This is a genomic window from Streptomyces sp. AA4 (genome assembly GCF_000158875.1).
Taxonomy (GTDB): domain Bacteria; phylum Actinomycetota; class Actinomycetes; order Mycobacteriales; family Pseudonocardiaceae; genus Amycolatopsis.
The window spans coordinates 3333173-3390843 of record NZ_GG657746.1 but is presented as its reverse complement, the minus strand read 5'-3'; the positions used below and the strand labels follow the sequence as shown (position 1 = coordinate 3390843).

At 71.4% G+C, this 57671-nt stretch carries 38 protein-coding genes and 1 pseudogene (1 of these 39 cut by a window edge); 19 read left to right on the top strand and 20 right to left on the bottom strand.

Annotation, left to right across the window (positions count from 1 at the left end; translation table 11 throughout):
• The 3 genes from SSMG_RS15790 to SSMG_RS15780 all read right to left on the bottom strand — a co-directional run.
• Positions 1-16372, bottom strand: partial view of a non-ribosomal peptide synthetase gene (locus tag SSMG_RS15790; protein WP_009077408.1) — the 5' portion only. It extends 1181 nt beyond the left edge of the window; only the first 16372 of its 17553 coding nucleotides appear in the window; the start codon lies at positions 16370-16372; the stop codon falls past the left edge of the window.
• 76 nt (positions 16373-16448) lie between these two features.
• A complete protein-coding gene (locus SSMG_RS15785; protein ID WP_199785915.1) occupies positions 16449-17738 on the bottom strand; it encodes a serine hydrolase in 1290 nt (429 codons plus the stop codon).
• Positions 17739-18664: 926 nt separating this feature from the next.
• Complete coding sequence (locus SSMG_RS15780) at positions 18665-19876, bottom strand: MFS transporter (RefSeq protein WP_037717257.1); 1212 nt, start codon at positions 19874-19876, stop codon at positions 18665-18667.
• A gap of 730 nt (positions 19877-20606) precedes the next feature.
• Here SSMG_RS15780 and SSMG_RS15775 point away from each other — a divergent pair.
• From SSMG_RS15775 to SSMG_RS15765, 3 genes are all read left to right on the top strand, one after another.
• Complete coding sequence (locus SSMG_RS15775; protein ID WP_009077401.1) at positions 20607-22025, top strand: FAD-dependent monooxygenase; 1419 nt, start codon at positions 20607-20609, stop codon at positions 22023-22025.
• Between the two features lie 471 nt (positions 22026-22496).
• A complete protein-coding gene (locus SSMG_RS15770) occupies positions 22497-23474 on the top strand; it encodes a helix-turn-helix transcriptional regulator (RefSeq protein ID WP_009077398.1) in 978 nt (325 codons plus the stop codon).
• Positions 23475-23592: 118 nt separating this feature from the next.
• Entirely contained in the window at positions 23593-25833 is a 2241-nt protein-coding gene (locus SSMG_RS15765; RefSeq protein WP_009077397.1) for a protein kinase, read from the top strand.
• Between the two features lie 13 nt (positions 25834-25846).
• Here SSMG_RS15765 and SSMG_RS15760 read toward each other — a convergent pair whose 3' ends face one another.
• Positions 25847-26842 (bottom strand): amidohydrolase family protein, encoded by a 996-nt coding sequence (locus SSMG_RS15760; protein WP_009077396.1) that lies wholly within the window; start codon positions 26840-26842, stop codon positions 25847-25849.
• 106 nt (positions 26843-26948) lie between these two features.
• Between SSMG_RS15760 and SSMG_RS15755 the strand changes: the two genes are divergently transcribed.
• Positions 26949-27833 (top strand): LysR family transcriptional regulator, encoded by an 885-nt coding sequence (locus SSMG_RS15755; RefSeq protein WP_009077394.1) that lies wholly within the window; start codon positions 26949-26951, stop codon positions 27831-27833.
• Between the two features lie 760 nt (positions 27834-28593).
• Entirely contained in the window at positions 28594-29472 is an 879-nt protein-coding gene (locus SSMG_RS15750) for an aminoglycoside phosphotransferase family protein (RefSeq protein ID WP_009077391.1), read from the top strand.
• 32 nt (positions 29473-29504) lie between these two features.
• Here SSMG_RS15750 and SSMG_RS15745 read toward each other — a convergent pair whose 3' ends face one another.
• Entirely contained in the window at positions 29505-29918 is a 414-nt protein-coding gene (locus tag SSMG_RS15745) for a neocarzinostatin apoprotein domain-containing protein (RefSeq protein WP_009077389.1), read from the bottom strand.
• 321 nt (positions 29919-30239) lie between these two features.
• Here SSMG_RS15745 and SSMG_RS15740 point away from each other — a divergent pair, with 321 nt between their 5' ends.
• Both SSMG_RS15740 and SSMG_RS15735 read left to right on the top strand, forming a co-directional pair.
• Positions 30240-30998 (top strand): hypothetical protein, encoded by a 759-nt coding sequence (locus SSMG_RS15740; protein ID WP_009077386.1) that lies wholly within the window; start codon positions 30240-30242, stop codon positions 30996-30998.
• A 286-nt stretch (positions 30999-31284) separates the two neighbouring features.
• On the top strand, positions 31285-32802 hold the full coding sequence (locus SSMG_RS15735) for an amino acid permease (RefSeq protein ID WP_009077384.1): 1518 nt from the start codon (positions 31285-31287) through the stop codon (positions 32800-32802).
• A 3-nt stretch (positions 32803-32805) separates the two neighbouring features.
• Here SSMG_RS15735 and SSMG_RS15730 read toward each other — a convergent pair whose 3' ends face one another.
• On the bottom strand, positions 32806-33612 hold the full coding sequence (locus tag SSMG_RS15730) for a M15 family metallopeptidase (RefSeq protein WP_037713803.1): 807 nt from the start codon (positions 33610-33612) through the stop codon (positions 32806-32808).
• 53 nt (positions 33613-33665) lie between these two features.
• Entirely contained in the window at positions 33666-34571 is a 906-nt protein-coding gene (locus SSMG_RS15725) for a hypothetical protein (protein WP_009077380.1), read from the bottom strand.
• Positions 34572-34883: 312 nt separating this feature from the next.
• Here SSMG_RS15725 and SSMG_RS15720 point away from each other — a divergent pair, with 312 nt between their 5' ends.
• Together SSMG_RS15720 and SSMG_RS43450 are read left to right on the top strand one after the other, a co-directional pair.
• Entirely contained in the window at positions 34884-36494 is a 1611-nt protein-coding gene (locus tag SSMG_RS15720) for an amidohydrolase (RefSeq protein ID WP_037713801.1), read from the top strand.
• A gap of 94 nt (positions 36495-36588) precedes the next feature.
• A pseudogene (locus SSMG_RS43450) lies at positions 36589-36849 on the top strand (GNAT family N-acetyltransferase); the annotation flags it as partial.
• Positions 36850-36953: 104 nt separating this feature from the next.
• Here the strand turns inward: SSMG_RS43450 and SSMG_RS15715 are convergent.
• Positions 36954-37994, bottom strand: coding sequence for a cation diffusion facilitator family transporter (locus SSMG_RS15715; protein WP_037713798.1), 1041 nt, complete (start codon positions 37992-37994; stop codon positions 36954-36956).
• A gap of 110 nt (positions 37995-38104) precedes the next feature.
• Between SSMG_RS15715 and SSMG_RS15710 the strand changes: the two genes are divergently transcribed.
• Entirely contained in the window at positions 38105-38485 is a 381-nt protein-coding gene (locus SSMG_RS15710; protein ID WP_009077375.1) for a metalloregulator ArsR/SmtB family transcription factor, read from the top strand.
• A 1-nt stretch (position 38486) separates the two neighbouring features.
• Here SSMG_RS15710 and SSMG_RS15705 read toward each other — a convergent pair whose 3' ends face one another.
• Complete coding sequence (locus tag SSMG_RS15705) at positions 38487-38861, bottom strand: DUF2267 domain-containing protein (RefSeq protein WP_009077371.1); 375 nt, start codon at positions 38859-38861, stop codon at positions 38487-38489.
• An 84-nt stretch (positions 38862-38945) separates the two neighbouring features.
• On the opposite strand from SSMG_RS15705, the gene SSMG_RS15700 reads away from it, so the two are divergent.
• The 3 genes from SSMG_RS15700 to SSMG_RS15690 all read left to right on the top strand — a co-directional run bounded on the left by SSMG_RS15700 (position 38946) and on the right by SSMG_RS15690 (position 40214).
• Positions 38946-39302, top strand: a complete 357-nt coding sequence (locus SSMG_RS15700) for a hypothetical protein (protein ID WP_037713796.1) — start codon at positions 38946-38948, stop codon at positions 39300-39302.
• A 65-nt stretch (positions 39303-39367) separates the two neighbouring features.
• A complete protein-coding gene (locus tag SSMG_RS46930; RefSeq protein ID WP_009077369.1) occupies positions 39368-39736 on the top strand; it encodes a hypothetical protein in 369 nt (122 codons plus the stop codon).
• A gap of 64 nt (positions 39737-39800) precedes the next feature.
• Complete coding sequence (locus SSMG_RS15690) at positions 39801-40214, top strand: DUF4383 domain-containing protein (protein ID WP_009077367.1); 414 nt, start codon at positions 39801-39803, stop codon at positions 40212-40214.
• Here the strand turns inward: SSMG_RS15690 and SSMG_RS15685 are convergent.
• From SSMG_RS15685 to SSMG_RS46925, 3 genes are read right to left on the bottom strand one after another with little or no spacing between them, the layout of a single operon-like run.
• Positions 40211-41035 (bottom strand): SDR family oxidoreductase, encoded by an 825-nt coding sequence (locus SSMG_RS15685; RefSeq protein ID WP_009077365.1) that lies wholly within the window; start codon positions 41033-41035, stop codon positions 40211-40213. The genes SSMG_RS15690 and SSMG_RS15685 overlap by 4 nt on opposite strands.
• Before the next feature lie 20 nt (positions 41036-41055).
• Positions 41056-42057, bottom strand: a complete 1002-nt coding sequence (locus tag SSMG_RS15680) for a glycosyltransferase family 9 protein (protein ID WP_009077362.1) — start codon at positions 42055-42057, stop codon at positions 41056-41058.
• Positions 42054-43514, bottom strand: a complete 1461-nt coding sequence (locus SSMG_RS46925) for an HAD-IIIA family hydrolase (protein WP_009077360.1) — start codon at positions 43512-43514, stop codon at positions 42054-42056. Before SSMG_RS46925 ends, SSMG_RS15680 begins: the two co-directional genes overlap by 4 nt.
• A 96-nt stretch (positions 43515-43610) precedes the next feature.
• Between SSMG_RS46925 and SSMG_RS15670 the strand changes: the two genes are divergently transcribed.
• Genes SSMG_RS15670 through SSMG_RS15660 form a run of 3 tightly spaced genes read left to right on the top strand, consistent with a single transcriptional unit; the run spans position 43611 to position 47136 of the window.
• Positions 43611-44981 carry an aldehyde dehydrogenase gene (locus SSMG_RS15670; protein ID WP_009077357.1) on the top strand — a complete coding sequence of 457 codons (1371 nt, stop codon included), beginning with the start codon at positions 43611-43613 and terminating at the stop codon, positions 44979-44981.
• Positions 44978-46054, top strand: a complete 1077-nt coding sequence (locus SSMG_RS15665; protein WP_009077355.1) for an aromatic acid exporter family protein — start codon at positions 44978-44980, stop codon at positions 46052-46054. The genes SSMG_RS15670 and SSMG_RS15665 overlap by 4 nt, the downstream gene beginning before the upstream one ends.
• Positions 46055-46086: 32 nt before the next feature.
• Entirely contained in the window at positions 46087-47136 is a 1050-nt protein-coding gene (locus tag SSMG_RS15660) for an NAD-dependent epimerase/dehydratase family protein (RefSeq protein ID WP_009077353.1), read from the top strand.
• 38 nt (positions 47137-47174) lie between these two features.
• Here SSMG_RS15660 and SSMG_RS15655 read toward each other — a convergent pair whose 3' ends face one another.
• The 8 genes from SSMG_RS15655 to SSMG_RS15620 all read right to left on the bottom strand — a co-directional run bounded on the left by SSMG_RS15655 (position 47175) and on the right by SSMG_RS15620 (position 55525).
• The gene (locus SSMG_RS15655; protein WP_234392872.1) at positions 47175-47714 is read right to left on the bottom strand and encodes a flavodoxin family protein; all 540 of its coding nucleotides are present in this window, start codon (positions 47712-47714) and stop codon (positions 47175-47177) included.
• On the bottom strand, positions 47638-49074 hold the full coding sequence (locus SSMG_RS15650) for a UDP-glucose/GDP-mannose dehydrogenase family protein (protein WP_009077350.1): 1437 nt from the start codon (positions 49072-49074) through the stop codon (positions 47638-47640). The genes SSMG_RS15655 and SSMG_RS15650 overlap by 77 nt, the downstream gene beginning before the upstream one ends.
• Positions 49067-50005 carry a glycosyltransferase family 9 protein gene (locus SSMG_RS15645; RefSeq protein WP_009077349.1) on the bottom strand — a complete coding sequence of 313 codons (939 nt, stop codon included), beginning with the start codon at positions 50003-50005 and terminating at the stop codon, positions 49067-49069. Before SSMG_RS15645 ends, SSMG_RS15650 begins: the two co-directional genes overlap by 8 nt.
• 28 nt (positions 50006-50033) lie before the next feature.
• Positions 50034-50720, bottom strand: coding sequence for an SDR family oxidoreductase (locus SSMG_RS15640; protein ID WP_037713794.1), 687 nt, complete (start codon positions 50718-50720; stop codon positions 50034-50036).
• Between the two features lie 17 nt (positions 50721-50737).
• Positions 50738-52111: a PfkB family carbohydrate kinase gene (locus SSMG_RS15635; protein ID WP_009077345.1), complete on the bottom strand. Its 1374-nt coding sequence runs from the start codon at positions 52109-52111 to the stop codon at positions 50738-50740.
• Complete coding sequence (locus SSMG_RS15630) at positions 52108-52668, bottom strand: SIS domain-containing protein (protein WP_009077343.1); 561 nt, start codon at positions 52666-52668, stop codon at positions 52108-52110. The genes SSMG_RS15635 and SSMG_RS15630 overlap by 4 nt, the downstream gene beginning before the upstream one ends.
• A 20-nt stretch (positions 52669-52688) precedes the next feature.
• Positions 52689-54323, bottom strand: coding sequence for a carbamoyltransferase C-terminal domain-containing protein (locus SSMG_RS15625; RefSeq protein WP_009077342.1), 1635 nt, complete (start codon positions 54321-54323; stop codon positions 52689-52691).
• 257 nt (positions 54324-54580) lie between these two features.
• Positions 54581-55525, bottom strand: coding sequence for an NAD-dependent epimerase/dehydratase family protein (locus tag SSMG_RS15620; RefSeq protein ID WP_009077337.1), 945 nt, complete (start codon positions 55523-55525; stop codon positions 54581-54583).
• A 62-nt stretch (positions 55526-55587) separates the two neighbouring features.
• Here SSMG_RS15620 and SSMG_RS44315 point away from each other — a divergent pair, with 62 nt between their 5' ends.
• From SSMG_RS44315 to SSMG_RS15605, 3 genes are all read left to right on the top strand, one after another.
• Positions 55588-56457, top strand: coding sequence for a polysaccharide pyruvyl transferase family protein (locus SSMG_RS44315; protein WP_009077338.1), 870 nt, complete (start codon positions 55588-55590; stop codon positions 56455-56457).
• Positions 56454-57308: a glycosyltransferase family 2 protein gene (locus SSMG_RS15610; protein WP_009077340.1), complete on the top strand. Its 855-nt coding sequence runs from the start codon at positions 56454-56456 to the stop codon at positions 57306-57308. The genes SSMG_RS44315 and SSMG_RS15610 overlap by 4 nt, the downstream gene beginning before the upstream one ends.
• A partial coding sequence (locus tag SSMG_RS15605) for a glycosyltransferase family 2 protein (RefSeq protein WP_199785913.1) occupies positions 57305-57671 on the top strand: 367 nt, incomplete at its 3' end. The genes SSMG_RS15610 and SSMG_RS15605, both read left to right, overlap by 4 nt.

The following is a 57671-nucleotide window of genomic DNA, read 5'->3' as shown; positions in this document are numbered from 1 at the left end:
ACGCGAGCGGCGAATGCAGCAGGACCCGTTCGTGCGCCCCGCCGCGGAACCGGTGGTCGGCGGCCAGCGCCGCGATGTCGCGATGACGCACCACCACGCCCTTCGGCACCCCGGAGGAGCCGGACGTGTACATCACGCAGGCCGCCTGATCCGGGTCGACCGCCACGTTCGGCTCGCCGTCCGGCTCATCGTCCACAGAGGACAGCAGAACGGTCTGTCCGAGCGGATGTTCCTCCGCGGCAACGATGAACCGGACCCCTTCGAGCAGCACGCGCTGCCGTTCGAGCGGAGCGCGCGGGTCGATCGGCAGATACGCGCCGCCCGCCTTCGCCACGGCGAGTTCGGCGACCGCCGCGGCGGCGTGGTCCACCGCGAGCCCGACCGGTTCCTCCGGCCGCAGCCCGAGTCCGGCCAGCCGGTTCGCGAGACGGTTGGCCCGCCGGTTCAGCTCGGCGTAGGTGACCGGTTCGCCGCCGAGGACGGCCGCGAGCGCGTTGGGCCGGACTCGGACCTGCTCGGCGAACAGCTCCGGCAGCGACCGGGGCTCCGGTGCGCCGCCGGGGTCCGCCCGTTCGGCGAGGAGCTGGGTCTCGGCCGCGGTCATCACCGGGACGGCGCCGAGCGTCCGGTCGCCGTCCGCGGTCAGGCCGCTGAGGATTTCCAGCAGCCGGGCCGCGAGACCGGACACCGTCGCGGGGTCGAAGAGCGCCGGGTCGTAGCCGACGTCCACGGTCAGTTCCGAACCGGGCGAGGCGACCACGGTGATCGGGAAGTTCGTCGTCTCCCGGGCCGACAGGTCCCGCACGGTCAGGCCGTGCCCCGCCGCCGCGCCGGTGATCGGGTAGTTCTCGAACACCACCAGGCTGTCGCACAGGTGCACCCCGCCGGGCAGGCCCGCCCAGCCCTGGACGCGCGCCAGCGGGACCTGCCCGTGCCCGCGCGCTTCGGCCTGCGCCGCTTGCAACCGGGCGAGCCAGTCCGCGACCGGAGCGCCGCGGTCCATCGCCACCCGGACCGGCAGGGTGTTGATGAAGATGCCGGGAATGTCGTCCACTCCCGGCACTTCGGCCGGACGTCCGGAGGCGGTCGCCCCGAACACGACGTCGTTCTGTCCACTGTAGACCGACAACAGCAGTGCCCACGCTCCCTGCAGCACGACGTTGTGCGTCAGGCCGTGCCGTTTGACGAACGCGTCCAGCCGGGCGGTGGCGGGCCGGTCCAGGCGGACGGGCAGCCATTCGGCCGAGCACGGGGCGTGGCCGGACGGCGGGGTCCGGTCGCTCGGCAGCTGCGTCGGACCCTCGATCCCGGCGAGCGCGGTCCGCCAGAATTCCTCGGCGGCGGCTTGGTCGTGCTCGCCGAGCCAGGCGAGGTAGTCGCGGAACGGCGGCCGCGACGGCAGCGGCTGCCCGGCGTAGGCGGTGCAGACGTCCGAGAGCACCTGGAAGACGCTCCAGCCGTCGAGGAGGACGTGGTGGAACGTCCACAGCACCAGGACTTCCGTGCCGGACAGCCGGGCGAGCGTGATCCGGGCCAGCGGCGCGACGGCCAGGTCGAGGCCCTGCGCACGGTCTTCGGCGAGCAGCCGCGCCAGCTCCGCGTCGTGGGGGTCCAGATCGGTCCAGTCGAGGTGCCGGACCGGCAGCTCGGCTCCGCGGTGCACGACCTGGACCGGCTCGTCCACGCCGGCCCAGACGAACGACGTGCGCAGGACCGGCGTCCGGTCGACCACCTGCTGCCACGCGCGGCCGAGCCGCTGCGGATCGGTGACGCCTTCGAGCACGAAGGTGGCCTGCTCGAAGTACATGCCCTGCGCGGTCTGCGACAGGCCGTGGAAGACCATCCCGCCCTGCATCGGCGTCAGCGGGTAGATGTCCTCGACGTCCCGGCCCTCGACCAGCTGGTCCACTGCCGCCTGGTCGAGCGCGGCGAGCGGGAAGTCGGACGGGGTGCGTCCGCCCGCGCCCGGTTCGGCGCAGTGCGCGATGATTTCCCGCAGCGCCGTCAGCATCTGCTCGGCCAGGGTTTCGACGGTGTCCCCGGCGGTGGCGTGGGACCAGGTCAGTTCCAGCACGCCCGCTTCGACCCGGCCGACGACGTCGAGCACGTGGGTGCGGGGCGCGTCCGGATCGACGTCGGCGTCCAGGCTGCCGACGCGGAACAGCCCGCCTTCGGCCGCGCTGAACTGGCCGAGGTAGTTGAAGCTCACCTGCGGGTCGATCGCCGGGGCCGTGCCGGTCAGGTAGCGCAATGCGCCGTACCCGATGCCCCGCCGCGGGATGGCGCGCAGCTGTTCCTTGACGGACTTCAGCGCGGGACCCCATTCGTCCGGGACGTCCAGCGCGACCGGGAACATGCTGGTGAACCAGCCGACCGTCCGCGACAGGTCGACGCCCTCGAACAGCGCCTCGCGGCCGTGGCCTTCGAGGTCGACCACTGGGGTTTCGCCGGTCCAGTCCCGCAGGACGCGGCCGAGCGCGGTCAGCAGCACGTCGTTGACCTGCGTCCGGTAGACCTCGGGGACGTCCTGCAGCAGCGCCCGCGTTTCCTCGGCGGTGAGGCGGACGGTGACCTCGCGGGTGTCGGCGATGCGGCCCGGCTCGCCCGGGGGCACCGGCGGGAGGGACTGCCAGTGGGCGAGTTCGTCGTCGAAACCGCCTGCCTCGGCGTGTTCGGCGAGCCGCCGGGCCCAGGCGAGGAACGACGTCGTCTTCGGTTCGAGGTCCTCGCCGCGGTAGGCGGTTTCCAGGTCCTCCAAGAGAATCCGCCATGAAACACCGTCGATGACCAGGTGGTGCGCGGCCAGCAGCAGCCGCCGCCCGTCGAGGACCGCCTGCAGCAGCGGGCCGTGTTTGACGTCGAACGAGGGCTCGCCGACGAGCAGTTCCACCGGACCGGCCGGGCGGCTGTGCTGGGTTTGGCCGAACCGCAGGCGCAGGGCGTCGTGGTGTGCCCAGACTGTTTCGAGGGCGCGACGCAACGCTGTCTCGTCGACGTCCTCGGCGAATTCCAGGACGACCCGCTGGTCGAACCGCTCCGGCTGGGTTTCGAAGTACCACCGCTGGATCGGCGTGAGCGGTGCTTCGCCCACGACGGGTCCTTGCTCGGCCTGCGGCCCGCGGTCTCCCCCGGCGTGTGCGGCCAGGGCGGCCAGCGTCGGATGCCGGAACACCTCGTGCGGCAACAGGGCCAGCCCGGCCCGGCGAGCCCGGGACACGACCTGGATGCTGAGGATCGAGTCGCCGCCGAGTTCGAAGAAGTTCGCCTCGGCCCCGATCTCCTCGACGCCCAGCACCTCCGACCAGATCCCGGCCAGCACCCGTTCGGCTTCGGTCGTCGGGGCCGTGCGGGCGCCGGTCGCGGCGAAGTCCGGGGCGGGCAGGGCGTGCCGGTCGAGTTTTCCGTTGCCGGTCAACGGCAAGCGGTCGAGCCGGACGAACGCGGCCGGGACCATGTAGTCCGGCAGGGTCCGGCCGAGGAACGCGGGCAGTTCGTCGGCGTCGCCGGTGTAGTAGGCGACGAGCCGTTTGACGCCGTGGTCCTCGCGGGCCAGCACGGCGGCCTGGGAGATGCCCGGGTGCGCCGCCAGCGCGGCCTCGACCTCGCCGGGTTCGATCCGGAAGCCGCGGATCTTGACCTGCTCGTCCACGCGGCCGGCGAAGTCCAGTTCGCCTCGCGCGGTCCAGCGGACGAGGTCGCCAGTGCGGTACATCCGCTCCCCCGGCGGTCCGAACGGGTCGGGCAGGAACCGCTCGGCGGTCAGCCCGGGGGCGCCGTGGTAGCCGCGCGCCAGGCCCGGCCCGGCGAGGTGGAGTTCGCCGAGCGCGCCCGGCGGCACCGGCCGCAGGTCGGGGCCGAGGACGTAAGCCCGCGTGTTGTCCAGCGGCTTCCCGATCGGCACGACGTCCGGCACCGGGCCGAGGACCGGATGCGCCAAAGCGAACGTCGTGGTCTCGGTCGGGCCGTAGACGTCCACGACGGTCGTGTCCGGGCAGGTTTCCCGCACCCGCCGCACCGCGGCCGACGGGACCGCGTCGCCGCCGGTCCAGACTTCCCGCAGGCCGCGGAAGATCTCCGGGGCTTCCTTCGCGGCCAGCCGGAACAACCCGGTGGTGAGGAAGGCGGCGTCGACCCGGTGCTCGGCGAACAGGCGGCCGATGGTTTCGAGATCGAGGTCGCCGGGCGGGGCGACGACGACCGTGCCGCCGTTGAGCAGCGGCACCCAAAGTTCGTACGTCGAGGCGTCGAAGGCTTGCGACGCGTGCAGCAGCACCCTCCGATGCCCGGCGAACCGTCGGTCCGCCGCGAGCGCCACGATGTCCCGGCGGGTGGGTGCGACGCCCTTCGGCTTCCCGGTCGAGCCGGAGGTGTACATGACGTACGCCAGGTTGGCCGGGTCCGCCTGCGGGAGGTGCCCGGCCGCGGTCTGCTCGCCGGGCACCACCGTGGGTCCACTGTGGACTTTTGCCGCGGTAGCACGCCAGGAGTCGTCGGTGACCAGGATCTTCACGCCGGCAAGGAGGATTTTGAGCCTCGGCGCCGGGGCGCGGGTGTCGAGCGGCAGGTACGCCGCACCGGCCTTGACGATCGCCAGCTCGGCGACGACCAATCCCGGCGAGCGGTCCATCAGCACGCCGACGAGCGTTTCCGGCCCCGCCCCGAGCGAGACCAGGTACCGCGCGAGCCGATCGGATCGCCGGTCCAGTTCCGCGTAGGTCAGGCAGATCCCGTCGCCCGCCACCGCGACCGCTTCCGGCGCGCGCCGGACGTGCGCGGCGAACAGTTCGGTCAGGTCCTCCGACGGGAGCGGCTGGGCGGTGTCGTTCCACTCGACCAGCACCCGGTGGCGTTCCGCTTCGGTGAGGAGGTCGATGTCTTCCAGCGATCCCGGGCCCGCGCTGAACGCGTCGAGCACGGCGAGGAGCTGCCGGGTGATCCGCTCCGCGGTGCCGGCGTCGAACAGGCCGGGGTCGTAGCCGACGTCCAGGGTGAGCTGCTCCCCCGGCGACGCGACGACGCTGATCGGGTAGTTCGTCGTCTCGGCCGCATCGACGTCGCGCAGCCGCAGTCCGCGCGTCGACGCCTTGTCGATCGGATAGTTCTCGAACACCACGATGCTGTCGAAAAGGCTTCCGCCGCACCCGCTCCAGGCCTGCAGCTTGGTCAGCGGCAGGTGGCCGTAGCGGCGGGATTCGACCTGCGCGGCCTGCAGTCCGGCCAGCCATTCGGTCACGTCGGCCCCGGTCACGGTGGTCCGCACGGGCAGGGTGTTGATGAAGATGCCGGTGATGTCGTCCGCGCCGGGCAGGTCGACCGGACGGCCGGAGACCGTGGTGCCGAAGCAGACGTCGCGCTCGCCGCTGAGCCGCGCCAGCACGAGCGCCCACGCGCCCTGCAGAACGGTGTTGAGCGTGAGACCGGCCCGGCGGGCGAAATCGCGCAGCCGTGCCGAGTTTTCGACCGGCACGCGCAGCCATTCCGACGACCGGGTCGTGTGCGCCTGCGCGGGAGCCCGGTCGTAGGGCAGCCGGGCGGGCGCGACGAGGCTGCCGAGTTCGCGCCGCCAGTGCTCTTCGGCGGCCGCGTCGTCCTGCCGGTCCAGCCAGGCGACGTAGTCGCGGAACGGCGGTCGCTCAGGCGGCTCAGTGCCGGAGTAGGCGGCGAAGACGTCGGACAGCACGCCGAAGACGCTCCAGCCGTCGAGGAGGACGTGATGGAACGTCCACAGCACGCGGACCTCGGTGTCCGACAGCCGGGCGAAAGCCAGGCGCAGCAACGGCATTTCGGTGAGATCGAGCCCGCGCGCCCGGTCCGCGGCGAGCAGGTCCTGCCACGCCCGGTCGCGTTCGTCCGGGGTCCGGTCGCGCCAGTCGTGCCGGGCGATCGGAACCGGGACCCGCCGCCGCACGACCTGGACCGGTTCGGGCACGCCCTCCCAGGCGATCCGCGTCCGCAGCACCGGCGTCCGGTCGACGACCCGCTGCCACGCCCGTTCCAGCGCGGCCAGCTCCTCGACGCCGTCGAGCACGAACCCGACCTGCTGGAAGTAGACGCGCTCGCCGGGCTGGGACAGCGCGTGGAACACCATCCCGGACTGCATCGGCGTCAGCGGGTAGACGTCCTCGACCTCGCGGCCGTCGCCGACCAGTTCGTCCACAGTGGACTGATCGAGGGCGGCCAGCGGGAAGTCCGACGGCGTCCGGCCGCCCGCCGCCGGGTCGGCGCAGTGCCGGATGATCTCGCGCAGCGCGGTCGTCATCGCGGCCGCCAACGTGTCCACAGTGGACCGGGTGTGCACGCCTTCGGCGTAGTACCAGGTCAATTCCAGTTCGCCGGTCTCGACGCGGCCGACGACGTCGAGCAGGTGCGCGCGAGCCGAACGAGGGCTTTCGTCGGATTCGAGCCGGCCGGAGCCGAACTGGCCGAGGTAGTTGAAGCTCACCTGCGGGTCGATCTCCGGCGCGGTGCCAGCCAGATACCGCAGCGCGCCGTAGCCGATCCCGCGCCGCGGCACCGCGCGGAGTTGCTCCTTGACGGACTTGAGCGCCGCGCCCCAGTCGTCCGGGACGTCCAGCGCCACCGGGAAGACGGTGGTGAACCAGCCGACCGTCCGGGACAGGTCGGCGTCCTCGAACAGCTCCTCGCGGCCGTGGCCTTCCAGGTCGACCACGGCGGTCCCGCCGGTCCAGTCGCGCAGGACCCGGCCGAGGGCGGTGAGCAGCACGTCGTTGACCTGCGTGCGGTAGACCTTCGGGACGTCTCGCAGCAGCGCCGCCGTCTCTGTGGCGGACAGCCGGACGGTCACCGAGCGCATCGATGCGACGGTCGCGTCGCCTCGCCCGTCGACCGGCACCGTGGTCCGGCCGGACACGCCGCGCCAGTAGCCGAGTTCGTCGTCGAAGCCGCCCGCGGCAGTGTGTTCGGAGAGCCGGATCGCCCAGTCGCGGAAGGACGTCGTGCGCGGTCCGAGGTCGATCGGTTTGCCCTGCCGTGCCTGGTCATATGCGCGCTCGAAGTCCTCGAGGAGCACGCGCCACGAGACGCCGTCGACCACGAGGTGATGCACGGACAGCCGGTCGTGCTCGAACCGGACCAGCGGCGCTTCGGCACCGACCGGGCCGTTCTCCTGGAGCCAGTGCGTCTCGCCGCGGGCGAAGCGCATCCGGAGCGCGTCGTGGTGGGCCAGCAGCGCCTCGACGGCCGCGTTCGCCGCGTCCGGGTCGAGCGTTCCCAAGCGGACGAACTGGTGGAAGTGGTCCGGTTCGGCGGTTTGCGTCGCGAAGAACCAGCGCTGGATCGGGGTGAGCGGCACCGGGCCGTGGACCGGGCCGCGTTCGACGGCCGTCGTCGCGGTGCGAGCCGCCGCGGCGAGCGCGGCCGGGGTGCGGTGCGCGAACAGGTCGCCCGGCTGCAGCTCCAGTCCGGCCCGGCGGGCGCGGGAGACAACCTGCATGCTCAGGATCGAGTCGCCGCCCAGCTCGAAGAAGTCGTCCGTCGCGCCGACGCGTTCGACGCTGAGCACGTCGGCCCAGATCTCGGCGATGGTGCGTTCGCGCTCGGTGCGCGGTGCGACGTGGTCCCGAGCGCCGAACTCGGGGGTGGGCAACGCCTGCCGGTCGAGTTTCCCGTTGACGTTCACCGGGAAGCGCTCCAGCCGGACGAACGCCGCGGGCACCAGGTAGTCCGGCAGCGTCCGGCCGAGGAATTCCGCCAGGCCGGCGGTTTCGCCGACCACGTAGGCGACCAGCCGCTTCACGCCGCCGTCCTCGCGGGCCAGCACGGCGGCCTGCTCGACGCCGGGATGCTCGCCGAGCGCGGCCTCGATTTCGCTCGGCTCGACCCGGAACCCGCGGATCTTGACCTGCTCGTCCGCCCGGCCGACGAATTCGAGCGCGCCGTCGTCGTTCCAGCGCACCAGGTCGCCGGTGCGGTACATCCGCTCCCCCGGCGGCCCGAACGGATCCGCGACGAACCGGTCGGCGGTCAGCCCGGGCCGGCCGAGGTAGCCGCGCGCCAGTCCCGCGCCGGCGAGGTGCAGTTCGCCGGGCGCGCCGGGCGGGACGAGCCGGAGATCGGCGTCGAGGACGTACGCGCGGGTGTGGTCGAGCGGCCCGCCGATCGGGACGACGTCCGGGATCTCGCCGGGCAGCGGGTGCACGGTCGCGAACGTCGTGGTTTCGGTCGGGCCGTAGACGTCGGCAACCAGGGTGTCCGGGCAGGCCGCCTGGACGCGGCGCAGCGCGGCCGCGGGGACGGCGTCGCCGCCGGTCCAGACTTCCCGCACGCCCGCGAAGACCTCCGGCGATTCCTGCGCGACCAGGCGGAACAGGCCGGTGGTCAGGAACGCGCCGGTCACGCCGTGGGTCGTGAGCGAGCGGCCGAGCGTCTCGACGTCCACGTCTCCCGGCGGGGCCAGCACGACGGCGCCGCCGTTGAGCAGCGGAACCCACAGCTCGTAGGTCGCGGCGTCGAAGGCCTGTTGCGAGTGCAGCAGAATCCGGTCGTGCCGCGCGAATCGCTGGTCGATCGTGAGGGCCACGACGTCGCAATGCCGCGCCGAAACGCCCTTCGGACGGCCGGTCGACCCCGACGTGTAGATGACGTAGGCGAGTTGTTCGGGATCGACGCGGACGCCGGGCGGTGTGTCCGGCGCACTGCGCTCGCCGGTGAGGATGGTCCCGGAGTGGACCTCCTCGGCGGTCGCCAGCCACGCGGCGTCGGCGATCAGTACGGCCGCTTCCGCCTCCTGCAAGAGCAGGCGCAGCCGGTCGGCCGGAGCGCGCAGGTCCAGCGGCAGGTAGGCGCCGCCGGCCTTGACGATCGCGAGTTCCGCGACGACCAGTTCCGGCGAGCGGTTCATCAGGACCGCGACCCGGTCCTCGGCCCGCACGCCCGCCGCGAGCAGCCGATGGGCCAGCCGGTTCGCGCGGACGTCGAGTTCCCGGTAGGTGATCTGCTCGTCGTCCGTCACCAGCGCGACGGCGTCCGGCGTGCGGCGGGCTTGCGCCTCGAACAGCTCCGGCACCGCCTTGGCCGGGAGCGGGCGCGCGGTCTCGTTCCGTTCGGCGAGCAGCTGCTCGATCTCGGTCTCGGACAACATCGGCACGCGGGACACCGGCTCGTGCGGGGCCGCGACCATGCCCCGGACCAGCGCTTCGAGGTGCTTCGCGAGCCGTGCCGCCGCCGGGTCGCCGATCCGCGCCGGGTCGTGCGTGAGAATCATCGACAACCGGCGCCCGGGGTAGGCGACGACGCCCAGCGGGTAGCTCGTGCGCTCGGCCGCGCGGACGTCCCGCAGCTCGGACACCTCGTCGATCGGGTAGTTCTCGAAGACGACGATGCTGTCGAACAGGCTCCCGCCGCCGCTCCACGCCTGCAGCTTCGTCAGGCCGACGTGCCCGAACCGGCGCGATTCCGCTTGCGCTGCTTGAAGATCGCGCAGCCACTCCGAGACCGCGCGCGTGCCGTCGAGCCGGACGCGTACCGGCAGCGTGTTGATGAAGATGCCGGGAATGTCGTCCGCGCCGGGCAATTCCGCCGGACGGCCGGACACCGTCGCGCCGAAGCACACCTCGGTTTCCCCGCTGTAGCGCGCCAGCAACGCGGCCCACGCGCCTTGGACGACGGTGTTGACGGTCAGCCGGTGCCGCCGCGCGAAGGCGTACACCGCGGCGGACGTCTCGTCGTCCAGTTCCACCGGGACCCGGCCGGTCGAACTGGAGGTGTGTGTGCGGACGGCGGGACGTTCGAGGGGCAACGGCGTCGGCGTCACCCCGGCGAGTTCGGCCCGCCAATGCTCCTCGGCGCGCTCGTCGTCTTGCGCGGCGAGCCAGGCCGCGTAGTCGCGGAACGGCGGCCGGACGGGCGGTTCTTCGCCGCGCAGCAGGGCGACGACGTCGGAGAGGATGCCGAAGACGCTCCAGCCGTCGAGCAGGACGTGGTGGAAGGTCCAGAGCACCCGCACTGTCGTGGCGGACTCCTTCGCGATGGCGAGCCGCGCGAGCGGAGCCTGCGCGAGGTCGAACCCTTCCGCCAGGTCCTGTTCCAGTAGATTTGCTAGGGCTTTTTCCGGGTCTACAGCGGACCAGTCCAGATAGGACACTGGAAGATCTATCGCGCGGTGCACGACCTGCAGCGGCTGTGGCACGCCGTCCCACACGATTCGGCTGCGCAGAATGGGGGTCCGCTCGACGATCCGCCGCCAGGCCTCGCCGAGCCGGTGCGGCTCCGGCACGTCGTCCACAGTGAACGAGACCTGTTCGAAGTAGACCCGGTCGCCCGGCTGGGCCAGGTCGTGGAACACCATCCCGGCCTGCATCGGCGTCAGCGGGTAGATGTCCTCGACGTCGCGGCCGTCGCCGACCAGTCGGTCCACTGTGGATTGATCGAGTCCGGCGAGCGGGAAGTCCGACGGCGTCCGGCCGCCCGCGTCCGGCTCGGCGCAATGCCGGACGATCTCGCGCAGCGCCTCGGCCATCGCCGCGGCCAGGCGGTCCACAGTGGACTTCTCGTGGACGCCTTCGGCGTAATGCCACGCCAGTTCCAGCTCGCCGCCCTCGACCCGGCCGACGACCTCCAGCAGGTGCGGACGGACGGTGTCCGGAGAGACGTCCAGCGCGAGTTCCCGGTGCAAGGTCAGATCGCCGGGCAGGTCGAACTGGCCGAGGTAGTTGAAGCTCACCTGAGGTTCGATCACCGGGGCCGTCCCGGCGAGATACCGCAGCGCGCCATAACCGATCCCCCGGCGCGGAACCGCGCGCAGTTGCTCCTTGACTGCCTTCAGCGCCGCGCCCCAGCCGTCCGGAACGTCCAGCACGACCGGGAAGATGCTGGTGAACCAGCCGACCGTCCGCGACAGGTCGACCCCGTCGAACAGTTCCTCGCGGCCGTGCCCTTCGAGGTCGACGACCGGCTGGTGCCCGGTCCAATCCCCCAGCACCCGGCCCAGCGCGGCCAGCAGCACGTCGTTGACCTGCGTCCGGTACGCCTGCGGGACCTCGCGCAGCAACGCGTGCGTCTCGTCCGCGGTGAGCCGGGCGGTGACGACGCGGGCGCGGCCGAACGTGTTCTCCGCCGTGCCGTCGCACGGGAGCGGGACGGGCGCGGGCAGTTCCCACCAGTGCGCGAGTTCGTCGTCGAAGTCGCCCGCCGCCGCGTGCTCGGCCAGCTTCGCCGCCCACTCGCGGAAGGACGTCGTCCGCGGGCCGAGGTCGATCGGTTCCTCCCGCACCGCCTGCTGGTACGCGCGGTCGAGGTCTTCGAGCAGGAGCCGCCACGACACGCCGTCGACCACCAGGTGGTGCGCGGCCAGGTGCAAGGTCCGCGGTTCGCCGGTCAGCGACCATCGCAGCTGCGTGTGGCCTTCGCCGACGGGAGCGTTGTGCTGGTGCCAAGCCTCGCGGTCGCGGCTGAACCGCATCCGCAGCGCGTCGTGCTGCTCGGACAACGCGGCCAGCGCGCGGATCAACGCGGTCAAGTCGACGTCCGCGGGCAGTTCGACGGCGATCGTCTGGTCGAAGCGGTCCGCGCCCAGGCCGAAGTACCAGTGCTGGATCGGAGTCAGGACGACGTCGCCGCTCTCCGGGCCGCGCGCCGGGATCGCGGCAGCCTCGCTGAGGTTCGGGGCGAGCGCGGCGATGGTCTGGTGGCGGAACAGATCGGCGGTCGTCACGCTGAGCCCGGCCTGCCGGGCCCGGGCGCTCACCTGGATGCTCAGGATCGAATCGCCGCCGAGGGCGAAGAAGTTGTCGTCCACACCGACGCGCTCGACGCCGAGCACGTCCGCCCAGATCCCGGCGAGCACGGCCTCCCGTTCGGTACGCGGGGCCACCGTCCGCTCGCTGGCAACCTGCGGCTCCGGCAGCGCGCGGCGGTCGACCTTGCCGTTGGCGGTCAGGGGCAGCTCGGCCAACGGGACGAGCGCCGACGGCACCAGGTAGTCCGGGAGCGTGCGGCCGATCGCCCGGCGGAGGGCCTCGGGGTCGACGTCCGCCGGGACCACATACCCGACCAGCTGCTTGCGTCCGCCGGTCGTCCGGGTCGTCACGAACGCCTGCGCCACGCCTTCTTCGGCGGCCAGCGCGCGTTCGATCTCGGCCGGTTCGACCCGGAAGCCGCGGATCTTGACCTGGTCGTCCACGCGGCCGAGGAATTCGAGCGTTCCGTCGGCGCGCCACCGCCCCCGGTCGCCGGTGCGGTACATCCGGGTCCCGGGCGCGCCGAACGGGTCGGCGACGAACCGCTCCGCGGTCAGGCCGGGCTGGCCGAAGTACCCGCGCGCGAGCCCGGCTCCGGCGATGCAGACCTCGCCGGCCGCGCCGCGCGGCAGCAGCCGGAACCGGTCGTCGACGACGTGGATCTGGACGTCCCGCAGCGGCGTGCCGATCGGGATGACGTCGGGGACCTCCGCCGACATCCGGAACGAGGTGGCGAAGGTGGTGGTCTCGGTCGGGCCGTAGCCGTCCACGACCGCGATCCCCGGGCAGGTGTCGAGGACCCGGCGGACGGCGGGCGGCGGCACGACGTCGCCGCCGGTCCAGACCTCGCGGAGTCCGGCGAAGCACTCCGGGCTTTCCTCGGCGAAGAGGCGGAAGAGGCCCGCGGTCAGCCAGAGCGCGGTGATGTCGTGCTTCGCGACCAGCCGCTGGATCGCGTCGGCGTCCAGGTCACCAGGCGGCGCGACGATCACGGTGCCGCCGTTGAGCAGCGGGACCCACAGTTCGTAGGTCGAGGCGTCGAAGGCCAGCGGGGAATGCAGCAGGACGCGTTCGTGGCCGGTGAAGCGCGGGTCGGTCGCGAGGGCGGTGACGTCCGCGTGGCGCACCGCCACGCCCTTCGGGACGCCGGTAGAACCCGAGGTGTACTCGACGTAGGCCAGGTTTTGGGCGCTCAGCGGGATTTCCGGAGCGGGTTCGTCGAAGTCCGCCACGAGCCGGGTCGTTCCCTTGTGGACGGTTGTGGCGGTGTCGTGCCAGTTCTCGTCGGTGAGCACCAGCTCCACGCCGTCGAGGACGCGGCGCATACGGTCGGCCGGGGCGCGCAGGTCCAGCGGGAGGTACGCGCCGCCAGCCTTGAGGATCGCCAGCACGGCCACGACGAGATCGGCCGAGCGGTCCATCAGCACGCCGACGCGGTCCTCCGGACGGACGCCCTGCCGGACCAGGTGCTGTGCGAGGCCGTTCGCCCGGGACTGCAGTTCCGGGTAGGTCAGGCGGAGGTCGCCGGATATCACCGCCGTGTCGTCCGGTCGTTGCTCGACGCACTGGTCGAACCGCGCGGGCACCGTTTCGGCGGGCGTGTTGTCGCGTTGGCTCGGGAGAAGGAACCGACGGTCCTCGGCCGTGAGCAGCGGGAGGTCGCCCACTCGTCGCGCCGGGTCCTCGGCGATCCCGGTGAGCAGGACTTCGAGGCTCTGCGTGAGCCGTTCGATAGTGGCGGCGTCGAAAAGCGCGGTGGCGTACTCGACGGTGACGCGCAGGCCATCGGGTTGCGGCCAGAACTCGACCACGAGATCGAAGCGCGCCGAGGGCCGCGGCAGGGCGTACTCGCTTACCCGCAGCCCGGCGACCGTGCGGTCCGCCACCAGCGGTCGCTGCAGGACGACGACGGCCTGCACCAGCGGCGTCCGCGACGGGTCGCGTTCCGGCTGCACTTCCTCCACGACGCGGTCGAACGGGACGTCCCCGTGCGCGAACGCGGCCAGCACGGTCTCGCGGAAGTCCGTCAGGAAACGCTCGAACGGCTGCGCACCGTCCACTGCGGACCGCAGCACGAGAGTGTTGACGAAGAACCCGGTCAGCTGCTCGAGTTCGGCCCGGTCGCGTCCGGACACCGCCGTGCCGACCGCGAGGTCCCGCTGCCCGCTGTAGGCGGCCAGGACGACCTGCACGGCCGCGGTCAGGGTCATGAACAACGTCGCGCCCCGCTCCCGGCCCGCTTCGGCGACCCGGCGGACCAGGCCGGCGGGCAGGTCGTGCCGGTGCACCGCGCCTTCGGTGGCGCGCTGCGCGGGTCGCGGGCGGTCGGTCGGCAGCGCGAGGGGTTCGAGGCCGTCGAGGGTCTCGCGCCAGTAGCCGAGCTGGTCGAGGCGTTCGGACGCGAGCCGCCACCGGGTGTAGTCCTGGTAGCCGAGCGGCAGCGGCGGCAGGGCCGCGCCGCCGTAGAGGTCGAGGAGTTCGCCGGTGAGCACGGCGATCGACCGGCCGTCGGTGACGATGTGGTGCTGGCACAGCAGAAGCAGGTGCTCGTCCGGGCCCAGCGAGAACAGGACGGCCCGGGTCAGCGGGCCCGTCCGGAGGTCGAACGGCCTGCGCAGTTCCGCCTTCAGCGTCTCGTCGTCCGGGGCGGAATCCGCTATGCTGACGGGGATTTCCCCGGTGGGCGCGATCCGCTGCATGCCTTGTCCCGCAACGGAATCGAACGTCGTGCGCAGCGATTCGTGCCGGACGCACAGAGAGGCCAGCGCGCCGTGCAGCTTTTCGAGGCCGAGCGGGCCGGACAGGCGGATCCCGACGCCGGTGTTGTACTCGGCGCTGCCGCCGGTCATCTCGTCGAGCAGCCACAACCGCCGCTGCGCCGGGGACAGCGGAAGCAGGTCCCGCGGCGGCTCGACCGGGATCGCCTGGTCGGCTCGCGGGCCGTTTTCCAGCAGCCGCGCGAGTCGCGCCACGCTGGGCGCGTCGAACAGCGCCCGCGCCGAGAGATCCGCGCCGAGCGTGCGCCGCAACCGGGACAATGCCTGCACGGCCAGGATCGAATCGCCGCCCAGCGCGAAGAAATCGTCCTCGACGCCGACGCGGTCCAGGCCCAGCACTTCCGCGACGATCTCGGCGACCGCGCGTTCGGCGCCGGTTCTCGGCGCGCCGCCCTCCGGTTCCGCCGACGGTGCGGGCAGTGCCTTCCGGTCCACTTTTCCGTTGGCGCTCAACGGAAGCTCGTCCAGCACGACGATCGCCGACGGCACCTGGTAACCCGGCAGCACCGCCGCGACCGCGGCTTTCAGGTCTTTCCGCGGCGCGCCCGGCACCAGCACGACGTAGCCGACCAGGCGCTTCGTCCCCGGACCGTCCTCGCGCGCGACGACCACCGCCTCGGCGACGGTGTCGTCCGCGGCGAGCACGCCCTCGATTTCGCCGAGTTCCACCCGGAAGCCGCGGATCTTGACCTGATCGTCGGTGCGGCCGAGGAATTCCAGTTCGCCCTCGTCGTTCCAGCGGACCACGTCGCCGGTGCGGTACATCCGCTCGCCGGGCACGCCGGGATCGGCGACGAACTTCTCCGCCGTCGCCCCGGGACGCGCCCAGTACCCGCGCGCCAGCCCCGCGCCGGCCAGGTGCAGTTCGCCGGATTCGCCGGGAGCGACCGGATCCAGCGCGTCGTCCAGGACGTACGCGCGCACGTCGTCCAGCGGGCGGCCGATCGGCACCGCCCGCACGTCCGCCGACCGCACCGCGTGGGCCGTCATGAAGGTCGTGGTCTCGGTCGGGCCGTACCCGTCGACGACCGTGACGTCCGGGCACGCGCGCAGCACGCGGCGCACCGCTCCGGCCGGGACGACGTCGCCGCCGGTCCAGACCTCTCGCACGCACTGGAAACAGTCCGGCGCTTCCTGCGCGACGACCCGGAAGAGGCCCGCCGTCAGCCAGATCGCGCCCACGTCGTGCCGGGACAGCACCTCGCGGAGGCTCTCCACGTCGAGGTCGCCGGGCGGCGCGACCACCACGGTCCCGCCGGTCAGCAGCGGCACCCACATCTCGTAGGTGGAGGCGTCGAAGGCCGCCGGCGAGTGCAGCAGCACCCGGCGGTGCGCGTCCCCGGCGAATCTCCGGTCCGCCGCGAGCGCGGCGACGTCGCGGTGCCGGACCGCCACCCCCTTGGGCGAACCGGTCGAACCGGAGGTGTGCATGAGATACGCCAGATTGTCCGGATGCACTGGCACCGCGGGGAAATCCGCCTCCGGAAGCTCCCGCCCGAGCGCGACGATCTGTCCACTGTGGATCCTGGTCGCGCGGACCGGGTCGTCGGTGAGCAGCACCGTGACCCCGGCCTCGACCAGCAGCGTCCGCAACCGGCTGTCCGGCGCGCGCCGGTCGAGCGGCACGTACGCCCCGCCCGCGGCGACCACGGCCAGCTCGGCGACGATCAGCCCCGCCGACCGTTCCGCCAGCACCCCGACCCGGTCTTCCGTGCGCAGCCCGAGCCGCAGCAGGCACGCGGCGAGCCTGCCCGCCTCGCCGGCCAGTTCGGCGTACGTCAGCCGGGTCGCCGCGCCGTCCACGGCGAGCGCGTCCGGGGTCTGTCGCACCCGGGCGGCGAACAGCTCGGGCAGGCTGCCCGCACGGCCCGGTTCGGGCGGAATGTCTTGGGCGGTCATGGTTTTCGCTACCTTCCGGGCACACCAAGGGATCCCGCCTGGCGCGGGTGGGGACAGGGAGTTCTCGGCGGCGGGCTCAGCACCGCCGCGCGAGCCGGCCGCCGATTTCGACGGCGGCCGCCGCGCCGGGTTCGCCGCGGAACCGGCCGCACGGCGTGGCGCGGCCGGTCGCCGGATCGCGCACGGTGAACGTGCCGTCGGCGTACCGGGTCAGCTCGGGGAAGACGTCGCCGTCCACGTCGAGGCACGCGCCGCCGGCCGCGTCCGGCCGGATCGTGTATTCGAGGGAGCCGTTGCGATAACTGCCGAAATCGCCGTCCGGCACGGGAATCGGGCAGGATTTCGCAACCTGGACGCGGGTCGGCGGGAGGCCGAGTTCCGGCAGTTCCTCGACCAGGTCGTGCCAGAGGTCGGCGCCGCCCGCCCCGTTGGCGGTGAGGGCGAGCACGCACGCGCCGGCCTGGTCGATCCGCAGGTGGCACGACGTGCCGTCGGCCGTTCCGTCGTGGCCGAGCCAGCGGAATTCCTCGTCGCCGAAACAGGCCAGCCCGAGCCCCCAGCCGGCGGCGAGGCCGAACGGTTCCGCCCCCGCCACCGGCCGGTGCAGGTCGCTCGCGGTGACGACGTCGAGCAGCCCCGGCTTGCCGAGGTGCACCTGCCCGAACACGACCAGGTCCCCGGCGCTCAGCGCGAGCGCGCCCGCCGGGTCCAGCATCGGCGGCAGCACCTGCTCGAGCGGACGCACGCCGTCGCGCGCGTGCCCGGCCGCGACTCCCGGGCTGTCGACGTAAACCGGCTCGATCTCCAAGGGCCGCAACAGGATCGACTCGACCGCCTCGCGCCAGCGCATCCCGGTGACCTCTTCGATCAGCAGGCCGACCAGCGCGTAGCCGAGGTTGGAATAGGAGAACGCGGCGCCCGGCTCGCAGACGGACTCCGCGGCCCGCACCTCTTTCCGGCACGACCCGGCGGCGTCGGCGGGGTCCGACGGCAGGCCGCTGGTGTGGCTCAGCAGCCGGCGCAGGGTCAGCGCGGCGGAAAGCCCGCTGTCGCCCAGAATCCCGCCCACCGGCTCGTCCAGTTCGAGGTCGCCGTCGGCGACGAGCATCATCGCCAGCGTCGCGGTCGCCGCCTTGGTGACCGACCCGATCGGCACCCGCGAGTCGCGCCGCATCGGCCTTCCGCCGCCCTCGGCGCCGGTCTGGACCATTACGGTCTCGCCGCCGGACCAGAGCGCGACCTGCGCTCCCGGCACCCGGTGCCGGACGGCCAGCCGCGGGAGCAGGGCGGCCAGCCGGTCCGCATTGCCGGCCCCAGGCGCCGGGCGCGGTCTCGGGACGGCGAAACTTTCTTTCCGGGAGTGCATGACCATGCCTTTCGAATACTCGTAGGAGCCGCCCGGGGAATTGCCCCCTGCCCGCGCGGCAGTAGCCCCAGCAGAGCGCGAGCGTCATCGAGACCGGACCCGCGCCGGAATCCTTACCCTGCCTAGCTCGGTTGCACTCCAGCAACCGCCAAACGAAGGACTCCCGCTAACGCCGGTTCGCACCCAGCGTCACACATTGCCGAGAGCATTCTAAAATATGAACAACGGACTCACACCTCGAGGCGACACACAGATAAGCGGAAGGCCCGCCTTCGCATTCGGCCGACGCCCCGGCCGCGCCCCGCACCGTTTCCCGCTGCTCCGACCAGCGTAAACCCGCCATTCTCCGCCGCGCCGGATTCATGATCGCCACTTCCGAATTAGTGCCAACAGCGGCCGCCGTTCCCCCGGCCGCAGCAAGCCCGCCACCCTGGACCGGACTTCCGCGGCTTCCCGGAAAACGATCACCTTCCGCCGCGCCCGAAACACTTCCGGACAGCTGGCGGGACAAGTCGATCTCGCAGAATCGGGTATTCGCTCCGCTAAACCTCCCCCGATCACCGGAAAATTCCGCCGCATACCCGTCGCGCGGAATTCGCCGAGCCTCGGACGACCACACGAATGGCGCGCGACGGCAGTAGCCCTTACCGCTGCGCAACTCGCTCTCTCGCCCGCCCCGGGCGAAGGTCGATTCCTTCCTGCGCACCTCCGCCCGCAGTGTCGCCGCGGCCAGCGGAAACGTTGCGGCTTCTCCGCGACCATTAGCCGAACAGCGGAACCGCCTTCCCGAACGGCGCGGAGGAAATGGAGCGTTATCGACATCCTGCCAATAAGATGCATATTCCGCAGTGTCTCCCGTCGCGCGGCTCGATAAAGGGAACCATACGGTCGATTGCCCACGAATCGACCATTCGTCCGTCTGTCCACTAAGGACGGTCCGAGCGCATCGCCGAAAGGAGCACCGGCAGCGCCGCGGCCAGCGCGACCCCGCGCACCGCACCGGCCACCGGATACGCCGCGCGGACGCCGAGCACGTCCGCGACCAGCCCGCCGGCCAACGAGCCCAGCGGCATCAATCCCCAGCCCAGCATCCGGTAGACACTGTGCACCCGCCCGCGCAGTTCCGCCGGCACCGCCTGCTGGCGCAAGCTCACCGTGACCACGCTCCAGAGCGTGGTGGCGAACCCGTTCATTCCCAGCAGAATCCCCAGAACACCCGCGTTCGGACTGGCGCCGATGAGCACGAAGATCACCACATTGCCGAGCAACGCGGTCACCAACGCCCGCAGCGCACCGATCTTCGCCACGACCCGCCCGTTGACCATCCCTCCGGCCACACTGCCGAGGGCGGCCCCCGCGAGCAGCACGCCGTAACCGCGGTCGCTGACGTGCAGAGTTTGCGTCGCGAGCAGCACGACGGTGACGTTGCCGAGCTGACAGCAGAACGTGTTGACCGCCAGCAGCGCGGCCAACGTCCGCAACAGCCGATGCCGCCCGAGCCAGCGCACCCCCTCCGCGACCGCGACCCGAACCGGCGGCTGCACACCCCGCGGCACCGGACGCCGAGGCAAGGTCGCGAGCAGCACGGCGGACACCACGAACGAGGCCGCGTCCACCCCGAACGGCAACGCCGCCGCGCCCGCGAACAGCAGACTGCCGACCGGCGGCCCGACGAACAACTGCCCGGCATTGGCGATCGCGTACTGGCTGCCGTTGGCCCGATGCAACTGCGCCTCGGAAACGAGGTCCGGCAAGACCGCGAGCGACGCGCTGGCGAACACGACTTCGCACGCACCGAGGCCGAACCCCATGACCGCCAGCCCCGCCACGTCGATCCGGCCCACCCCGATCAGCACCGCCACCACCGCGACGATCGCCGCCTGCAGAGCCTGCGACCGCCAGAGAAGACCGACCCGCTCCCGCCGGTCCACGAGCGCACCCGCGGGCAGGGAGAGCAGCAGCCAGGGCAGGTAGGTCGCCGCCGAGACGACCGACACCAGGACCGGATCGCGGGTGAGCGTGACCGTCAACAGCGGTACGGCCGCCGCGAAGACCCCGTCGCCGACGTTGTCCACCGCCGAGGCCCACCACAACCGCCAGTACGCGGCCGGGAGCTTGGTCTTGTCGCGTTGGTTCATGCCCGGGAGCTTTGCCGGGTCGAACATATGTTCGCTATGATGTAGAGTGGAGCTACATCGAAGACTTCGCCTTGTGGTGGTCGCGTATTCCGCTTGCCGCACGATCGCGGGTGCCGCAGACTTGCCCGGCCGATGCGAAGTCCTGCGCGAACCCAACCTCAGCCCGACGCGGGTGCGCCGGGGCGCGCCTGCCGACGTGGGCTCCCGACGCCCGGCCGCACCGCCGCGGGACGGCAGCCGGGCGTGCTGGACGCATGGTGGCTGGTCGGACCGCTGCTGGCGTCACGCCAATCAGGCGAACCGCGGCGCGACTCAGGCACCCGGCGCGTCGCCGAAGCACGCCCCGGGCAAGGCGAGCACCACGCGGACGGGCGGCAGCGACCGGACCGGCGGCGACCGGGACCGGACTCGCCACGCCCCAGGCAACCCCGGTGCAGCGATGCCCCGCCGAACGCGCCAGTCCTGAGCGAACGGACCCCCCGTGAACGACGTCATCACCACCGGATCCGACCCCACCGGCACCACACTCGCCACCGAACGCGCGAGGCTTCACCGAACGGACGCCCCGTGAACGAGGTCATCATCACCGGATCCGACCCGACCAGCACCACACTCGCCGCCGAACCCACCCAGCCCCACCGAACCGACGCCCCATGACCGACCTCATCATCCCCGGGTCCGGCCCGACGCTCGCGCCGGAACACGCGAAGCCTGAACGAACGGACGCCCCATGACCGACGTCATCATCGCCGGATCCGGTCCCACCGGCGCCACACTCGCCGCCGAGCTGCGGCTCCACGGCGTCCAGGTCCTCGTGCTGGAAAGGGAAACCGAGCCGGTCCCGCTGGCGCGCATCGTCAGCGTGCACGTCCGCAGCCTCGAACAATTCGCGATGCGCGGACTGCTGGAGCAACTCCTCCGGCACGGACGCCAACGTCCGGTAGGCGGCGTCTTCGCGGGCATCCCCAAACCCCCGCCCAAGGACCTCGAAAACGCGTACCTGCTGGGCATTCCGCAGCCAGTCGTCGTCCGTCTGCTTGAAGACCACGCGGTCACACTGGGCGCGGAGGTCCGGCACGGGTGCGCAGTCGCCGGTTTCGAGCAGGACGAGGACGGAGTGACCGTCGAACTCACCGACGGCCAACGGTTGCGAACGAAGTACCTGGTCGGCTGCGACGGCGCGCGCAGCACAGTCCGCAAACTCCTCGGCGTCGGCTTCCCCGGAGAGCCCTCTCGAACCGAAACCCTCATGGGCGAGATGGCCGCGAGCGCGTCGCAGGAAGAAATCGCCGCCAAAGTGGCCGAAGTCCGCCAGGCCAACAACCGCTTCCAGCTGGGGCCCGTCGAAGAAGGTGTCTACCGCGTGGTTCTCCCCGCCGCGGGACTCAGCACCGAACCGCCCGTCCTCGCAGACTTCCAAGAACGACTCCGCGCCCTCGCCGGAACCGACTTCGGCGTGCACTCCCCGCGCTGGCTCTCCCGCTTCGGCGACGCCACCCGGCTGGCCGACCGCTACCGGGTCGACCGGGTCCTGCTCGCCGGCGACGCCGCGCACATCCACCCGCCCACCGGCGGCCAGGGTCTCAACCTGGGCGTGCAAGACGCGTTCAACCTCGGCTGGAAGCTCGCCGCGCAGGTCCGCGGCTGGGCCCCGGACCCCCTGCTGGACACCTACGAATCCGAACGCCGCCCGGTCGCCGCCGACGTCCTCGACAACACCCGCGCCCAAATGGAACTGTCGTCTCCCGAAGCAGGCCCGCGGGCGGTGCGCGCATTGCTCGCCGAACTGATGGACATCGACGAGGTCAACCGCCGCCTGATCGGGAAAATCACCGCGATCGACCTCCGCTACCCCTTCGGCGAGGGCCCGGCCTTGCTCGGCCGCCGCCTCCCCGACCTAGATCTGCGGCAAGGCCGCCTCTACGCCCGCCTGCACCACGGCCGCGGCCTGGTGCTGGACCGCACCGAACGGCTGAACGTCAAAGGCTGGGCCGACCGCGTCGACCTCCTCCCGGACTCGGCCGCGGCCCTGGACGCTCCCGCCCTCCTGCTCCGCCCCGACGGCTACGTCGCCTGGATCGGCGAGGACCAGCAGGAGCTGAACCACCAGCTCGCCCGCTGGTTCGGCCAGCCTGCCGACGCGGGCTGAGCGCTGCCTACCGAACGCCTCGGCCCGGAAGACCTCACCCCGGTTCCTTTCCTGGCCAACGGCTGCCTCGGCGAGCCCGCCCACAACCGCCGCGTCGTGCACTGCAAACGCATCCCGGGCCGATGGGAGCCAGCAACCCTCAGCCACCGCATCTCCCTGGCTCGGCACTCCGACCGCATGCCAACGAGCGCATTAACTGCCATCCCTCGAAGGCCAGCGAAAGATCTCAACCACCATCGCCAGACCCGGCAAACCTCCGAACCAACGAGAACCGGCAGGACCTCGACCTCCGCGCTTGCCCACGAAGACGAGCAAAGATCTCACCCCCGGCCTGACGGCAACCATCACAACCGCCGCCTCCGGAAGCCCCGGCACCCCAAGACACCCCGGCACCGCCGAAGACCAGCGTCCTCACCCTCGTCCCGCAATGCTTCCCCCCGGAACACCCGTCCTCTGCCGCATAATCGCCACGTGGCGCTGACCCTCCACCTCACCACCAGCGACCTGGCCGGAACCAGGCTCGCCGTCTCGCCGCTGTCCGAAACCGTCTCCGGGCTGCAGACCCTGGCGGGGTGCTGGGGCTCGCGCCACAGCCGCTGGACCCGGTGGGCCGCCGACGAACTCGCCGTGCGGCCGCTGGACCTGCGGCGGACCTGGCCGCTGCTCGTCACCGGCCGCGCCAGCTGGCCGCAGTTTCTGCTGCCTGCCCCGGCCCGGGCGGCGAGCACGATCGACGAGGCGCTCGCCGCGTTGTGCCGGACCACCGCGGGGCAGGTCCGCGGAAGCCTGCGCGGCGTGTTCGGCGACCACCTGCCCGCTTCGGTCCGGGGACTCGCCGACGATCCCGTATCCGGACTCCGCGAAATCGCCGCCGAGCTGCGCGAGGCGCACGACCGGCTGATCGCACCGCATTGGTCCCGGCTGCGCGACGTCCTCGACGCGGACATCGCTTACCGCGCCAAGCAATGGGCCGACGGCGGCGCGGGCCACCTCTTCACCGATCTGCACGCCGGGCTGCACTGGCACGACGGCCGCCTCACCCTGGACGGCGACCGCCGTCCCTCGCCCGGCCGTCCCGCCGGCGGCCTGGTCCTCTCCCCCGTCGTGCTCGGCCCGCCGTGGGTGATGATCAAACTGCACACCACCACCCAGACCACGATCCGCTACCCGGCCCGGGGCAGCGGTGCACTGTGGACAGCCGTGAACGCCCGTCCGGGCGAACCCGCGGTCCGGCTACTGGGCCGACGTCGCGCCGAACTGCTCGAGAAACTGCGCTCCCCCGCCACGACCACCGGCCTCGCCGAAAGCCTGCACGTCTCGCCGAGTGCGGTGTCGCAACACCTGCGGGTCCTGCGCGACAGCGGGTTGGTCGCCGGTCGACGGTCCGGCCGTGAGGTTCTGTACCGCACCACCGAGCAAGGAATCCGGCTGCTCAGCCCCGCCGACTGACCGCCGGGCCGGTCCCTCGACCGAGCCACAACTGTGACAATTCCACCCCGGATGCCACATTTCCGGAGTACGATCTCGCCGACCGCGACCGGCCTCGCGGAGAGGGGAAGCGGCGGGGATGAGCGACTGGCGGGTGCCCGGGTACACGGAGGTCGACGTGCTCGGCGTCGGCGGCTTCGGGCGCGTCGTGCTGGCCAAGCACCAGCAATCCGGCCGGATGGTGGCCATCAAGTACCTCCTCGCGGAGTACCTGGCCGACCCGGAGATCGCCGCTGGGTTCCGGCGCGAGGCGTGGCTGCTGTCCGGCGTCCGAAGCCCGCACGTGGTGCAGTTGTTCGACTTCGTCGAGACGCCGCAGGGTGCCGCGCTGGTGATGGAGGCCGTGCCTGGCGTGTCCCTGCGCGCGCTTCTGGCGACGGAAAACGTCCTCGCCCCGGAATCCGCGCTGGCCATCCTCAAAGGATCTCTGCTCGGCCTCGCCGACGCGCACGCCGCCGGAGTCGTGCACCGCGACTACAAGCCCGGAAACGTATTGGTGTCCCGGGAAGGCCAGTCGAAACTGGTCGACTTCGGACTGGCCACTTTGGACGGACACAACGGACTGACCGCCGGGTCCCCGTCGTACATGGCGCCCGAGCAGTGGGCCGGGCAGCCGGGCCAGCCCGCCACCGACGTGTACGCCGCCACCTGCGTGTTCTACCAATGCATCACCGGACACCAGCCGTTCGAGGCGACCACCACCGACGAACTCCGTTCGCTGCACCAGACGGCCCCCGTGCCGCTCGACGCGGTGCCCGAGGAATTGCGTCCGCTGATCGCGCGCGGCATGGCCAAAGACCCGGCGTGGCGACCGTCCACAGCGGACGCTTTTGTGTCCGAATTGGAAACTGTGGCCCGCAAGGCTTACGGAAAGGACTGGGAGAAGCGCGGCTGGAAACGCCTCGCCACCTCGGCCGCCGCCCTGACCGCGCTCACCCCGTTGGCGCTCCTGGCCACCGCGGGCACTGCGGCCGCGCCGATCGGAGCCGGTGCCGGTGCCGTCGCGGCGGGCGTTCCGGCCACAGGCACCGGAGCTGGCGCAACAGCGGTGATCGTCGGCAAGGTCGCCGCGGTGCTGGTGGTCGTCGGCGCGCTGGTCACCGGCGGGATCCTGGTCTTCAACCGGCAGGACGATCCACCCGCGCCCGCGGCTCTGACCGTGGCGATCCAGACCGACTCCGGACGCGACCAAGCCTTCCCGATCACCTACAGCCTCCAGTATCCGCAAGTGTCCGGCGGACCCGACGCCGCAGTGCGGAAGCGCATCAACGAGGCGTTGCGCGCCCCGATCGACAAGCGGCTGAAAGCCATCCGCGACGCGCGCGCCTACCCGGACTGGCAGCAGCAGTTCGGCGAAAATCCCGAAACGCCCGCCGCGCGGACGACCGCCCGGATCCTGCTGCAAACGCCGAGCCTGCTTTCCGTGCGCTACGACCACGATCTCGATTCGAAAGTGCTGTGGCACACGACGTGGCGATTCCCGGAAACCACCACCGTCGACCTCGCCACCGGGAATGCGCTGGGCCCCCAGGACATGTTCCGGCCGGAAATCCTGACCGCCGCCGGAATGAAAACCCTCACCGGCCGCATCGAACCGCACACCAAGAACGGTTTCTGCCAGTCCGCCTCCCTCGACGACGAAGGCCGGAAAGTCACCATCGACGCCGCGGACCGGGTGCCCACCCGCGGCCACGTCCCGGGTGCGTCGATCGGATTCACCAAGGCCGGGGCCGAGTTCGAAATCCTGTGGTACGACCTGGGCTGCGTAACGGCAGCCGGCAAGGAAACCGTGAGCGTTCCGTACGCCGAAATCGCCGACCTGTTCCAGCCGAAGTTCTTGACAATGCTCGGCATCACCGCACCTTCGTCGGCCCCCACCTCTTCCCCGGCGGTCAGCACCACCTACACCGATCCCCGATTCGGCTTCACCACACGCGTCCCCGAGGGCTATACCGCAGCGCCCTACCGCCCGGACAACGGCGACGGAATGACGTTCACCAACCCCTCGCTCAACGCGACATTGACCGTATGGGGCACCAATTCGGGCGGCCGCACCGCCGCGGCAGCGTTGGCCGATGCAGCCGCCGAGGCGGAGGCCAAGGGCGGCCGGGTGACCTACCGCAAGGACGAAGGCGACCACTACTCGATCTCCGGCTATCAAAGCGACGGCAAGATCTTCTACGAGCGAGGTTTCTCCGGAGCCGGGTCGACCGCCGCGCTGCGCTGGGTCTATCCGCGCGAGCGCAAAGCCGAACTGGACACGCCAGTGAGCACTACCGTGGCGGCCTTCCGACCGGGCGACCTTTCCCAGCCGCACTGACCCGCGGCACGGATCAGCCGAGCCCGAGCAACGCGTCGGCATTTCCGTGGGCGATCTTTTCCTGATCCTCGCGGGAAAGATGCGAATCGGTCAGGAATGACACGGCGCCCTCATTGCCGAGCATCGGGAAATCGACGGAATGGATGATCCGGTCGGTGCCGACAGTGTCCGCGCAATACCGCAGCTGGGCTTGGCTGAACATGCCGCTCGGGGTGATGAACACGTTGTCGCGGAAGTATTCGCGGAAAGTCCGGTCGAGCCCGGTCATCCGCCGCGGCATGGACTCGTCGAGCCGGTCGAGGTAGAACGGGATGAATTCGCCCCAGTGGCCGAGGACGAACTGCAGCCCCGGGTACCGGTCGAGCACCCCCGCGAGAACCAGGTGCAGGAGGTGCACGGCCGTCTCCTGATGCCACCCCCACGCGGCGAGCCGGAAGGCCGCCGACACCGCGGGCGAGAGCCCGCCCGCGTAACTGGCCTCGCTGACTGCCACCGGCGGCGGAGCCGGATGCAGGTAGACGGGCACGGACAGGTCGCTGGCGGCGCGCAGGATGGGGTCGAAGCGAGGTTGGTCCAGGAATTCGCCGTCGGTGCGTCCCATGATCATCGTGCCGACGAAGCCCAATTCGCCGACACACCGGCGCAATTCGTCCGCCGCCGCGCCGGGAACAGCCGTCGGCAGGGTGGCGAACGCGGCGAACCGGCCGGGAAACGCCTCGACCGCGGCGGCCATCGCGTCGTTCGCCGCGGCGGTCAATCGCGGTGCAACATCTGCCGGGAGGAAGGTGTTGACCAGCGAGAGGACCTGTGTCGTGATGCCGTGCCGGTCCATGTCGGCGATCCGGGCCGCGCCCAGATCCTCCAGCAGTTCGGGATGCCGCGGGTACGGCATGCCCGTGTCCGGGTCGAACGCCGCCGCGTAGCCGGGCACGTGGTCGAGCAGGTTCGGCATGCCCGCGGCGGTCACCGCCGGGTCGGTCCAGTGTTCTTCGAGCGTGACGATCCGCATCGCTGCCCTCTTCTCGGTCGGCCTGTCCCTCCACGATGGCGCGGACGAGCGATAGGCTCAAACACTTGTTTCTGATCCACTGATCAGTGCTGCTGATAGGAGCGAGATGGAGCTGCGGCACCTGCGCTACTTCGTCGCGGTGGCCGAGGAGGGCGGGTTCAGCGCGGCCGCGGGCACGCTGCACGTCGTCCAGCCGACGTTGAGCATGCAGATCCGGGACCTGGAGCACGAACTCGGCGGGCCGCTGTTCGACCGCACCGGGCGACGGCCCCGGCTCACCCCGGCCGGCGAAGCGTTCCTGGGCGAAGCGCGGCAAGTGCTCGCTCAGGCCGAACGGGCGCGCGACACCGCGCGGTCGGCGTTGCGCGGGGAGACCGGGAGCGTCCGGATCGGCGTGGCGGGCGCCGTCGTGTTCGGCGGTCTCCTGGCCGGCCTGATCCGCGACTTCCACGAGGCGCGCCCGCTCGTCCGGATCGAGCTGCGGGAGGCCGGGCCGCGGGTTCAGCGCACGGCGATCCTCGACGGGGAACTGGACGTCGGCTTCAGCGCGCTCCCGGCCCCGGCGGACGAACCCCGGCTGGCCTCGGTCCCGGCCAGCTCGGTGTCGTTCCTGGTCGCCCTGCCCGCCGGACACCGCCTCGCCCGGCGCCGGACGCTGACCGTCGAGCAGCTTGCCGGGGAGGAACTCGTCGAGTACCTCACCGGCGACGGCGACCTCGCACCGCCAGGCTCGCCCGGCCGCGGCGAGGACCCGGCCCGCTTTCGCGCCGACAGCACACTGAGCGTGCTCGCGCTGGTCGCCGCGAAGGTGGGTCTGGCGGTAGTCCCGGCAGGCGTCGACCGGGCCGCGGTGCCGGAGGTCGTGTACCGGCCGCTGGCCGAACCCGGCCCCACGACCGACTTCCACTTGCTGCACCGCAGCGCGGAATCCGCACCGGCAGTGGCCGCCTTCATCCAGGCCTGCCGAGCTTCGGCGCAGTTTCCGGGCTGACGGATCCGCGGAATCCGGTGGACGGCCGCCGGACGGCGTGGTGTGACCTTGTCGAACGGCCCTGCCACGGGATGCCCGGTCGGGGGAATCGCCTTTGCCGACAACACATCCTGCCGGGCCCCAGTGGACGGCCGCCGGACAGCGTCACCTGATCAAAGCGAACCTCCCCGCCGCGACATGCCCGAACGAGGGAATCGCCTTTGCCGACAGTACATCCACCGTGAACCCAGCGGACCGCCGACGGACAGCCTGACCTGATGAAAGCGAACATCCCGGCCACGGGATGCCGACCAGGCGAATCGCCTTTGCCGACACGCATCCCACCGAAAATCCAGTGGACCGCCGCCGGACAGCGTCATCTGACCGAAGCCAACCTCCCCGCTGCGGCGTGCCCAACCGGGCGGATCGCCCCTTGCCGACCACGCATCCCACCGGAACCCAACGGATTGCCGCCCGACAGCGACCTGATCAAAGCGAACCTCCCCGCCGCGACATGCCCGGACGGGCGAATCGCCCTCGCCGACAACACATCCCACCGGGAACCCAGCAGACGGCCGCCGGACAGAGTGACCTGATCGAAGCCAACCTCCCCGCCGCGACATGCCCAACCGAGCGAAACGCCCTCGCCGACAACGCATCCCGCCGGAAAACCGTTGGACGGCCGCCGGACAGCATGGTCTGATCGAAGCGAACGTCCCGGCCGCGGAATGTCTGACCGAGGGAATCGCTTTTGCCGACAACACATCCGGCCAAGAATCCGGTGACCACCGAAACCTTAATCCGGCGTCTCCTGGCCGCGCAGCTCCCCGAACTGGCCGCCCTCCCGCTGGCGCTGCTCGACCCGGCTGGCTCGGACAACGTCATCTACCGGCTCGGCGACGAGTTGTCCGTGCGCCTGCCACGCGGAGAGTGGGCAGCGGGGCAGCCGGAGAAGGAAGCCCGGTGGCTCCCCCGGCTCGCGCCGCGCTTGCCGCTGGCGGTTCCCGAGCCGGTCGCGCTCGGGGTGCCGGGCGAAGGCTATCCGTGGCATTGGTCGGTGTCCCGCTGGCTGCCGGGCTCGCCCCCGGAAATCGGCGGGCTCAGCAGCCCGGACCGGAACGCGGTCGAACTGGCGCGTTTCGTCGCGGCGCTCCACCGAATTCCGGCCGACGCAACCCTCGCCGCCGGACCGCACAACGGATTCATCGGCGCCCCGCTCGCCCGCCGGGATGCCGACACCCGCGTCGCGATCGCCTCAACTGGCGACGTTTTCGACAGCGCCGCGCTCACCGCGGTCTGGGACGCCGCGCTCGCGGCACCGCCGTGGCCGCATCCGCCGGTGTGGGTGCACGGCGATCTGCACCCGGGCAACCTTTTGCTGGCCGACGGACAGGTCAGCGCGGTTCTCGACTTCGGCGGACTCGGCGTCGGCGATCCGGCGTGTGACGCGCTGATCGCGTGGACGCTCCTCCCACCCGCGGCGAGAGAGATCTTCCGCGTCGAGTCGGGGCTCGACGAGGACAGTTGGACCCGCGGGCGCGGGTACGCGTTGAGCACCGGGCTCAACGCGTACACCGCTTATGCGGCAACGAATCCCCGCGTGGCCGCGGCGACCAGGTACCAGATCTTGGCGACCCTGGCCGACTTCCAAGGAGGCTGACGCACCCCTCGGGCGGGCGAGACGCCCCACCGCTACTGGAAAGAGAGCGGCACCTTGACCAGGTCACTGTTGGTAGAGAAATCACTGCCGAGGACCGAGCATCCCCCGCTCAAGGTCTTGCAATCGTAGGCGCGATCGTCGAACGACATCTGCCGATAAACCGTGACGGTGGTCGAGATGGCGCCGTTGGCGTCCGCTGTCGGATATCCGAGGACGTAACAACTCCCGTCCTCAGTGGGGCATTCGAGCAGCAGTATCTGTTGGTTGGCGGCAAGACCCCACGCGTTGACGGTCACCGTCTGCTCGGCGGCGAGGCCGGTTGACGGCGACACGGACAACGTCCACGCCGGAGGCTGGGCCGCCGCCGCGATGGTAGAGCCGCCAAGAGTCACGACGGCGATCGCGGCGGAAATCGCACTCGTTCGCATATATCCGGATAAGTTCATTATTCCCCCTCTTCTGGAATTCGTGGCTCAGCCTGCCGTCGAGAGGAGAGACGCGTCAAGCTTCCGCCCGAGAGAAACGGCGAAGGATCGATTGTTGTCACGGACATGCAGGACGGCAGTCGAAAACTTGTCAAGCAGCCCTCCGGTGCTTCGCTATCACGCGGAGCACAATCGGAAGCACAGAGTTTCGGACGCAGATGACAATCTCGGTGGCGAGGATGCACCTTTCGTGCACCCAGCGCCCGCATCCTTGCCTTGCGAGAACTGCGCCAAGTACGGTTCGACATCTCGATGCCTCTCGCGGTGAAGGACTCAAGCTCCATGTCTCCGTCGAAACGACATGCCCTTCGGCTGTTCGCGGCCGCCATGACGCTCTCGCTGGGTACCTTTTCGTTGAGCTCCGCGTCCGCTGTCCCGGGCGAGGTCACCGCGACGGCCGACACTCCGCGCATGGATGCCGCGGCCGCGGGTTTGAAAGCGTCGTATTTCGTGCGGAATACCGTGACACGCATCGCGAAGCTGAGCTCTCAGCTGACCACCGGCGAAGGGCGTTTCGACAGCACTGTCGACGCGGTAAAGGAAACCCTGTCGGGGTCGATCACCCTGCCTCCCACCGTGAACGCGTATTTCGTGGCGTTTCGTTTCATGCCGGTGACGGGCACCGTCAGCCTGACCTCCGAGGGCGAGCAACACGGGGCATTGCTGAAGAATCCCGGCGACGCGGGCGTGGTGGCCTCCCGGCTTTTCCCGGACGGCAAGAAATACCTGTCGGTGATCGTCGATCTGACGCTCAGTCTCGGACTTCGCCTGAGCGACACCAAGGTCGACGGCAAGACGCTGGACCTGGGACCGAGTTGCACGACCGCGAGCCCGTTGACGATCAAGGTCAAAGGACTGACCGGACTGCAGAACACCGCACCGCCGACAGTGCTCACGAGCACCTTCGACATCCCCCCGTTCTCCGGATGCGGCGTGCGGGAAAATCTCGACCGGCTCCTGACCGGTCTGATCTCCGGGCCCGGCAACGAGATGAGCACCACCATCGCCGTGCGCTGCATCAGCTCTTGCCCGGAAGGCTAGTACGGCAGCCCCCGCGGGGACGGACTTCCGACGCGCCCGAACGGCGGATTCCGCCCGCCGCATGCGCCATTACCGGACAAAACCGGCACCCAGTGCTGCTCCATTCGGATGATCGACTACTCCCTCGCCCGGCATCCTCCCCCGCCCGCACCTAGCCTCGACGGACCCGGCGGCCGCACACTGTCCCCGCGTCAGCGAGGCCTGGCTCCACGGCCGGTTCCGACATCGTTGTCGGCCGGGGCGCGACCGCGGGACGGGCACGGCCGAAGGAGAGGAAGCTCGATCGATGGCTGATCGGACCACCGAGCAGGGCCACGGAAACCCGGAAAGCCCGGACGCGCCGGGCGAGGCGGCCCGAAGCGAAGCGACGCCAGGCCCGGCGACCCGAAGCACCGCAACTACCGGCGAGGCCGGCCCGGCCGAGGCGACCCGCGGCCAAGCCGGCCCAGCCACCGGCCCCAAGAAGCTCCGCTCCCGGCACATCACCATGATCGCCCTCGGCGGGATCATCGGGGCCAGCCTTTTCGTCGGCTCCGGCAACGTCGTGCGCGCCGTCGGGCCCGCGGCCGTCGTGTCCTACCTGATCGGCGGGCTGCTCGTCTTCCTCGCGATGCGGATGCTCGGCGAGATGGCCGCCGCGCGGCCGGCGATCGGGTCGTTCATGGAGTACGCCCGGGTCGGACTCGGCGAGTGGGCGGGATACCTGGTCGGCTGGCTGTACTGGTACTACTGGATCGGCGTGATCGCGTTCGAGGCGGTCGTCGGCGGGTCGGTGCTCGGCGGGTGGTTCCCGGACGTCCCGCAGTGGGCGTTTTCGGTGGTGCTGCTGCTGTTCTTCACCAGCACGAACCTGGTGTCCGCGCGGTCGTTCGGCGAGGTCGAGTACTGGCTGGCGAGCATCAAGGTCGCCGCGATCGTCGTGTTCCTCGCGGTCGGCGCGCTGTTCGCGTTCGGGCTCTGGCCGAAGGCGAGTTTCTCGATCCCGAACCTCTGGCAGCACGGCGGGTTCGCGCCGAACGGCTGGTGGCCGGTGCTCAGCGGCGTCGCGATCGTGATCTTCTCCTACTTCGGCACCGAGATCGCGGTGATGGCCGCGGCCGAATCCGAGGATCCGGCGAAGGGCGTCCGGCAGGCCGTCGTCACGGTGATCTGGCGGATCCTGCTGTTCTTCGTCGGCGGGGTGCTGCTGATCGTCACCATCGTCCCGTGGAACCAGCTGCCGAATCCCAAGCAGGAGGGGCCGTTCGCGCACGCCTTCACGTTGTTCGGGCTGCCCGGCGCGGGTCTGGTGATGAACGCGGTCGTGCTCACCGCCGCGTGTTCGGTGCTCAACTCCGGGCTCTATTCCGCCGGGCGGATGTTCTCCGCGCTCGCCGAAAAGCGGCTGGCTCCGCGCGTGGTGGCGAAGAAGAACAAGTCCGGCGTGCCGGTCCTCGCGGTGGTGGCCTGCACGGTCGGCGGGTACATCGCGGTGCTCGTCAACTTCGTCGCGCCCGACTCCGGCATCTTCGACTTCATCATGAACTCCGCGGGCCTCGTCGCGCTGTTCGTGTACTCGTTCATCGCGTTCACCCAGATGCGGATGCGGCACAAGATGACGCCGGAGGAACGCGCCGGGCTGAAGCTCAAGATGTGGCTGCACCCGTGGCTCGGGATCCTGACCGTCGCGGGCGTCGTGGCGATCGTCGTGGTCATGCTGCTGACCGACGATTCCGCGCGCACCCAGGTGTGGACGAGCATCGTGTCGCTGGCCGTGATCGCGGCGTTCTGGCCGCTGGTGCGCCGGAAGCTGCGGAAGGGCTGAGCCTCAGAACGGACGGCCGCTCAACGAACGCCGCGAGATCGGGAAGTCGAAATAGGTGTCCGGGAACGTCTCCGGCTGGAACGTGTAGTGCCACCATTCCTCGGGCAGGTTCTTGAACCCGGCCCGCTCCAGCCCGTGCAGCAGGAGCGTCCGGTTCTCCCGCTGCTTCCCGACGATCCGCGGGTCGAGCGTGTGCGCGAGGGTGTCGAAGCAGTCGAAGCCGGTGCCCATGTCGATCGAGTTGTCCGGGAAGCGGTCGGCTTTCGGGCCGTAGCACGGCGTCAGGGGCTCGCCGGGGCGGTACGGCCGCGTCGGGAGCGCGGGGAGCCGGACCAGCGTCAGGTCGACCGTGCTTCCCCGGCTGTGGCCGGATTTCGCCGCGATGTAGCCGTCGGCGAAGAGCCGGTCCTTCTCCACGCGCGGGTAGAACTCGTCCTTCATCCACAGGTCGGACAGGTTCTCGGCCCAGCGCACGAAGTTGTCGACCGCGCGCTGCGGGCGGTAGCAGTCGTAGACCTTGAGCGTGTAGCCCTGGCGCAGGAACGACAACTGCGCCTGGTGCAGCGCGACGGCGGCGGCGCGGGTCAGGATGCACATCGGCTGCCGGTAGCCGTCGACCGGCGCCCCGGTGAAGTTGTGCGGCGTGATGTACCGGATCTCCTGCACGATGGTCGGATCGACGTCGCGCAGGGCGACGAATTCGGGCGGTGCCTTCGGCTCCGGTGCGGCGGGCGCCGGCGGTGCGGCGACGAGACAGGTCAGCAGGCTCATCGCGGCGACTGCCAGGCCGCGTATCGTCTTTCCGCGCATAGCCCGTTTGCTTACCACAACTTCGCGGCGAACTGCTGGTCCGGACGCGCGATTCAGGCCTGCGGAGCCTTCGACGCCTTCCGCACTACGCGCCGCCCGTCCGCGCGCAGCATCGACCCGAAGCGCGAGCGCGCCTCCGCCGCCAGTTCGGCACCGAGGTCCGCCTCGAAGCGACCCGCCGGCACCGCGATCCGCAACCGATCGCCGTGCGCGCCAAGACCGGTGATCCGATTCCGGGCCACCGCCAGCAGCTGCACCCCGTGCGTCAACGGCCGCCGGCCCAGCACGTGGCGGACCACGACCAGTTCGTGGCGCGTGAGCACGACGAACGCCGCCGGGCGGGATTGCTGCCACAGCCAGCGTCGCGGGAGTTCCGGTTCCGCACCCAGGTAGCGCGTCTGCCGGGGATGTCCGAGGGCCACCAACGGCGACGCCGGGAGCCGGTCCCAGCCGAGAGAAGGCGGGCCCGCGTGCGCCGGTTCCGGGGCGCCGGGACGGTGTGCGCGCGACCGCACGTGCGTCACCAGGTCGGCCACCGCGGGCCAGGCCCACGAGCGGTAGCGGAAAACCAGTGTCGTCCGGACGCCGGTTAGCACCAGGCACGCGTGTTTCCCCGCCATCGCGTGGTCGACCGCGATCAGCTCCGGGTACGGGATCGCGCCGACGATACGCGGGTACGGCAGGTCGTCGACCCACAGCGCCACCCCGCGCGCGCCCGCGCCCAGCGCCTGCTCCGGCGTCCACACCACGCCGTCGTCCGACGGCCGGGTCGCCGACGGGGCCAGGACCACCTCGCCCGGGCCGATCAGGTCCGCGAGATCCTCCGCCGCCGCGCCCGGCCGGGACCAGCGGGAGGGCGGTTTGGTGTCGAGCCGGTCGGCGAGATCGCGCCCGACGCGGATCTCCCACGGCTCGGCCGCGGCGCCGAGCGCGGCCCGCGCTCCACCGATGCCGGACATGCGAGCCTCCTGCCGCCGCGGGAGCCGGGCCGGGTGCCCTGTGCTTCCAGCGTATACACCGCCGCGGGGCCGGTTCTCATTCCGGAGTCCGGCCCGCTGCGACCTAGATCACCCGTTTGCCGCAGCCTCGGCCGCCTGCTTTCCGGCTCGTCCCGGAGGGCAGCTCATGCCGGTCCTGGGCGCGGTTCGGCGGGCTCGCATCCTGCGCCCTCGCCGGTCCCACCCCTAGAATCGGCGGTGCGGCACCGTGGCCACACCGTCCTTTGTGGACACAACGCCGCGCGGTCAGCCGTCGACCCTGGAGGGAACCTCGTGTCCGCACCGGAATCCGTGCAGATCGTCACCGCCCGGCGCATCGTGACCATGGCGGGCGCCGAACCTCCGGCCTTCGCGATGCGCGGCGAACGGATCGTCGCGCACGGCAGCGTCGCCGACCTGCGCGGCGAGTTCCCGGCGGCGCAGCTGCACGATTTCGGCGACGCCACCGTCGTCCCCGGTTTCAACGACGCCCACCAGCACCCGACCGTCGTGGCCGCGCAATCGCTGCAGGTCGACCTCTCGCCGGCGCGGATCCGCTCGACCGCCGACCTCGCCGCGGCCCTGCGCGAACGAGCCGCCGCGACGCCGCCCGGCGACTGGGTCATCGGCTGCGGCTACGACGCGTTCCGCAGCAACGGCGGCCGCGAACTCACCCGCGCCGAACTGGACGAGGCCTGCCCGGACCACCCGGTCCTCGTCGTGCACGTGACGCTGCACGCCGGCGTCCTCAACTCCCCCGGCCTCGCCCTCGCCGGTCTCGCCGACTCGAGCGAACCCCCGCCCGGCGGCCACCTCGGCCGCGACGCCGCCGGCCGCCTCGACGGCGTCATCCACGACCAAGCCCTCTACGACCTCGCGTTCCCCGCTTTCACGCCGCGCCCGACGATCGTGCGGGACCCGCCCACCGAGGTACTGGCCGCCGCCTTCGCCCGGCACGCCGCCGCGCTGCACGCCGCGGGCATCACCTCGGTCGGCGACGCGCTGGTCGGCCGCACCGAATGGCAGGTCCTCCGCCATCTGGCCGACCAGAACCAGCTCACGCTCCGGGTGAACGCGCTGGCCGCCTACGACCACTTCGACTACTTCCGCGCCCTCCCCGACTCGCCGCTCACCCCGGAAACGCGGCTGCGCCTCGGCGGGGTCAAGACCTTCGCCGACGGTGCCGTCAACGGCGGGACCTGCCTGGTCGAGCAGCCCATCGAAGGCACCGACAGCTACGGTTTGGAGCGCGTCAGCGCCGCCGAACTGGCCGACACCGTGCGGCACGTGCACGACGCCGGATGGCGAGTCTGCGTGCACGCCAACGGCGACCGCGCGATCCGCCGCGTTCTCGACGCCGTCGACCAAGCCCAAGCCGCCAACCCGCGGCCGGATCCGCGACACCGCATCGAACACTGTTCCATCATCGACGACGAGATCCTGAAACGCATGCGCGACCACGGCATGGTCGCGGTGCCGTTCGCGAACTACGCCGCCGCGCACGGGGACAAACTGACCCAGTACTACGGGGAGGAGCGCGTCGAGCGGATGTTCGCCCACCGCTCGATGCTCGACGCCGGTGTCGCGGTGGCCGGTTCGTCCGACCATCCCTGCGGGCCGTTCCCGCCGTTGTACGCACTGCGCAGCTGCGTGACGCGCCGGGCCCCGGACGGCGAGTTGTTCGGGCCTTCGCAGCGGATCAGCCTGGAGGCCGCGTTGGGGATCTATACGACCGGTTCGGCTTACGCGTCTGGCGAGGAGGGGACGAAGGGCCAGCTGGCGCCGGGATTTCTGGCTGATTTCGCGGTGCTGGCGGAGGATCCGTTCACGGCCGATCCGGAGACGCTGGACCAAGTGCAGGTACGGGAAACGTGGGTCGGCGGGGAGCGGGTCTGGGCGGCCTGAGTTATTGGCGGAAATTCGATATTTGCCAGATAACTCGCTCGCGATAGCGTTTTCTTCATGAACGCTGTCGTCCGCCGCGCCACGCCCGAATCCTGTGCCTGCTGGCGTTCTCCCCTTCGGTGCCGCGGTCGGCCACCTGATCGGCCGGATCCGCCGCGCCGACCCACTCCGACCGAGGGCGGTGGTCGGCGTGCTGGAGAGCCTGCGCGTCGATCCCGCCCATCGGGAAACCGGCGTCGCTACTGCTTTGACGGAGGAGTTCTTCGGGTGGGCAAGGGAATCCGGGGCGAATCAGGTCAGCGTCACGGCTTATGCGGGTAATGAAACTGCTGTCCGGTTTTACCGGGGGTGTGGATTCAGCCCGTTCGAGTTGACTCTGCACGCACGCACGTCGTTAGCACCAGAACCCCGTACGGGGACACCGCGTTTCGCCAGGAAAGCCGATCGGTCGATCCCCCGTCAGCCGTGGTGGACCGCTTCCGCACCCACCGCCGGTTCGACATGCACTGCCGCCGCGGTCAGGCGGGGGACCGTGGTGATCAGCTGGTGTTCCAAGCTGTGCGCCAGTTCGTGCGCCTGCTCGACGGTGAGCGTGTTGCCGACCTGGATGGCGAGTTCCGCGCGCAGGCTGTGGCCGATCCAGCGCATCCGGACTTCCCGGACGCCTTCCACTCCGGGCACCGCCGCGGCTGTTCGTTCGGCCAGTTCGACTGTCGCCGGGTCGACGGCGTCCATCAGGCGCCGGAAGACTTCCTTCGCCGCGTCGCGCAGGACGAACAGGATCGCGACCGTGATCAGCAGGCCGATCACCGGGTCCGCCGCGGGGAAGCCGAGGGCGACGCCGATCGCGCCCAGCACGACCGCCAGCGAGGTGAAGCCGTCGGTGCGGGCGTGCAGGCCGTCGGCGACCAAGGCTGCCGAGCCGATTTCGCGGCCGACCGTGATGCGGTACCTGGCGACGAGTTCGTTTCCGGCGAAGCCGACCAGGCCCGCCGCGGCGAGCACCCAGAGCTGCTGCACCGGGTGCGGGTGCAGCAGGCGGTCGATGGCTTCGTAGGCGGCCAGCGCGGCGGATCCGGCGATGATCAGCACCACGACGACTCCGGCCAGGTCCTCGGCACGGCCAAGGCCGTAGGTGTAGCGGCGGGTCGCGGCGCGGCGGCCCAGCGCGAAGGCGATGCCCAGCGGAAGGGCGGTGAGGGCGTCGGCGAAGTTGTGGATGGTGTCGCCCAGCAGCGCTACCGAACCGGTGACCGCCACCAGGGCCAGCTGGATGACCGCCGTGCCGAACAGGGCGGCGAAGGACCAGATCAGCGCCCGGATGCCGCGTCGGCTGGTTTCGAGGGCGGTGTCGAGGCGGTCGGCGCTGTCGTGGCTGTGCGGGGTGAGGAAGTGCTTGACGCGGTGCCGCCAGCTCTCGTGCCCGTGCCCGTGCCCATGGCCATGACCATGCCCGTGACCGTGCCCCGCCTGCGGACGGTCCTGACGCGCCTCTGCCATCGAACGACTCCTGGAATCTGCGAACCCGGACCGGCGCGAACGCCCCGGCCGACTGCCAGCATACCTGCGCAGATGCGCAGGTAGCCAAGAAGGGGCGGTAGCATCGGGGCATGCACTCCTCCCTGCCGGACTTCGACATGCCCTCCGACGAGCAGGTCCACCTGGCCGCGGAAAGCTTCCGCCTGCTCTCCGACCCGACGCGGATCAAGGTGCTGTGGGCGCTCCTGCAGGGGGAATCGTCGGTCGCCTGCCTCGCCGAACTGGCCGGGGCCGCGCCGACCGCGGTCAGCCAGCATCTGGCGAAGCTGCGGCTCGCGGGCCTGGTGAAGGGCCGCCGCGAGGGGACGTTCGTGTACTACTCCGCCGCCGACGAGCACGTCCGCGGCCTGCTGGCCCAGGCGCTGCACCACGCCGACCACGTCGACCGCGACATCCCGGGCGAGCCCGGCGGCCACACCCAGCCGCACCGGCCCCGCATGCGGAACGCCTGAGTCAGGCGACCCGCTCCCCCACCAGCTGCCGCAACGGTTCCGGCAGGACGTCCCAGACCTCGTCCGCCACCTGCACCGTCTCGCGGCCCAGCACAGCGAGCACCACTCCGGCCCGATGCACCGCCTCCGGGTCCGCCAGCTCCGCCCGGTCCGCGATCCGCCCGACGAAATCCTGCAGTTCGAAACGTTCCCCGCTCCCGCGGCCCGGGCGCAGGTCGTCCGCCAGTTCGATCGGCAGCTGCACGGCCAGGCTCGCCGCCGCCTCCGGGGAAATCCGCTCGGCCAGCGTCCGCAGCACCGCGTGCGCGACCCGTACGGCGTCGCGGGCGTCTGCGAGGCAGGCCCGCCTCCGGATCAGTTCGACGATTTCGTTCATCGTCCCCGGATACCCGGCACGACCGTCCGCAACCGGTCCGCGACCGTCCGGTTAGCCGTGGCGCCACCGGGTATCAGCCGTTCCATGGACCATTCAGCGACGTCTCCCGCACCGGCCGAGCAGGCGCAGACCGCGCTGCGCCGGCTCCGTCGCGAAGCCGGCGCCGGCGGCTACGACTCGCCCGCCGAGCTGTACCGGACGCTCGGCCTGCTGAGCCTCCTCGCCGACGACCTCTCCGAACTCCTCCCCGATTTGTCCGCCCAGCTCGAAGAAGCACTCCTCGCCGGGCGGGTGCGGCACGATTCCGACGACGCGCAGGCCGCCTGCGACGCGGTCGCCTCGGCCGCGCACAGCATTTCGGTCGCGCGGTTCACCGCGCTCCTGGTCGGACAGGAAATCCAGAAAGCGCAGACCGCGATCCGCGACCTCGCCGCCGCCTGACCCCGTTTTGTCCCGTTCCTTCCGGGTACCCGGCGGCACAAGCGCTGCACGGAGAAAGGAGCACCATGCCCGACAGCGATCCGGCCGAGCCCGAAACGCTCGATCAGTCCGAATCTCTCGACGAGGACGAACTGCGGGTCGACCCGCTGGAGGCCGGCATCGAGCCGCCAGAACGCTGGAGCCCGGCGGTCCAGCGGGCCACGACCCCCGCCGAGGCGCGCGAAGGCGAGCCGCTCGAGCGCAGGCTCGCCGAGGAACGGCCGGACGTCCAGCCCGTGCCGAACCCGCCCGACGACGAAACGCTCGCCCGGGCGGAGGCGGAGCGCGCGGCGGCCCCGGACGAGGACCTTCCGCAGCGCCGGGCAGACCCGGACCCGGACGAACAGGCCGACCAGGCCGGTGGTTCCGTCGCGAAGTCGCTTCGAGAGTACTAGCCCGGGAAGTTGTCGGGCCATAACGGAAAAGCACGGCTAGCGGCCGTGGCGGAAAGGAGTCCCCATGCCGGCGGTCACGACTCGTTCCTGGGCCCGTCCGGTCGTCGCCGTGCTCGGGCTGGTCTACCTGGTGCTCGGCATCGCCGGGTTCTTCGTCCCGGCAACCGCGCACGGCGGCCACGACACCACCCGCGTGATCTGGCTGTTCAGTTCCAGCACAGTCCTGAACATCGTCCACACCGCACTGGGGCTGCTCGGTCTTTTGGCCGCACGCAAGCTTTCCGGCGCCGTCGCGTACTGCTGGGTGCTGTTCGTGGCGTTCACCGGGTTGACCGCGTACGGGATTCTGGCGACGGCGTTCAGCACCGCACGCGACGACCCGGTGAACCTCAACTGGGCGGACAACTGGCTGCACGGGCTCACCGCGCTCGTCGCCCTGGCCGTCGCGATCAGCGGCAGCCGCACCGAACGGGCTTAAGGACGCCGCCAGCTGTTGTCCGGGAAAGCCGTACCGGCCTGCGCGCCCATGCGCATCAGCCCGCCGTCGACCACCAAGGACGCACCCGTGATGTACCCCGCCGCGGGGGTGGCCAGGAAAGCCACCGCCGCGGCGACTTCCCGGGCGTGCCCGGGACGGCCCAACGGGATTCCCGGACGGTCCTGCGCACGCGGATCCGCATCGGTCTGACCGGTCATCGGAGTGGAGATCTCACCGGGAGCAACGGAATTGACCGTGATCCCGTGCTCGGCGAGTTCGAGGGCGAGCACCTGGGTCAGCGCGCCCGCACCGGCTTTCGCCGCGCAGTACGGAGCGGCGCCGACGCGAGGCACGTGTTCGTGGACGCTGGTGATCGTGATGATCCGGCCGCCGCGGCCGGCGTCGATCATGTGTCGCGCGGCGCGTTGCGAGCACACGAAAACACCGTGCAGGTCGACGTCCACGACCTTGCGCCAGGTGTCGAAGTCCATGTTCATCGCTAGTTCGCTGCTACCGGTCCCGGAGCAGTTCACCAGGACGTCGACGCCGCCGAGTTCGTCCGCGAGGTCGTCCACGACGCTCGCCGCCGTCGGCAGGTCGGTCAGGTCGAGTTGCCGCACGTGTGCGGCCACTCCCTGTTCCCTGGCCTCGGCGGCGGTCTCCTCCGCTCCGGTTTCGTCGGTGTGCCAGGTGATTCCGACGTCCACTCCCCCGCCCGCGAGCGCGACCGCCACTGCGCGGCCGATGCCGGAGTCCGCGCCGGTCACCACCGCCGTGCGCGGGCCGTCGGCCTCCTCGGGCAACGGTGCTGGGTCCACCATGATTCTCCTTTCCTCGCGAGTCACGCGGTCACCCGGCGGCTCGGCCGCTTGGCCAGTTCCTCCACCGCGGCCACCACTTCCGCCGGGTCGATGCCGTCCAGGCACGGATGGCCGGGGACCGGACAGGTCCGCGCCCGGCTGCCCCGGCACGGCGCGTGCTGATCGCCGAGCAAGGCCGCCGGAACTCCGAACGGCGCCCAGCGCGCGGCGGGAACCACCGGCGCGAACAGCGACACCACCGGGGTTCCGACTGCCGCGGCCAGGTGCGCCGGACCGGTGTTAGGGGCGACAACGGCCTCCGCGCCGGCCAGCACCGCGGCCAGTTCGGGCAGCGTCGTGCGGCCGCTCAGGTCGACGTCGGCGGTCATTCCTTCCGGCTTCGCGCCGGTCACGACGACGCGGTGCCCGGCCGCGGTCAGTGCGTCCACGATCCGTCCACTGTGGACCGGCGAGGGGCTGCGCGCCGGGACCGAGGCCGTCGGATGGACCACCACGTAGTCGCCGATTCCGGTCAGCGCGGAGACCTCCGGCAGCGGACGGCGGACCGCGAGCCGTCCGTCGTCGCCAGGCGGCAGCGGATACCCGGCGGCTTGCACGAGCGACAGCATCCGCAGCGCCTCCGGCGGATCGCCCGGCACGCGGTGGCGCAGGTCGAGGAGGCTGCCCGGGTAGTCGTCGCAGATCGCGCCGATCCACGGCACGCCAGCCAGGCGCAGGATCAGCGCGAGCGGCAGCGGCGACTGGTGGAACGAGGTGAACACGAAGGCCGCGTCGAATCCGGCGAGCTGTTCGGCGAGGGCGTCGACGGACGGGCGGGTCAGCGGCGGCGGATCGGGGTCGATCCACGGCGCGCGGAAGACCCGTACCTCGTCCACGCCGGGCAGCAGCTCACCGGCGGCCGCGCCGTGCGGTCCGGCCAGAAGGGCGACGTGGTCGGCCTGGTCGGCGACCGCCCGGATCGCAGGACCGGCCAGCAGGACGTCGCCGAGATTGTCCTGCCGGGCCACCAGAACGCGCTTCACGTGCCGACTCCGGCCTGGCGCAGCGCGTCCGCGAGATCTCGCGCGACCAGCGCCTCTTGCCGCGCGCGAGCGATCTCGGCGGGCAACGTTCGAGCGGTCGGCACCAGCACCGCGCGCGCACCGGCGGCGAGACCCGCGTCGACGTCCGCGCCGGTGTCGCCGATGACGACGCACCGCGCGGGATCGACCCGCAGTTCCTTCGCCGCTCGCCGGACGAGTTCCGGGGAAGGTTTGCGACAGCCGCAGCCGTCGCCGGCGTCGTGCGGGCAGACCTGCCAGGTGCCGAACTCGCCGAACAACTCCTCCACGCGGGCGTTCACCGCGTCGAGCTGAACCGGTTCGATCAGTCCTTTCGCGACTCCGGACTGATTGCTCACCACACCTACCCGGACGCCTTTCCGCCGGAGCTCCCGCACGAGGCCGACCGCTCCGTCGACCGGCCGGACCTGCTCCGGATCCGACAGGTAAGGGACGTCGTGGATCAGCGTGTCGTCGCGGTCAAACAGCACTGCCTGCGGCGCGAGGGAACGGCGCGCGGCGATTTCCCCGCGGAGCCGGTGGTAGCAGGCGGCGGGCGGGATCAGCACGCTCGTCACCAGCATGCGCGCGATCTCGCCGGGCGTGGCTGGCCCGGAACGGATGCGTTGCACGGCGAAGGCACCGGTCAACCCGGCCCAGGCCGCCAAGGCGAGGCGACGCTTCCGGGGCGCGAGCGCGGCGACAGCGGTGGCGACGGTCAGCGCGTGCCGTCCCAGCATTCCGCTGCCCTCGCCGGTTCGCTGCCGCCAAAGGACGCCATGCTTGTACCGCATGCGCGCGTTGTCCGCGTTGCCTCGCTGGGCTTTGACGCTGGCGAAGAATCCCGAACGGCGCGCGGGATGGGTCGTGACCCGTTCGCCGCGTTCGATGCGGTGTCCTTTGAGGACAACGCGCAGGGCCAGGTCGGAGTCTTCCCGGAACGCACGCGGGAAACGCTCGTCGAAACCGCCGGTCTCGACCAGCGCGGACCGCCGGTAAGCCATGTCCGCGGTGATCCAGCGCGCGGTTTCCAGTCCGGCGGTGCCGCGTTCGTCGTCCGTGGGCTTCCGGTTTTCCGGCAACGGAACCACGATCCTGGCCTGCGACGCGGCGGCTTCCGGCGGCAGCCGGGCGAGGTCGGCGACCAGCTGGACGGGCCAGTCGGCGGCGAGGACCACGTCGTCGTCCACGAAAGCGATCCACTCGGACTTCGCCGCACGCCAGCCGACATTCCGCGCGGCCGCCGGGCCCCGGCCGCACGAGCGCAGCACCCGGACGCCCTCGGGCGCCTCCAGCGCGGTCCCTTGTGGACGGTCGTCGACCACGATGACCTCGGCTGGGCCGGGGCCCTCGGCGGCCACGAGCGTGTCCAGCAGGGTCCGCAGCGCGGGGCGGCCGGTCGTCGGGATCACCACGGAGTAGTCCGGGAAAGTGTTCACCGGCCCGGTTTACCCCGCATCCGCGCAGGCAAACGGAACGCATGACAGCACGTACGCCGGGGTACCCGCAGCGCGACCGACTTACCAGGAGGTGCGATGACCACGCTCGACGACCGGGCCGCCACGCTCGCGATCACCGACCCGGCCGACGGGAGCCCGGTCGGCGCGGTCCCGATGGCCAGCCCGGACGAACTCGACGCCGCGCTCGGCCTCGCGCACCGGGCGCAGCCGGGCTGGGGCCGGACCCCGGCCGCCGAGCGCGGCGCGGCCCTGCGTGCCGCCGCGGACCGGCTGCGCGCGCACGCCGACGACCTGGCCGAGATCAACCGGCGCGAAACCGGCCGTCCGCTCGAGGAGGCCAAGGCCGGGGTGCTCGCCGGAGCCGGGACCCTCGACCAGTACTCCGAACTGGGCCCGGTGCATCGCGGCCGCAGCCTGCTCGGGGATTTCGCGGCCACCGATCTGATGGTCCCGGAACCGCGCGGGGTGGTGGTCGCGCTGACGCCGTGGAACGACCCGGTCGCTGTCTCGTGCGGGCTCATCGGCGCGGCCGTCGTCACCGGAAACACCGTGGTGCACAAGCCGAGCGAACGGTGTCCGCACACCGGAACGCTGTTCGGCGAGGTCTTGGCCGGAGTCTTTCCCGAGGGGGTGCTGCAGACCGTGCACGGCGACGGCCGGATCGGCGCGGTGCTGGCCGCGCGGAGCGATGTGGACGTCCTCGCGCACGTCGGCAGCACCGCCACCGGCCGGTCGATCGCCGCGAGCGCGGCCGCGACCGGAGCGAAGGCGCTCCTGGAGAACGGCGGCAACGACCCGCTCGTGGTGGACGAGGACGTGGACCCGCGCTGGGCGGCGGAGCAGGCCGCGCTCGGCGCGTTCGCGAACTCCGGGCAGATTTGCGTCGCGGTGGAACGGATTTACGTGCACCGCGCGCTAGCCGAGGCGTTCACCGAAGCACTTGTCGAAATCGCCCGGGAGAAGAAGCTCGCTCCGCTGGTCGACCCGAGGCACCGCGATCACGTACATTCGCACGTGGAGAACGCCGTATCGCTGGGGGCCGCGATCCGCACCGGGGGCGAGATCCCGCCCGGGCCAGGCGCGCATTACCCCGCGACGGTCCTCACCGGATGCACCAGCCAGATGCGCGTGATGCGCGAGGAAACCTTCGGACCGGTCGCGCCGTTGTGCGTGGTGGATTCCTTCGAACACGGGCTGGCCGAGGCCGCGAACGACGATTACGGGCTCGCGGCGACCGTGCTTACCGCGTCGATGGAACACGCGCAGCACGCGTGGCGGGAGCTGGCAGTCGGAACGGTCAAGGTGAACGCCGTGTTCGGCGGCGCGCCGGGCGGGGCGGCCCAGCCGCGGCGCGGCAGCGGATCCGGCTACGGATACGGTCCCGAACTGCTCGACGAGATGACCCAGACCAAGCTCGTCCACCTGGGCGCGCCCGTACGCGCGTGACGCCCAGACTCGATCGCACGCCGCTGGGCTGGGCGGCTCGCGCGATCCGCGTGCCCGGCAGCGAGCGACGCACCGCGCTGCAGACCGCCAAGGCGACCGTCGCCGCCGTCGCGGCCTGGCTGCTCGCCACGAAGGTGATCGGGCTGTCCCAGCCGTTCCTCGCGCCGTACGCGGCGGTTTTCCTGGTGGAAGCCACCGTGTACCGGAGCCTGCTCGGGTGGGCGCAGCAGGTCGGCGCGGTCACGCTCGGCGTGCTGCTCGCGGCCGGCGTGTCGCAGGTGGTGTCCGAGCAGACGGTCACGCTGGCCATCGTGGTCTTCGTCGGGTTGCTGATCGGCTCGTGGCGGCGGCTCGGCGGTTCCGGCGTGTGGGTCGGGGTGACCGGGATGCTGCTGGTCACCTACGGGACCGCACGCAGTTCGGAACTGCTCGGCGACCGGCTGCTGGAAACCGCGCTCGGCGCCGCGATCGGGCTGGCGGTCAACGTGCTGATCTTCCCTCCGCTGTACGGCGAACGCGTCGCCGCCGCGGCCGATCGGCTCGCGTCCGCGCTCGCCGGGCTGCTGGAGGACACCGCCGAGCTGGTGCGGGCCGACGAGCCGCCGGAGAATCTGGACGAATGGCTCGGCAAGATCAGCGACGTGCGCAGTCTCGCGCGGGCGGCCGAGGACGCTTCCGGGCTCACCCGGGAAGGCCGGTTTCTCAACCTGCGCAAGCGAAGCCGGCATTCCGGAGAGCGGCACGAGTACTCGCTGCGGACGCTGGGTGCGTTGTGGCCGCCGGTCGAGCAGCTGGTCGAGGCAGTGCGTACGACGTCGGAGGGGCGCGAGCCGTTCGTCTATCCGTGGCCGAAGGCCCGCGAGGCGCTCGCCGACCTGTTGCGGGAACTCGCCTCCGCGGTGCGGGATGCCGCGGTTCCGGGTCGCGACGTCGATCTGGAGCGCTGCCGTTCGCTGGTGGGCCAGGTCGAGGACCGGCTGGTGTCGTCGGACGACGGCGTGACCGCGACGCTCGGGCTCGGCGCGATGGCGTTGCCGGTCCGGCGGCTGTTGCGGCAGCTGGACCAGCACTGATTGACCGCGACTCCGGCGGGTACCCGGGCCCGATGACTTCCCGACGGATCGCGGTGACCGGCGCGACCGGCAACATCGGCACCGCGACAGTGCGCGCGCTGGCGGCCGACCCCGAGGTCGAGGCGATCACCGGCCTCGAACGGCGTCCGGCGGGCATTCCGCCGCCGAAGACGGAGTACGTCGGCGTCGACGTCGCGCACGACGAGCTGACTCCCGTGCTGCGCGACGCCGACACGGTGGTCCATCTGGCGTGGCTGTTCCAGCCGACCCATCGCCCGGACCTCACCTGGGAGGCGAACGTCCGCGGCTCGCTCCGGGTGTTCGAGGCCGCGGCCGCGGCAGGGGTGTCGACGCTGGTGGTGGCCTCCTCGGTCGGGGCCTACTCCCCCGCTTCCGACGACCGCCCGGTCACCGAGGACTATCCGACGCACGGCTGGCCAGGTGCGGCGTATCCGCGCGAAAAGGCTTACGTAGAGCGGCTTCTGGACTCCTTCGAACGGACGCATCCGGAGATCCGGGTGGTGCGGGTGCGGCCCGGGTTCGTCTTCCAGCGCACGGCGTCGACCGAGCAACGGCGGTTGTTCGCCGGACCGTTCGTGCCGGGCAGCCTGCTCCGGCCGGGCCTCGTGCCGATCGTGCCGGACATCCCGGGCCTGCGGTTCCAGGTCGTGCACGCCGACGATCTCGCCGACGCCATCCGCCGCTGCGTCCTGCGGCCGGTCTCCGGGGCGTTCAACATCGCGACGGAACCGGTGGTAGACCCTCGGCTGCTGGCCCGGCTGCTGCGCGCGCGGCGGGTGCCGGTCCCGGCCGGTTTGGTCAAGCCCGCGCTCGCCGCGGCCTGGCGAATGCATCTGGTGCCCGCGACGCCGGGGCTTTTCGACACGGTGCTGCGGCTGCCGGTGATGGATACCGCACGGGCGCGGTCCGAGTTGGAGTGGCAGCCGACGTGGTCCGCGGAGGCGACCGTCCAGGAGTTTCTGCACGGGTTGCGGCAGGGGAAAGGCGGAGGCACCCCGCCGTTGGCTCCGGACGAGCATCGCGGGCACGAGATCGCTACGGGGGTCGGGCAACGGCCGTAAGGGCCGGGCTGCTCCTCGGGCAGCCCGGCCAGCAGGGGTCACGAAGCCGGGTACTGCTGTTTCCCCAGCAACTCCGCCAGGTGCACCGCGTTCCGCACCAGCGTCGCGTTGGTCGACGCGACCGCCTCGGGCGTCTCGTCCAAGTCCTGGTAGTCGCCGCCCTGCATGGCTTCCCCGTTCCAGTACGTGCCGCCCTGGGCCGGGATGGTGAAGCCGATGTCGTTGAGGGACTGGAAAAGATCCGCGGTGATCTTGTGCGCGCCGTCCTCGTTGCCGACCACCGCGACGACGCCGACCTTGCCGAACATGCCCGGGCGGCCCTCGTCGTCGGTCTCGGACTGTTCGGCGTTCAGCCGTTCCACGACCCGCTGCGCGATGCTCGACATGTGCCCGACCCAGGTCGGCGTCGAGATCAGCACGATGTCCGCGGCGTTGACCTTGCGCCGGATTTCCGGCCATTCGTCGCCGTCGCCCATGTCGGTCTCGATGCCGGGGCGCACGTCATGGTCGGCCACCCGGACCAGTTCGCCGGTCACCCCCCGTTCCGCGAACAGGTCGAGCAGCTGCCGGGCGATCAGGTCGCTGCTGGAGCGGTCCGGCGAGCGCTTGAGGGTGCAGCCGAGGGCGAGAACACGCATCAGGAACCTCCACAGGGGTGCCGACGCCGATCCGGGCGAACCCGGCCTCGGCGAGCACGGTCGGATCGAGCACATTGCGGGTGTCGACCACGACCGGCCGGTCCGCCGCTTCGGCGAGCCGGCACCAGTCGAGGTCGCGGAACTCCGGCCATTCGGTGAGAACGGCCAGCGCGGCCGCGTCTTTCGCGACCAGATAGGGGTCGTCCACGACGGTCGCACCGTCCATTTCGGACTGGACAGCCGGGTCGTAGGCGGTGACCTCGGCGCCCTGCCGGACCAGTTCGGCCGCGACGGCGACCGCCGGGGAATCGCGGACGTCGCCGGTGCCCGCTTTGAACGCCAGGCCCAGAACGCCGACGCGGACGCCGTCGAGCGGACCGTCCGGCCGACCGGTCGCGGCCGTCCGGATCGCGCGGACCATGCGCGTGCGCTGCCGGGCGTTCACCCGCACCGCGTCGCGCAGCAGGCCGAACTCGACGCCCGCCGAATCCGCTGCCCGCAACAGCGCGCTCGCGTCCTTCGGCAGGCACGACCCGCCCCAGCCGGGTCCGGGGGCCAGGAAGTGCGGGCCGATCCGCGGGTCGAGGCCCATCACCGCGGCGACGTCGCGGACATCCGCACCGCACTGTTCGCACAGTTCGGCCAGGGTGTTGGCGTACGACGCCTTCACCGCGAGGAAGCCGTTGCTGGCGTATTTGGCCAGCTCGGCGCTCGCGCTGCTCGTGCGCACCACCCTGGCTTCGGTCGGCGCGTAGAGGAGCGCGACCCGGTCCGCGGCGGGCGAATCCGGCGGATCAGCGCCGACGACCACGCGGTCCGGGCACCGGAAATCGTGCACGACATGGCCTTCGCGCAGGAATTCCGGATTGCTGACCACCGGAAGGTCCGCGCGGCCGAGGCAGTCGGGAATCCGTTGCGCGGTCCCGACCGGCACGGTCGATTTCGTCACCACGATCGTGCCCGGCGCGAGCACGCGGCCAAGGTCGCCGAGGGCGCTGCGCAGCGCGCGCAGGTCCGGGGCGCCGTCTTCGCCCGGCGGGGTCGGCAGGCACAGGAACACGATCGTCGACCCGGCGACGGCGGCGAAATCCCCGGAGAAGGCCAGCGTGCCCTCTCGGAGCCCTTCGGAGACCAATTCCGGCAGCCCCGGTTCGGCGAGGTCGACTTCCCCGTTCCGGAGCCGGGAAACCTTGGCCTCGTCGATGTCTACAGTGGACACTTGATGGCCCATCGCGGCGAAGCAGGCCGCCGTCGTGAGCCCGACGTAGCCCGCACCGAGGACGCCGATCCGCTCAGCCATGCGACACCCCCTCCCGCAGCACCGATTGCGCCGCCGCCAGCACGCGATCCGTGCTCAGCAACAGCAATCCGGCGTCCGGTTCGGCGCCGTGCGGATCGCCGACGTCGCCGACCCACAGCACGACGTGCTGCGGAACGTCCGGCGGCGGACCCCAGCAGCGGGGCGGCGTCGGACCGAAGAGCAGGACGGACGGCGTGCCGAAAGCGGTCGCGAGGTGCCCGACGCCGGTGTCGCCGCACACCACGAGCGCCGCTTCCGCGACGAGCGCGGCCAGTTCGGCCAGCCCGGTCTGTCCGGCGAGCACCGCGTCCGCGCCCAGCCCGACCCGGCGCGCGACCTCCTCCGCCAGCCCGCGCTCGGCCGCCGATCCGGTGAATACCACGCGATGTCCGGCCGCGGCCAGCTCGCGCGCCACCTCCGCGAACCGCTCCGGCGGCCAGCGCCGGGCGGGAAACGCCGCGCCCGGATGCACGACGACGGCCCCCGGCGCCGGACTCGGCCCGGGCGGCGGGGAAATCCGCAGGTCGCGCCGGTCGGCTGGGCACTGGCCGTACTCGACCAGCCGGCACCAGCGGTCGACCTCGTGGAGGCCCGGCGTCCAGTCCAGGCCCGGGATCTCCGGGACGGCCCGGTTGCGGTGGGTGAGCAGCGTGCCCGGCAGGACGGCCATCAGGTCGCGGATGCTCTCCGGGCCGTTGCCGTGCAGGTTCACCGCCAGCCGCGGCGGCGGACCCGGCCAGCGCAGGACGCCGAGCCCGGGGGTGGGCAGCAGTTCGTCCACCGCGTCGACCAGTTCGACCAGGTCCCGGAGCCAGGCGGGCGCGGCGAGCACCAGCCGTTCTTCCGGATGAGCCTGGCGCAGGCCGCGCAGGGCGGGGACCGCGGTGAGCAGGTCGCCGATGCCCAGGGCGCGCAGAGCCAGGATGCTCATGGCCGGGCCTCCTCCGCGATTCGGCGGCTCACGGCCACGACCCCTCCTCCGAAGCGCACACGACCAGTTCCCGCACCTCCGCGTCCGGCGGCTGGCCGAGCGCGAACGCGATCGTTCCGGCGACATGTTCCGGCCGGTTCAGCTTCGCGTCCGCGGGCGGGCGGTACTGCTCCGTCCGGTCGTCGAAGAAGCGGGTCCACATCCCGCCCGGGACGAGCAGCGTCACGCCGACGCGGCCCGCCAGCTCCGCGGCCAGCGCGCGCGTGAAGCCGACCACGCCGAATTTCGACGCGCAGTATGCGGTCGCGTCGCTGACGGCCTTGATGCCGAGCGTCGAGGACACCGTGACGATCCGGCCGTGCGACTGCTCCAGGTACGGCAGCGCGGCGCGCACCACGGCGACCGTGCCGAGGAGGTTCACGTGCACGACTCGCTCCCAGTCCTTCGCCGGGACCTCGCCGAGCGGACCGCACGCGTCGATCCCCGCCGCGGTCACCACGCCGTCGAGACCGCCCGCTCTTTCGGCCACCTCGCGGACGGCTGCCTCGGCCGCGCCGGAGTCCGCGAGGTCGACCTGCACGAATTCCACTCCGTCGGCGGGTTCGGCACGGTCCAGCACCCAGGGGGTGCCGCCCTCCGCGCGGACCGCCTCGACGGTCGCGGCGCCGAGACCGGACGCGCCGCCGGTGATCAGGACGTTGCCAAGAGAACGCATCAGACTCCCTCGAAGATTCACTGGCCGGCCGCGGCGGCGACCAGCCTCGTCGTCGAATAGCCGGGCAGGGTCGGCACCAGCACGACCTCGCCGCCGTGCCGTTCGACCACCGCCCGTTCGGGCAGCTCCGCCTCGGCGTAATCGCCGCCCTTGACCCAGACGTCCGGCCGCAGCCGTTCCAGGATCGCGACCGGGGACGATTCGTCGAAGACCGCCACCGCGTCCACCACGGACAGTGCGGTCAGCAGGCGTGCCCGGTCCGGCGCGGACAACAGCGGACGTCCCGGGCCTTTCAGCCGGCGGACGGAACTGTCCGAGTTCACGCACACCACCAGGGCGTCGCCGAGAGCGCGCGCCTGGCGCAGCAGGCTGACGTGGCCGGGGTGCAGAAGGTCGAAACAACCCCCGGTCGCGACGAGCCGTCCACCGGCCGCGCGGACCCGTTCCGCTACCGCGAAAGCGTTTCCGGCCGAGAAATCCGGAGTGTCCACACTGGACTCAGCGGCGCGGTCTTCCTCAATGGACAGTGCACTGGCCCCGCCCGCGGCGACAAACCGCGCTGCCGCCTCGACCGCAACGCGCACTGCGTCCGCAATCGGAGCACCGTCGAGCAAGCCAGCTGCCGCAGCCGCCGCGAACCGATCGCCCGCGCCGCAAGTATCCGTGGCGCTGCCGCTGACTTGCGCACCTTCCGGCACCGAAATCCGGCGCACTGACTTACCGTCAGCCACCAAGGCGCCTCGGGAACCGATAGTCACGGCGACCGCGTCCGCGCTCCAGCGTTCACGCAGCAGACCCGGCATCTCGAGCGCGTCCGGAACCACTGCGGTGGCCTCGCTGGCGTTCGGCGTGACCAGCCGCGTTCCCGGCACCGGCTCGGTCCCGCGCGGATGCGGGTCCCACACCACCGGGATCTCGTCCGCCAGCTCGGTCAGCACTTCCCGCAGCCGCTGGTTCCGCGTCATGCCCCGGCCGTAGTCGGACACCAGGATCGCCCCGGCACCGCGCAACGCGCGCTCGGCACGGTCCGGCAGGCCGTCCGCGGACGCGACGCCTTCGCCGGAATCCAAGCGCACCAACGATTGCCCCGCCGCGCGGATCCGCGTCTTCGACACGGTGCGGCCCTCCAGCGGGACCGGCACCAGCGTCACTTCCGGTTCGAGCAGCCCGGCGAGCGTGCGGGCGGAACGATCGTCGCCGAGTGCGGTCACGAGAACCACCTCAGCGGTCGACCGGGCTGCCAGCACGGCGGCGAGACCTGCTCCGCCAGCGCGCAGCCACCGGCGGGTCACGTCGACGACCGGGACGGGCGCGTCCGGGCAGAGCCGTTCCGCGACGCCCTCGGCATCCACGTCGAGGAATACGTCGCCGACCACCACCAGCGGCTTCACGCGGGCACCCCGAGCGCGTCGTCCAAGGCTTCGCACAACGCGTGCACCAGCGCCAGATGCAGTTCCTGCACGGTGGCCGTGCTCGGCGCGTCGACCGCCACCGCGTCGTCGCACAACGCGGCGAGCGGGTTCGGCGCCGGTCCGGTGAACGCCCAGGTGGTCACGCCGATTTCCTGCGCCGCTTTCGCCGCCGCGACGACGTTTTGGCTGGTGCCGCTGGTCGACAGGCAGACGAGCACGTCGCCGGGCCGTCCGTGGGCGCGGACCTGGCGGGCGAACAACTCCGCTTCGTCGTAGTCGTTGCCGATCGCGGTCAGCGCCGAGGTGTCGGCGTGCAGCGCGATTGCCGACAGGGGACGGCGTTCGCGGCGGAACCGGCCGACCAGCTCGCCGGTCAGGTGCTGCGCTTCGGCGGCGCTCCCGCCGTTGCCGCACGCGAGCAACCGCCCGCCGTCTTCGAAAACACTGGCCAGATGGGTTCCCCACGCGGCAATGCGCGGCGTGGCGAAACGCAATCGTTGCGCGGCCGAGCACAAGTCGGCGAAGTGGTCTGCCATGACGGCACCTCCTCAGAAAGTCAGCGGTTCCGGTGACGCCGGACCACGAACGGACCTAACGCCAGAACATCCACCGGAGCCGAACCGAAACACTCCAACGCGTCGCGCGGAGAATCGACCATCGGCCGCCCCGCGGTGTTCAGGCTGGTATTGACGACGACCGGAAGCCCGGTCCGGTGCGCGAATCCGGAAAGCACGCGCGCGGTTCGCGGATCGTCTGTCGGGTCGACGGTTTGCACCCGGGCGGTACCGTCCACATGGGTCACCGCGGGCAGCCGCTCGCGCCACTCGTCGGCGACGTCGTGCACGAAAAGCATGTAGGGACTGGGAAACGGGCCGCGCGAGAAGATCTCCTCCGCGCGGTCGGCGAGCACCATCGGGGCCACCGGGCGGAATTGCTCGCGGCCCTTCACGTCGTTGAGCCGCTCCAGATTCCCGGCGCGACCGGGGTGCGCGAGCAGCGACCGGTGCCCGAGCGCACGCGGGCCGAACTCGGCGCGGCCTTGGAACCAGGCCACGATCTGGTCGTCAGCCAGTGCGTCCGCCACCGCGTCCGAGACGTCGTCCGGTCGTTCGTAGTCCAGTTTCGCCTTCTGCAGAATGGCTTCCAGCTCGGCGTCGGTCCACTCGCGACCGAGCGCGGCGCCGGACATCGGTTCGATCCGCTCGCCCGCGTCGGCCGCCAGCTGAAGCGCGGCTCCGAGCGCGGTCCCGGCGTCTCCGGCGGCGGGCTGGATCCAGACGGATTCGAACGGGCTTTCCGCGTGCAGCCGGGTGTTGGCCACGCAGTTGAGCGCGATGCCGCCGGCCAGGGTCAACCTCCGGTGCCCGGTCTGGTCGTGCAGCCAGCGGGCGAGGTCGAGGAGCACTTCTTCCAGGACATGCTGGACACTGGACGCGAGATCCGCGTGCCGCCGCGTCGGTTCCTCGCCCGGCGCACAGCGCGGCGCGAGAGCGGACCAGTCGATCAGCTCAGTGCGAAATCCTCCATCGCCGGTCACGTAGACGCGCTCGCGGAGATAATCGAGATGCACCGGTCCGCCGTAGGACGCCAGCGCCATCACTTTGTACTCGTCGCTCGACCGCGCGAAGCCCAAATGTTCGGTAAGATCCTCGTAGCACAGACCGAGCGAGTGCGGAAGCTTTTGCGCGGCAAGCTCTTTGAACCGTCCGTCGCGATACTCGCCGGCCAGGTACGACGTGCTTTCGCCGCGTCCGTCCGCGACCAGCACCGCGGTGTCGCCCGGCGGCCCGGCCAGCGCGGCCGACGCGGCGTGCGCGACGTGGTGCCGGACGAACCGGGCCTTCCGCTGGTCCAATCCGGGCAGTTCGCTGGCGAGGAATTTCGGGGCGCGGCGGGCGAATTCAGTCCGCAATTCCTCGCCGCTGGGATCGTGTCCGGCGAGGCCGGGTTCGACCAGGTCCGGATCGTAGGAAAACCCCACCGCGTCGAGGTCCGCCGCGGTGAGCCCGGCCCGCTCGAGGCACCAGCGCGCGGCCTGCCCCGGCTGTTCCCACGCCGAGAACGGCACCGCCTGCTTGCCGTGCTTGCGCCGGCTGAACCGCTCTTCCTCGGCCGCCGCGACGATCCGGCCGTCGACGACCAGCGCGGCGGCGGGGTCGTGGAACACCGCGTTGATTCCCAGGAAGCGCACCCGCTCATCCCCTCTCCCCGCCGGGCGGACCCCGGTGGCCCGCCGTCCCGGAAGCACTACCCGGCGAAGTCGGGGATAAACGAAGCAGCCGGAAAAGCCCAGGACGTCGCTACTCACCGAAGCGACACCCCGGTTTCAAGCGGCCGCGACCTGCCGAGCCAGCGAAATGCTCGCACCGCGGCGTCGACATGCATCATCGGAGAAGACGCCCGGCGAAGGCGGGAGCACGTCGCCGTTCCCCCGACACCACCACCGTCTCACGCAGCCGCGACCTGCCGCGCCGCGAACCAGTCCACCGTCCGCCGCAACCCCTCCCCCGCAGCGACCCGCGGGGACCAGCCGAGCACTTGCCGGGCCAGCGAAATGTCCGGGCACCGCCGCCGCGGATCGTCCACCGCTGCCTCGACATGCACGATCCGCGAGGACGACTGGGTAATCGCGATCACCCGTTCCGCGATCTCGCGCACCGAAAGCTCATGCGGGTTGCCGATATTCACCGGTCCGGGGTAGCCCGACCGCGCCAACGCGAGCAAACCGTCGACGGTGTCGTCCACATAACACAACGAGCGCGTCTGCCGTCCGCTGCCTTCGACGGTCAGCGGTTCCCCCGCGAGCGCCTTGGTGATGAAGGACGGCACCATCCGCCCGTCGTCGGCTCGCATGCCGGGGCCGTAGGTGTTGAAGATCCGCGCGATCCCGGTGTCCGCGCCCTTCTCCCGGCGCATCGCGCTGGTCAACGCCTCGGCATAGCGTTTGGCCTCGTCGTACACACTGCGCGGCCCGATCGGATTCACGTTGCCCCAATAGGTTTCGCGCTGCGGATGCTGCAGCGGGTCGCCGTACACCTCGCTGGTGGACGCGAGAACGAACCGTGCCCCGCGCGCCGCGGCGAGGGCGTTCTCGGTGCCGGCCGAACCCACGCGCAGCGTCTCGAGCGGCAGCCGGTAATAGTCCCGGGGAGACGCTGGCGAGGCCAGGTGGAACACCACGTCGACCGCCCCCGGGACCGGGATCGGCCTGGTCACGTCGTGCTCCAGCAACCGGAACCGCGGATGTCGGGCGACGGCGTCGAGCGCGCCGGGGCGGGCCGTCGCGAGGTTGTCCACTGCGGTCACTCTCGCGCCCTCTTCGAGCAGTTTCGCGCACAGCCGCGCGCCTACGAATCCGGCTCCGCCGGTGACTACCGCGTGGGAGAAAGCCATGTCGCGCGGGATACCCTTGCCACGCCGCGTTAACCACCGCGACTCACGGGTAACCGCCGGGCATGCGAGTACTCCTGACCGGCTGGGCGAGTTTCGCCCGCGGCGAGGCCACCGCGGGCGACGTGCTGAGTTTGCGCGCGGTGAGCGACGTCCTCACTCAAGCCGGGGTCGACCACCTGACGGTGTGGAGCCCCGCGTTCCGCCCCGAAGGCCCGCACCTGGCCGAAGCCGAGCCGGACGCGTTCACCCACGTCGTCTTCGCCTGCGGACCGTTGCGCGGCACGCAACTGCGCGAGTTGCACCAGCGTTACGCGCACTGCCGACGGCTGGCGATCGGCGTGTCCGTGCCCGATCCAGCCGACCCGGCGGTCACCGGATTCGACCTGGTCCTCCCCCGCGACGACGGCGACGCCTGCGCCGCGGACCTCTCGCTGGCGGCCTGGCTCGAAGCACCGCCGGTAGTCGGCGTGCTGCTCGCGCCGGACCAGCCCGAATACGGCGCGGACCGACGCCACGACACGGTGCACGCGACCCTCGCCGAATGGCTGCGCGACCTCGACTGCGGCCGCGTCCCGCTCGACACCCGCCTCGCCACCGACGACTGGCGGCATTGCGCGACCCCGGACCAGTTCGTGAGCACGCTGTCCCGGATGGACGTGCTGGTCAGCACCCGGCTGCACGGCCTCGCGCTCGGCCTCAAAGCGGGGATCCCGGTGCTCGCCGTCGACCCCGTCGCGCACGGCGGCAAAGTGACCGCCCAGGCACACGCGCTGCGCTGGCCCGCCGTCCTGCCCGCGGACGCCGCCCGCGCCGACCTCGACAAGTGGTTCGACTGGTGCTGCTCCGCCGAAGCCCGCGCCCGGGCCGCCGCGGAACACCCGTTCCCGGGACCGCTCGCCGAACTCGTCGGCGCGCTCAAGGGAATGCCGTGAACCGGACAACCGTCGTCGTGGCCACCCGCAATCGGGCCGGCGAACTGGCCCGCACTCTCAGTGAACTGTCCACAATGGACCCCAAGCCGCCCGTAATCGTCCTGGACAACGGTTCTGCCGATGACACGGCGAAGGTCGCGGCCTCCTTCGAGCAGGTGCGGGTGATCCGAAGCCCGCACAATCACGGTGCTGCGGCGCGCAACCAAGGCGTCATCGCTGCTCAGACGCCGTATGTCGCGTTCAGCGACGACGACTCCTGGTGGGCCTCCGACGCCCTGCGCCGCGCCGAAAACCTCTTCGACGCGCACCCGCGGCTCGGCCTCCTCACCGGCCGGACCCTGGTCGGCCCGCACCAGCGCGAAGACCCCATCACGCCAGCCCTCGCCCACAGTCCATTGGGGACTCCGCCGGACGCGCCCGGCCCGCTCGTGCTGGGGTTCCTCGCCTGCTCCGCGATCGTGCGCAGGTCGGCGTTCCTGCAGGTCGGCGGATTCAGCCCGATGCTCCACTTCGGAGCCGAGGAACAGCTGCTCTCCTACGATCTCGCCGCCGCGGGCTGGCAACTCTGCTACGCGGAAGACGTCGTGGCCCACCATCACCCGTCTTCCGCGCGCCCCTCGCCGGGCTGGCGACAGCGAGCCGAAGCGCGGAACCAACTGCTCATCAGCTGGCAGCGACGACCAGCCGACGTCTGCGCGACCCAGCTGCGGCGGCTGCTCACCCACGCGCGTCGGAACCCAGGTCTGCTCGCCGCACTGGCCGCCGCCGCGGTCCGGCTGCCGCGCGCGCTGGCTCACCGCCGGGTGCTGCCCGCCGCGATCGAACGACAAGCCCGGCTGACGGAGGGATGAGCATGGACCGGACGTCCGTTGTGGTCATCACGCACAACCGCCGCGACCAGCTGCGGGAAACGCTCAAGCACCTGGTCGCGCTGCCGGAGCGGCCGCCGATCCTGGTGGTGGACAACGCGTCCTCCGACGGCACCGCCGACCTGGTCGCCCGCGATTTCCCCTCGCTGCGGCTGATTCGGCTCGACCAGAACCTCGGTGCGGTCGGCCGCAACATCGCGGTCCGCGAGGTGACGACGCCGTACGTGGCGTTCTGCGACGACGACACCACCTGGCAGCCAGGCTCCCTCACCCGCGCCGCCGACGTGCTCGACGCCCACCCCGGCCTCGGCTCGGTGACCGGCCGCTGCCTGGTCGAACCGGACT

Coding starts and splice junctions, on each gene's coding strand:
- SSMG_RS15700 (WP_037713796.1), top strand. CDS start 38,946: ATGGACCATTCAGCGACGTCTCCCGCACCGGCCGAGCAGGCGCAGACC.
- SSMG_RS15730 (WP_037713803.1), bottom strand. CDS start 33,612: ATGCGCGGAAAGACGATACGCGGCCTGGCAGTCGCCGCGATGAGCCTG.
- SSMG_RS15630 (WP_009077343.1), bottom strand. CDS start 52,668: ATGGCAGACCACTTCGCCGACTTGTGCTCGGCCGCGCAACGATTGCGT.
- SSMG_RS15740 (WP_009077386.1), top strand. CDS start 30,240: ATGTCTCCGTCGAAACGACATGCCCTTCGGCTGTTCGCGGCCGCCATG.
- SSMG_RS15670 (WP_009077357.1), top strand. CDS start 43,611: ATGACCACGCTCGACGACCGGGCCGCCACGCTCGCGATCACCGACCCG.
- SSMG_RS15785 (WP_199785915.1), bottom strand. CDS start 17,738: ATGCACTCCCGGAAAGAAAGTTTCGCCGTCCCGAGACCGCGCCCGGCG.
- SSMG_RS44315 (WP_009077338.1), top strand. CDS start 55,588: ATGCGAGTACTCCTGACCGGCTGGGCGAGTTTCGCCCGCGGCGAGGCC.
- SSMG_RS15745 (WP_009077389.1), bottom strand. CDS start 29,918: ATGAACTTATCCGGATATATGCGAACGAGTGCGATTTCCGCCGCGATC.
- SSMG_RS15645 (WP_009077349.1), bottom strand. CDS start 50,005: ATGAGCATCCTGGCTCTGCGCGCCCTGGGCATCGGCGACCTGCTCACC.
- SSMG_RS15725 (WP_009077380.1), bottom strand. CDS start 34,571: ATGTCCGGCATCGGTGGAGCGCGGGCCGCGCTCGGCGCCGCGGCCGAG.
- SSMG_RS15765 (WP_009077397.1), top strand. CDS start 23,593: ATGAGCGACTGGCGGGTGCCCGGGTACACGGAGGTCGACGTGCTCGGC.
- SSMG_RS15760 (WP_009077396.1), bottom strand. CDS start 26,842: ATGCGGATCGTCACGCTCGAAGAACACTGGACCGACCCGGCGGTGACC.
- SSMG_RS15640 (WP_037713794.1), bottom strand. CDS start 50,720: ATGCGTTCTCTTGGCAACGTCCTGATCACCGGCGGCGCGTCCGGTCTC.
- SSMG_RS15755 (WP_009077394.1), top strand. CDS start 26,949: ATGGAGCTGCGGCACCTGCGCTACTTCGTCGCGGTGGCCGAGGAGGGC.
- SSMG_RS15715 (WP_037713798.1), bottom strand. CDS start 37,994: ATGGCAGAGGCGCGTCAGGACCGTCCGCAGGCGGGGCACGGTCACGGG.
- SSMG_RS15780 (WP_037717257.1), bottom strand. CDS start 19,876: ATGAACCAACGCGACAAGACCAAGCTCCCGGCCGCGTACTGGCGGTTG.
- SSMG_RS15710 (WP_009077375.1), top strand. CDS start 38,105: ATGCACTCCTCCCTGCCGGACTTCGACATGCCCTCCGACGAGCAGGTC.
- SSMG_RS15650 (WP_009077350.1), bottom strand. CDS start 49,074: ATGGCTGAGCGGATCGGCGTCCTCGGTGCGGGCTACGTCGGGCTCACG.
- SSMG_RS15620 (WP_009077337.1), bottom strand. CDS start 55,525: ATGGCTTTCTCCCACGCGGTAGTCACCGGCGGAGCCGGATTCGTAGGC.
- SSMG_RS15685 (WP_009077365.1), bottom strand. CDS start 41,035: ATGGTGGACCCAGCACCGTTGCCCGAGGAGGCCGACGGCCCGCGCACG.
- SSMG_RS15775 (WP_009077401.1), top strand. CDS start 20,607: ATGACCGACGTCATCATCGCCGGATCCGGTCCCACCGGCGCCACACTC.
- SSMG_RS15705 (WP_009077371.1), bottom strand. CDS start 38,861: ATGAACGAAATCGTCGAACTGATCCGGAGGCGGGCCTGCCTCGCAGAC.
- SSMG_RS15690 (WP_009077367.1), top strand. CDS start 39,801: ATGCCGGCGGTCACGACTCGTTCCTGGGCCCGTCCGGTCGTCGCCGTG.
- SSMG_RS15735 (WP_009077384.1), top strand. CDS start 31,285: ATGGCTGATCGGACCACCGAGCAGGGCCACGGAAACCCGGAAAGCCCG.
- SSMG_RS15660 (WP_009077353.1), top strand. CDS start 46,087: ATGACTTCCCGACGGATCGCGGTGACCGGCGCGACCGGCAACATCGGC.
- SSMG_RS46930 (WP_009077369.1), top strand. CDS start 39,368: ATGCCCGACAGCGATCCGGCCGAGCCCGAAACGCTCGATCAGTCCGAA.